Annotated in this window: 47 protein-coding genes (2 of these 47 cut by a window edge); 29 read left to right on the top strand and 18 right to left on the bottom strand. The window is 67.3% G+C overall.

Features of this window, described 5'->3' with window-relative positions:
- From ACERNI_RS06245 to ACERNI_RS06235, 3 genes are all read left to right on the top strand, one after another.
- Positions 1–4451 carry the 3' portion of an alpha-2-macroglobulin family protein gene (locus tag ACERNI_RS06245; RefSeq protein ID WP_448832418.1) on the top strand. 781 nt of this gene lie to the left of the window's left edge, so the window shows 4451 of its 5232 coding nt (coding positions 782–5232); its start codon lies beyond the left edge, outside the window; it ends in the stop codon at positions 4449–4451.
- A complete protein-coding gene (gene pbpC / locus ACERNI_RS06240) occupies positions 4448–6679 on the top strand; it encodes a penicillin-binding protein 1C (protein ID WP_448832417.1) in 2232 nt (743 codons plus the stop codon). The genes ACERNI_RS06245 and pbpC overlap by 4 nt, the downstream gene beginning before the upstream one ends.
- Positions 6680–7176: 497 nt before the next feature.
- Positions 7177–7728, top strand: a complete 552-nt coding sequence (locus tag ACERNI_RS06235) for a PRC-barrel domain-containing protein (RefSeq protein ID WP_448832416.1) — start codon at positions 7177–7179, stop codon at positions 7726–7728.
- Positions 7729–8228: 500 nt separating this feature from the next.
- On the opposite strand, the gene ACERNI_RS06230 is transcribed toward ACERNI_RS06235, so the two are convergent.
- The 8 genes from ACERNI_RS06230 to ACERNI_RS06195 all read right to left on the bottom strand — a co-directional run bounded on the left by ACERNI_RS06230 (position 8229) and on the right by ACERNI_RS06195 (position 20688).
- Positions 8229–9425 (bottom strand): ABC transporter permease, encoded by a 1197-nt coding sequence (locus ACERNI_RS06230; RefSeq protein ID WP_448832415.1) that lies wholly within the window; start codon positions 9423–9425, stop codon positions 8229–8231.
- Positions 9426–9430: 5 nt separating this feature from the next.
- Complete coding sequence (locus tag ACERNI_RS06225; protein ID WP_448832414.1) at positions 9431–10447, bottom strand: ABC transporter permease; 1017 nt, start codon at positions 10445–10447, stop codon at positions 9431–9433.
- The gene (locus tag ACERNI_RS06220) at positions 10444–12480 is read right to left on the bottom strand and encodes an ABC transporter substrate-binding protein (RefSeq protein WP_448832413.1); all 2037 of its coding nucleotides are present in this window, start codon (positions 12478–12480) and stop codon (positions 10444–10446) included. The genes ACERNI_RS06225 and ACERNI_RS06220 overlap by 4 nt, the downstream gene beginning before the upstream one ends.
- Positions 12477–14351 carry an ABC transporter ATP-binding protein gene (locus ACERNI_RS06215; RefSeq protein ID WP_448832412.1) on the bottom strand — a complete coding sequence of 625 codons (1875 nt, stop codon included), beginning with the start codon at positions 14349–14351 and terminating at the stop codon, positions 12477–12479. The genes ACERNI_RS06220 and ACERNI_RS06215 overlap by 4 nt, the downstream gene beginning before the upstream one ends.
- Before the next feature lie 189 nt (positions 14352–14540).
- On the bottom strand, positions 14541–16523 hold the full coding sequence (locus ACERNI_RS06210) for a glycosyltransferase (RefSeq protein WP_448832411.1): 1983 nt from the start codon (positions 16521–16523) through the stop codon (positions 14541–14543).
- The gene (locus ACERNI_RS06205) at positions 16520–17683 is read right to left on the bottom strand and encodes a glycosyltransferase family 4 protein (protein WP_448832410.1); all 1164 of its coding nucleotides are present in this window, start codon (positions 17681–17683) and stop codon (positions 16520–16522) included. Before ACERNI_RS06205 ends, ACERNI_RS06210 begins: the two co-directional genes overlap by 4 nt.
- 218 nt (positions 17684–17901) lie before the next feature.
- Positions 17902–19293, bottom strand: coding sequence for a glycosyltransferase family 4 protein (locus ACERNI_RS06200; protein ID WP_448832409.1), 1392 nt, complete (start codon positions 19291–19293; stop codon positions 17902–17904).
- A gap of 102 nt (positions 19294–19395) precedes the next feature.
- On the bottom strand, positions 19396–20688 hold the full coding sequence (locus ACERNI_RS06195; RefSeq protein WP_448832408.1) for a glycosyltransferase family protein: 1293 nt from the start codon (positions 20686–20688) through the stop codon (positions 19396–19398).
- A 376-nt stretch (positions 20689–21064) separates the two neighbouring features.
- Here ACERNI_RS06195 and ACERNI_RS06190 point away from each other — a divergent pair, with 376 nt between their 5' ends.
- Entirely contained in the window at positions 21065–23746 is a 2682-nt protein-coding gene (locus ACERNI_RS06190; RefSeq protein ID WP_448832407.1) for an ABC transporter transmembrane domain-containing protein, read from the top strand.
- A 144-nt stretch (positions 23747–23890) separates the two neighbouring features.
- Entirely contained in the window at positions 23891–24331 is a 441-nt protein-coding gene (locus ACERNI_RS06185) for a Crp/Fnr family transcriptional regulator (protein WP_448832406.1), read from the top strand.
- Between the two features lie 90 nt (positions 24332–24421).
- Here ACERNI_RS06185 and ACERNI_RS06180 read toward each other — a convergent pair whose 3' ends face one another.
- Both ACERNI_RS06180 and ACERNI_RS06175 read right to left on the bottom strand, forming a co-directional pair.
- Positions 24422–25231: a class I SAM-dependent methyltransferase gene (locus ACERNI_RS06180; protein ID WP_448832405.1), complete on the bottom strand. Its 810-nt coding sequence runs from the start codon at positions 25229–25231 to the stop codon at positions 24422–24424.
- Between the two features lie 175 nt (positions 25232–25406).
- Positions 25407–25613: a DUF2842 domain-containing protein gene (locus ACERNI_RS06175; RefSeq protein WP_448832404.1), complete on the bottom strand. Its 207-nt coding sequence runs from the start codon at positions 25611–25613 to the stop codon at positions 25407–25409.
- Positions 25614–26008: 395 nt separating this feature from the next.
- On the opposite strand from ACERNI_RS06175, the gene ACERNI_RS06170 reads away from it, so the two are divergent.
- Positions 26009–27124, top strand: a complete 1116-nt coding sequence (locus tag ACERNI_RS06170; RefSeq protein ID WP_448832403.1) for a COX15/CtaA family protein — start codon at positions 26009–26011, stop codon at positions 27122–27124.
- Positions 27125–27991: 867 nt separating this feature from the next.
- Here the strand turns inward: ACERNI_RS06170 and ACERNI_RS06165 are convergent.
- The 3 genes from ACERNI_RS06165 to ACERNI_RS06155 form a co-directional block, all read right to left on the bottom strand.
- Positions 27992–28348 (bottom strand): hypothetical protein, encoded by a 357-nt coding sequence (locus ACERNI_RS06165; protein WP_448832402.1) that lies wholly within the window; start codon positions 28346–28348, stop codon positions 27992–27994.
- Positions 28349–28940: 592 nt separating this feature from the next.
- Entirely contained in the window at positions 28941–30221 is a 1281-nt protein-coding gene (locus ACERNI_RS06160) for an O-acetylhomoserine aminocarboxypropyltransferase (protein ID WP_448832401.1), read from the bottom strand.
- A gap of 108 nt (positions 30222–30329) precedes the next feature.
- Entirely contained in the window at positions 30330–30917 is a 588-nt protein-coding gene (locus ACERNI_RS06155) for a CoA-binding protein (protein ID WP_448832826.1), read from the bottom strand.
- Between the two features lie 308 nt (positions 30918–31225).
- Here ACERNI_RS06155 and ACERNI_RS06150 point away from each other — a divergent pair, with 308 nt between their 5' ends.
- From ACERNI_RS06150 to ACERNI_RS06135, 4 genes are all read left to right on the top strand, one after another.
- On the top strand, positions 31226–33049 hold the full coding sequence (locus ACERNI_RS06150; RefSeq protein ID WP_448832400.1) for a chloride channel protein: 1824 nt from the start codon (positions 31226–31228) through the stop codon (positions 33047–33049).
- A gap of 38 nt (positions 33050–33087) precedes the next feature.
- Complete coding sequence (locus ACERNI_RS06145) at positions 33088–33423, top strand: TfoX/Sxy family protein (protein WP_448832399.1); 336 nt, start codon at positions 33088–33090, stop codon at positions 33421–33423.
- A 540-nt stretch (positions 33424–33963) separates the two neighbouring features.
- Positions 33964–35508, top strand: a complete 1545-nt coding sequence (locus ACERNI_RS06140) for a serine hydrolase domain-containing protein (RefSeq protein ID WP_448832398.1) — start codon at positions 33964–33966, stop codon at positions 35506–35508.
- A gap of 128 nt (positions 35509–35636) precedes the next feature.
- Positions 35637–36020 (top strand): hypothetical protein, encoded by a 384-nt coding sequence (locus tag ACERNI_RS06135; RefSeq protein ID WP_448832397.1) that lies wholly within the window; start codon positions 35637–35639, stop codon positions 36018–36020.
- A 168-nt stretch (positions 36021–36188) separates the two neighbouring features.
- Here the strand turns inward: ACERNI_RS06135 and ACERNI_RS06130 are convergent, their stop codons facing one another.
- Positions 36189–37052 (bottom strand): enoyl-CoA hydratase, encoded by an 864-nt coding sequence (locus ACERNI_RS06130; protein WP_448832396.1) that lies wholly within the window; start codon positions 37050–37052, stop codon positions 36189–36191.
- Positions 37053–37231: 179 nt separating this feature from the next.
- Here ACERNI_RS06130 and ACERNI_RS06125 point away from each other — a divergent pair, with 179 nt between their 5' ends.
- From ACERNI_RS06125 to ACERNI_RS06065, 13 genes are all read left to right on the top strand, one after another.
- On the top strand, positions 37232–37675 hold the full coding sequence (locus ACERNI_RS06125; RefSeq protein WP_448832395.1) for a PaaI family thioesterase: 444 nt from the start codon (positions 37232–37234) through the stop codon (positions 37673–37675).
- A gap of 433 nt (positions 37676–38108) precedes the next feature.
- Positions 38109–38573 carry a 50S ribosomal protein L13 gene (gene rplM / locus ACERNI_RS06120; RefSeq protein WP_448832394.1) on the top strand — a complete coding sequence of 155 codons (465 nt, stop codon included), beginning with the start codon at positions 38109–38111 and terminating at the stop codon, positions 38571–38573.
- A 2-nt stretch (positions 38574–38575) separates the two neighbouring features.
- On the top strand, positions 38576–39055 hold the full coding sequence (gene rpsI / locus ACERNI_RS06115) for a 30S ribosomal protein S9 (RefSeq protein ID WP_448832393.1): 480 nt from the start codon (positions 38576–38578) through the stop codon (positions 39053–39055).
- Between the two features lie 190 nt (positions 39056–39245).
- Positions 39246–40220: an N-acetyl-gamma-glutamyl-phosphate reductase gene (gene argC / locus ACERNI_RS06110; RefSeq protein ID WP_448832392.1), complete on the top strand. Its 975-nt coding sequence runs from the start codon at positions 39246–39248 to the stop codon at positions 40218–40220.
- A gap of 65 nt (positions 40221–40285) precedes the next feature.
- Positions 40286–40729: a hypothetical protein gene (locus tag ACERNI_RS06105; protein ID WP_448832391.1), complete on the top strand. Its 444-nt coding sequence runs from the start codon at positions 40286–40288 to the stop codon at positions 40727–40729.
- A gap of 280 nt (positions 40730–41009) precedes the next feature.
- Positions 41010–42230 carry an LL-diaminopimelate aminotransferase gene (locus ACERNI_RS06100; RefSeq protein WP_448832390.1) on the top strand — a complete coding sequence of 407 codons (1221 nt, stop codon included), beginning with the start codon at positions 41010–41012 and terminating at the stop codon, positions 42228–42230.
- A gap of 843 nt (positions 42231–43073) precedes the next feature.
- Positions 43074–43388, top strand: a complete 315-nt coding sequence (locus ACERNI_RS06095) for a hypothetical protein (protein ID WP_448832389.1) — start codon at positions 43074–43076, stop codon at positions 43386–43388.
- Between the two features lie 425 nt (positions 43389–43813).
- Positions 43814–45139 (top strand): homoserine dehydrogenase, encoded by a 1326-nt coding sequence (locus ACERNI_RS06090; RefSeq protein WP_448832388.1) that lies wholly within the window; start codon positions 43814–43816, stop codon positions 45137–45139.
- A gap of 64 nt (positions 45140–45203) precedes the next feature.
- Positions 45204–46205, top strand: coding sequence for a class II fructose-bisphosphatase (glpX, locus tag ACERNI_RS06085; protein ID WP_448832387.1), 1002 nt, complete (start codon positions 45204–45206; stop codon positions 46203–46205).
- A 108-nt stretch (positions 46206–46313) separates the two neighbouring features.
- Positions 46314–46763 carry an N-acetyltransferase family protein gene (locus tag ACERNI_RS06080; RefSeq protein ID WP_448832386.1) on the top strand — a complete coding sequence of 150 codons (450 nt, stop codon included), beginning with the start codon at positions 46314–46316 and terminating at the stop codon, positions 46761–46763.
- Between the two features lie 30 nt (positions 46764–46793).
- Positions 46794–48623 carry a single-stranded-DNA-specific exonuclease RecJ gene (recJ, locus tag ACERNI_RS06075; protein ID WP_448832385.1) on the top strand — a complete coding sequence of 610 codons (1830 nt, stop codon included), beginning with the start codon at positions 46794–46796 and terminating at the stop codon, positions 48621–48623.
- A 187-nt stretch (positions 48624–48810) separates the two neighbouring features.
- Positions 48811–49368 (top strand): N-acetyltransferase family protein, encoded by a 558-nt coding sequence (locus ACERNI_RS06070; protein WP_448832384.1) that lies wholly within the window; start codon positions 48811–48813, stop codon positions 49366–49368.
- A gap of 30 nt (positions 49369–49398) precedes the next feature.
- Entirely contained in the window at positions 49399–49785 is a 387-nt protein-coding gene (locus tag ACERNI_RS06065) for a glyoxalase superfamily protein (protein WP_448832383.1), read from the top strand.
- Positions 49786–49799: 14 nt separating this feature from the next.
- On the opposite strand, the gene ACERNI_RS06060 is transcribed toward ACERNI_RS06065, so the two are convergent.
- Positions 49800–50618, bottom strand: a complete 819-nt coding sequence (locus ACERNI_RS06060; protein WP_448832382.1) for an enoyl-CoA hydratase — start codon at positions 50616–50618, stop codon at positions 49800–49802.
- Positions 50619–50746: 128 nt separating this feature from the next.
- On the opposite strand from ACERNI_RS06060, the gene cysE reads away from it, so the two are divergent.
- Positions 50747–51595, top strand: a complete 849-nt coding sequence (gene cysE / locus ACERNI_RS06055; protein ID WP_448832381.1) for a serine O-acetyltransferase — start codon at positions 50747–50749, stop codon at positions 51593–51595.
- A 394-nt stretch (positions 51596–51989) separates the two neighbouring features.
- Positions 51990–52205, top strand: a complete 216-nt coding sequence (locus ACERNI_RS06050; RefSeq protein WP_448832380.1) for a DUF3126 family protein — start codon at positions 51990–51992, stop codon at positions 52203–52205.
- A 260-nt stretch (positions 52206–52465) separates the two neighbouring features.
- Here the strand turns inward: ACERNI_RS06050 and ACERNI_RS06045 are convergent, their stop codons facing one another.
- On the bottom strand, positions 52466–53362 hold the full coding sequence (locus ACERNI_RS06045) for a LytTR family DNA-binding domain-containing protein (protein WP_448832379.1): 897 nt from the start codon (positions 53360–53362) through the stop codon (positions 52466–52468).
- Between the two features lie 101 nt (positions 53363–53463).
- Here ACERNI_RS06045 and ACERNI_RS06040 point away from each other — a divergent pair, with 101 nt between their 5' ends.
- On the top strand, positions 53464–54009 hold the full coding sequence (locus ACERNI_RS06040; protein ID WP_448832378.1) for a DUF2306 domain-containing protein: 546 nt from the start codon (positions 53464–53466) through the stop codon (positions 54007–54009).
- A 495-nt stretch (positions 54010–54504) separates the two neighbouring features.
- Here ACERNI_RS06040 and ACERNI_RS06035 read toward each other — a convergent pair whose 3' ends face one another.
- A complete protein-coding gene (locus ACERNI_RS06035) occupies positions 54505–54663 on the bottom strand; it encodes a hypothetical protein (RefSeq protein WP_448832377.1) in 159 nt (52 codons plus the stop codon).
- A gap of 149 nt (positions 54664–54812) precedes the next feature.
- Here ACERNI_RS06035 and ACERNI_RS06030 point away from each other — a divergent pair, with 149 nt between their 5' ends.
- Positions 54813–55340 (top strand): gamma carbonic anhydrase family protein, encoded by a 528-nt coding sequence (locus ACERNI_RS06030; protein WP_448832376.1) that lies wholly within the window; start codon positions 54813–54815, stop codon positions 55338–55340.
- A gap of 77 nt (positions 55341–55417) precedes the next feature.
- On the opposite strand, the gene ACERNI_RS06025 is transcribed toward ACERNI_RS06030, so the two are convergent.
- On the bottom strand, positions 55418–56050 hold the full coding sequence (locus ACERNI_RS06025; protein WP_448832375.1) for a transglutaminase-like cysteine peptidase: 633 nt from the start codon (positions 56048–56050) through the stop codon (positions 55418–55420).
- Positions 56051–56458: 408 nt separating this feature from the next.
- Between ACERNI_RS06025 and ACERNI_RS06020 the strand changes: the two genes are divergently transcribed.
- Positions 56459–57307, top strand: coding sequence for a rhomboid family intramembrane serine protease (locus ACERNI_RS06020; protein WP_448832374.1), 849 nt, complete (start codon positions 56459–56461; stop codon positions 57305–57307).
- 126 nt (positions 57308–57433) lie between these two features.
- Positions 57434–57671: the 5' portion of a CBS domain-containing protein gene (locus ACERNI_RS06015; RefSeq protein WP_448832373.1), read on the top strand. It continues 194 nt past the right edge of the window; 238 of the gene's 432 nt are visible here — the first part of the coding sequence; its start codon is at positions 57434–57436; the stop codon falls past the right edge of the window.

Genomic DNA, 57671 nt, shown 5'->3' with positions numbered 1-57671 from the left:
TCGGCGAAGACCTGCTCGCCAACGCCGACTATCAGATTTATGTGCGCGACCGCTCGGCCATGGCGCGCTTCACCGGCCGCAATTACGTGCTGCCGCGCACCGGCCAGGAAGGCATTCCGGTCGTCACGGTCAACACCAGCGCCGTGCGGATCGAACTGGCGCGCATTGGCGACCGTTCGCTGCTGCCGACAGTGCGCTCGGGCAATTTCATGGCGCAGCTGTCGCGCGATGGGGTCGACGAGGTGCTGACCCGGAAGGGCTACAAGGTCTGGTCTGGCGATCTGGAGGTGAAGTCGCAGCTCAACGCCGACGTCATCACGGCTTTCCCGGTGCAGGAGGCGACGGGCGGCAGGCTGGAGCCGGGGGTCTATGTGATGACCGCCCAGCCGGCTGGCGCCGTGCCGCTTGATCGGGAATCGGATTACGGCGAGCGGGCGACGCAGTGGTTTATCGTTTCAGATCTGGGGCTTACGGCGGTTTCCTCGGAGAATGGCGTCCGGACGGTGGTGCGCTCGCTGGCCACCGCCAAGCCGCTTTCCGGCGTCGAGGTGCGGCTCGTCGCCCGCAACAATGACGTGCTGGCGACGCAAAAGAGCGACGCCAGCGGCGTTGTCGCCTTCGATCCGGGGCTGGCGCGCGGCAAGGGCGGCCTCGCTCCCGGCATGGTCGTGGCCAACGGCGCTGACGGCGATTACGGCTTTCTCGATCTGGAGCAGACGGCTTTCGACCTCAGCGACCGCGGCGTGAAGGGCCGCGAAGCGCCCGGGCCGATGGACGCCTTCCTGTTCACCGAGCGCGGCGTTTATCGCTCTGGCGAGACCGTGTTCCTCACCGCGCTGCTGCGCAACAACCGGGCCGAGGCGACCGCTGGCGCGCCGCTGACCCTGGTGGTGCGCCGGCCGGACGGCGTGGAATATCGCCGCGCCGTGGTCGAGGACCAGGGGCTGGGCGGCCGCTCGCTGTCTATCCCGCTGCTTTCCGGCGCGCAGGGCGGCACATGGCGCGTGAAGGCCTATGTGGACCCGAAGGGCGATTCCGTCGGCGAGGCCACCTTCCTGGTCGAGGACTATGTGCCCGAGCGGCTGGAGGTGACCCTGAAGCCGGCCGCGCCAGTGTTGCAGCCGGGCGAGCCGGCGCAGGTGGCGGTGGAGGCGCGCTATCTCTATGGCGCGCCGGGCTCCGGACTGACCGTGAGCGGCGAGGTCGGCGTCGCCGAGGCTCCGGCGACGGCGGTGAAGGGACTGGACGGCTACCAGGTCGGCATCGACGATGAAAAATTCGAGGCGGTTACCGCCGAGCTGGAAGAAACCGTGCGCACGGACGGGGCCGGCAAGGCCGTGGTTTCGGCGCCGGTGAACGACGCGGCCGCCGCCCGGCCGTTGCAGGCGACGGTGACGCTGCGCGTTGGCGAGGACGGCGGCCGCGCTGTCTCGCGCTCGGTGACGCTGCCGATCCTGCCCTCCGGCCCGGTGATCGGCGTCAAGCGGCTGTTCAGCGACCTCAGCGCCGGGGCCACGGCGAATTTCGATGTGGTGATGGCCCAGCCCGACGGCGCCCGCATGGCCCGGCAGCTGAAGTGGAGCCTGTACAAGGTTGAGCGGCGTTATCAATGGTTCAACAGCGATGGCCGCTGGAACTCCGAGCCGGTGAAGACCAGCCGTCGCGTCAGCGACGGCGTCATCGAGGCCACGGCCGGGGCGCCGGCCCGCATCGCCGCGCCCGTGGACTGGGGCTCCTGGCGGCTGGAGGTCACGTCGGATGGCGGGGGCTCCGCCGCCGTCACCAGCGTGTCCTTCCATGTGGGCTATGGGGTGGAGGCCAGCGCCGATACGCCCGACGCCCTGGAGGTGACGCTGGACAAGCCCGCCTACAAGGCCGGCGACGTGATGCAGGCGCGCATCAACGCCCGCTTCCCCGGCACCGCCACGCTGATGATCGTCACGGACCGGGTGCAGCACGAGCAGGCCGTGTCGTTGGCCGCCGACGGAACCACGGTTAGCGTGCCGGTGAAGGCGGACTGGGGGGCGGGCGCCTATGCGGTGGCCTTCGCCCACCGCCCGCTGGATGTGGCGGCGAAGCGCATGCCAGGCCGGGCGCTTGGTCTGTCGTGGTTCTCCATCGACCGGGAGCAGCGCGAGCTTGGCGTGGCGCTGGCGCCGCCGGCGCAGATGCGGCCGCGCGGCGAACTGGCCATTCCGGTGACGCTGACCGGGCTGAAGCCAGGCGAGGAGGCGTTTGTCACCGTCGCCGCCGTGGACGTGGGTATTCTCAATCTCACCCGCTACGAACCGCCGAAGCCGCAGAACTATTATCTGGGACAGCGGCAGCTGGGCGCGGAGCTGCGCGATCTGTACGGCTACCTCATCGACGGCATGCAGGGCGCGCGCGGCGCCTTGCGCTCCGGCGGCGACGCGGCGGCGCTGATGCAGGGCGAGGCCCCCACCCAGGAGCCGCTGGCGCGTTATTCCGGCGTGGTCAAGGTCGGGCCGGACGGCGCGGCGGTGGTGAAGTTCGATATCCCGTCGTTCAATGGCGCGGTGCGGGTTATGGCGACGGCATGGAGCGCCGGACGCGTCGGCTCGGCCAGTACGGACGTGATCGTGCGCGATCCGGTGGTGGTGACGGCGACGACGCCGCGCTTCATGGCCATTGGCGACCAGTCGCGCCTGCACGTCCAGGTGGACAATGTGGATGCGGCGGCGGGTGATTACGCCGTCAACGTCGATCTGGCCGGTCCCGGCCTTGCGCCGGCCGAGGCGCTGTCGCGCACGCTGAAACTGGCGAAGGGCGGCAAGACGTCGTTCGAGATCCCGCTGACCGCGACGGGCAAGGGCGTGATCAGGCTCGCCATCCAGGTGAACGGCAAGGATGTGGAGGCCAGCCAGACCGTGGCGCTGCGCGCCCAGCCCGGCGCGCCGGCGCTGGCCCGGCGCACGGTGCGGCCGCTGCCGCCGGGCGCCTCGGTGGAGCTGACCAGCGAGCTGCTGGCCGACATGGTTCCGGGAACCGGCGTGGCTTCGGTCGCGGCGACCCAGTCGACGGCGCTCAATGCCCCGGCGCTGCTGCGGGCGCTCGATCTCTACCCCTATGGCTGCACCGAGCAGACGGTGAGCAAGGCGTTGCCGCTGCTGTACAGCAACCAGCTGGCGGCGGCGCACGCCATGCCGGCGGACAATGACGCCGACCGGCGCATCAATGATTCCATCGCCCGCGTGTTGTCGCGGCAGGACAGCAATGGCTCGTTTGGCCTGTGGTCGGTGGGCGGCGATGACATATGGCTCGACGCCTATGTGAGCGACTTCCTCACCCGGGCGCGCGAACGCGGCTTCGCCGTGCCGCAGCAGCCGTTTGACCTGGCGCTGGAGCGGTTGCGCAATACGGTTGCCAACGCCGGCGATTTCAACGCCAGCAGCAGCGACGGCCTGGCCTACGCCATCTATGTGCTGGCCCGCAACGGCCGGCCGGTGATGGGCGATCTGCGTTATCTGGCTGACACCAAAATCCGGGAGATCGCGACGCCGCTGGGCCGCGCCCAGGTGGCGGCCGCCCTGGCGCTGCTCGGCGACCGGCCGCGCGCCAACAGCGCTTTCGGCGCCGCTGTCACCAGCCTGAAAAACGAAACCAGCGGCGCCTGGCGGCCGGACTATGGCTCGCGGCTGCGCGACGGCGCGGCCATCCTGACCCTGGCCGCCGAGGCCGGCGTTGGCGCCGATCTGGTGCAGCAGGCGGCGACGGTGGTGGAGCAGTCGCGGGCCCAGGTGACCTACACCAGCACCCAGGAGAATGTCTGGCTGCTGCTGGCGGCCCTGGCGCTGGAGAAGGACGCGAAGAAGCTGCGCATCAGCTTCAATGGCGAGACGTCTTCCGGCGGGCTGTCCCGCAATCTGGACGCCGCCGCCCTGGCCCAGCCGGTGCGCATTGGCAATGTGGGCGACGAGCCGGCGCAACTGACGGTGACGACCTCGGGCAATCCGCTGACGCCGGAGCCGGAGCTGTCGCGCGGTTACAAGGTGGAGCGCGCCTATTATCGTCTCGACGGTGTGAAGGTTGATCCGGCGACCCTGCGCCAGAATGACCGGCTGGCGGTGATGCTGCGCATCACCGAGGCGGCGGCGGAAAACGCCCGGCTGCTGGTGGTGGACCATCTGCCAGCCGGCGTCGAGATCGAGAACCCGAAGCTGGTGGAGGGATCTTCGCTCTCCGCCTTCGCCTGGGTCGACAAGGACCAAACGGCGCCGACGGCGACCGAATTCCGCGATGACCGTTTCGTCGCCGCCTATGAGCGGCGCAAGGGCCAGCCGGCGTTCATCAATGTCGGCTACATCATCCGCGTGGTGTCGCCGGGGCGCTTCGTGCATCCGCCGGCGACGGCGGAAGACATGTACCGGCCGGACCGGTTTGGCCGCTCGGCCTCGGGCGTCATGACGGTGGAGGCGGCGCGCAAGCCGTGAACGCGACCGAAACAGCAGCGGGGAAGGCCCCAGGCGGGCGGCGCGGCCGTGTGCTGCGGCGGCTGGGGCTGGCCGCCCTGCTGGTGGCGGCAGCCGGCGGGGGCGGCTATCTGGCGCTGTGGCGCTATGCGGCGTCGCTGGGGCCGGTCGATCTCAGCGTGTTGCAGCGGACCTCGCCGCTGGCGCTGGACCGGGACGGACGGCTGCTGCGCGCCTTCGCCACGCCGGAAGGGCGCTGGCGGCTGCCGGTGAAGCTGGCCGAGGTCGATCCGCACTTCATCAATCTGCTCAAGGCCTATGAGGACCGGCGTTTTGATGCCCATGGCGGCGTCGATGCGCTGGGCGTGGCGCGGGCAGCCTGGCAGCTGGCGCGCAATGGCCGGGTGGTGTCGGGCGCATCGACCCTCAGCATGCAGGCGGCGCGGCTGCTGGAGCCCCGCGAGGCGCGCAGCTTCTCCGCCAAGCTGCGGCAGATGGTGCGGGCCGTGCAACTGGAGCGGCAATTGGGCAAGGAGGGGGTGCTCACCGCTTACCTGACCCTGGCGCCCTATGGCGGCAATATCGAAGGGGTGCGCGCCGCCTCGCTGATCTATTTCGGCAAGGAGCCAGCCCGGCTCTCCACCGCCGAAGCCGCGCTGCTGGTGGCGCTGCCGCAATCGCCCGAGGCGCGCCGGCCCGATCGCAACGCCGCCGCCGCCGTGGCGGCGCGGGCCCGCGTCCTGCAGCGCGGCCTGGAAGCTGGCGCGCTGGTCGCGGCGGAAACCGGACGCGCTGGCGCCGCCGCCATGCCGACGGCGCGGCGGCCGTTGCCGATGCTGGCGCCGCATCTCGCCGAACAGGCCATCTCCGCCCAGGACGGCGGGGCCGGGGCGGCGCCCGCCGCCGACATGGCGACGCTGGCGCCGGAAGCGGCCATCGCCCTGGTTCCAGGCGCGCCTGACCCGTGGGCGCCGCCGGCGCCAAAGGCCGGGACGCATGTGGCCCTCGCCATCGACGCCCGCTTGCAGGCCGCCTTGCAGGCCCTGGCGGAGGAGCGGGCGGCGGCGCTGGGGCGGCGCATCTCCGCCGCCATCGTGGTGGTGAACAACGCCACCGGCGAGGTGCGGGCGCATGTGGGATCGTCCGACTATTTTGATGCGGAGCGGGCGGGTGCGGTCGACGCCAGCCGGGCGATCCGCTCGCCAGGCTCGGCGCTGAAGCCATTCATCTATGGCCTCGCCTTCGAGCAGGGGCTGGCCCACCCGGAAACCGTGCTGGACGATCGCCCGTCGCGCTATGGCGCCTGGGCGCCGGAGAACTTCGAGATGGGGTTCCTCGGCACGGTCAGCGCCCGCAAGGCGTTGCAGATGTCGCTGAACCTGCCGGCGGTGGAATTGCTGTCGGAGCTTGGCGCGCCGCAATTGCTGGCGCGGCTGCGCGGCGTCGGGGCCCGCCTCGTCATGCCGGACGACGCCTCGCCGGGGCTGGCCGTGGGGCTCGGCGGCCTCGGCATATCGCTGGTCGATCTCACCATGCTCTACGCAGGGCTGGCGCGGGGCGGCGACGTGGTTCCGCTGCGCTGGCGGCTGGATGATCCGGTGGGGCAGAGCCGGCGGCTCACCGATCCGGTGGCGGCCTGGTATGTGGCTGACGCCCTGCGCGAGGCGCCGCCGCCGGCCAATGCGGTGACGGGACGGATCGCTTTCAAGACCGGCACGTCATGGGGCTACCGCGACGCCTGGGCCGTCGGCTACGATCGCCGCCATACGGTTGGCGTCTGGCTGGGGCGGGCCGACGGCGCGTCGGTTCCGGGGCTGGTGGGCCGCGTTGCGGCGGCGCCGGTGCTGTTCGATGTGTTTGCCCGCATTGGCGGTGAGCCGCAGCCGCTGTTGCAGCCGCCTGGCGTGCTCAAGGCGACCGCCGCGACGCTGCCGCCGCCGCTGCGCCATCTGCGCAAGGGGGCGCCCAAGACCATCGCCGCGACGCTGGTTCCGCCGCTGCGCATCTCGTTCCCGCCAGATGGCTCCAGCATCGACCTGGGCGCCGGATCAGGCGGCGACCTGCCGGATCTGGCCCTGCGCGCCAATGGCGGCGCGCCGCCATTGCGCTGGTTCGTCAATGGCGCGCCGGTCGGCGAAGCGCAGATGCGGCGCCAGAGTTTCTGGAAGCCTGACGGCGCGGGTTTCGCGCGGGTTTCGGTGATGGATTCGCGCGGAACCAGCGACAGCGTCCAGGTGCGCATCGAGTAGCCAGACGCGCGTTGCATGGCGATGACGCGCCGCGCCATGGCGAAGCAGCTCAGCATTGTTGCGCTGCCCCCCATATCTGGTCGGCGCTGGCGCCGCTTCCAACGCAAGCGCGCCACGCGCCGGGAGGCGGCCAAATGGACGAAACGCCGCCAGGCGAATTTCTCCGGACCAGAGCCTTTGAGCGGGGAGATGTCCCCGATTTTGGGTTAAACGTCACGATCTGGGTGCGATACAGTCCTTAAAAAGCTCCAATGTTCCGGTATCGGATGCGCCAGCGCGCTTATGGCGGGTTTTTTCAGAGCGCTGACCTGGCCAGGGCCGACGCGGTGTGTGGCCACGAGGCTGGCGATCAGCGTGGGCCTGGCGATCTGGTTGCAGACGCCTGGTGGGAAACCCCATGTATGGGCAGGCAAGTGGTTTCGGCGCTGTTCGCGCTCCAGACTGACGTGTCGTCGGGTGGATTGTTGCGGGCGCGCTGTTTTCGGAGAGGGTAACTGATGAGGATCAGGTTTGGGGCCGTTTCCCGCATGGCTGTGCTGGCTGTGACGCTGGCTGGAGCCGCCGGACTGGCGGGGCCGGCGCTGGCGCAGGCAGATGGCGGGTCGGCGGCTGGCGCCGTGACGGTGACGGGCAAGGACGCGACCCGCGCGCCGACGGCGGTTGGGGCAGTGGCGACGCCGGCTGGCGCCCCCGCGACCGCATTTTACAGTGGCCAGAGCGGCTCCCAGTGGATGGCCAGCAAGCTGATCGGATCCACGGTTGTCGGGGCTGACGACAAGGCTGTCGGCGCCATCACGGACCTGGTGCTGGGGCAGACCGGCGCAACCGAAGGCGCGGTGATCGGCGTGGGCGGTTTCCTTGGCGTGGGCGAGAAAAAGGTCGCCGTGCCGTTCGGCAAGCTTGAAGTGGTGCGCGGCGAGGACGGCAAGGTCGACAAAATCCGCGTCGCCCTGTCCCGTGACGAGCTGGAAAAGGCCCCGACCTTCGTCACGCTGGCGGAGCAGAAAGCCAGGGCCAAAGCCTCGGAGCCGGCCAAACCGTCCAAATGAGCAAGCCGTCGCGGTGAAGCCATTGGGCCCGCCCGATGGCCACATTGACGCGACTTATTTTGCACGCGGCGCATCATTCTCACGACGCAACATGCCCGCGCCTGTCGCGGGCATTGTCGTATTTGCCAGCGGGCTTGCGGCGATTGCCGCCTGCAAGCCAGACGCGCGCCAACCGGACGCTCCCGGTCAGCGCCTCCGGTGTGGGCCTGCGCCTGACGCGGATGGGTTGCGTAAACAGGCAGGAGCTTGCCAGGCGTGAGCTTGCCAGGCGTGGGATATTTGCCGGGCCTGGGATTTACCGGGCCAAGACACTGCCCCGGGATGGACACTGCCCCGGGATGGACACTGCCCCGGGATGGGCACTGCCCGGGGATGGGCACTGCCCGGGATAGGTTCTGCCTGGCTTGTGCTCGGCCTGGCATGGGCCTGATCATGCGCAAGGCTTTGCCTGGTCCGCGAAGCCGCCTGGCGGCCCCGCAGCTCAGGCGGCCTGAGGCCCGTCAGTGATAGGGGTCAGCCGCGTCGCGCAGGCCGTCGCCCATGAAGTTGAAGGCCAGCACGACAACCACCACCGGAATGATGGGCGCCAGCAGCCATGGGTACAGGTTCACCGCCGCCAGGTTCTGCGCCTCATTCAGCAGCACGCCCCAGCTGGTGATTGGCGGGCGCAGGCCAAGGCCAAGGAACGACAGCGCGGTCTCGCCCAGGATCATCGACGGGATCGACAGGGTGGCCGAGGCGATGAGGTGGCTCATGAAATTGGGAATGAGGTGGCGCCCGATGATCCGCGAACGCGATGCGCCCATCAGCTCCGCCGCCTTGACATAGTCCTCCTCCCGCAATGCCAGCAGTTTGGAGCGCACGGCGCGGGCCAGGCCCGGCCAGTCGAGCAGGCCGAGGATGATGGTGATGCCAAAGAACACCAGCAGCGGGCTCCAGTTCGCCGGCAGGGCCGCCGAGAGGGCCAGCCACAACGGCAGCTCTGGCAGCGAGCGCAGGATCTCGATCAGCCGCTGGATGACGTTGTCCACCCAGCCGCCGAGATAGCCGGCGAGGCCACCGAAAAACAGGCCGAGGGCGAACGACACCGCGATGCCCACCAGGCCCACCGTGAGCGAGATGCGGGCGCCATAGATGATGCGCGAGAACATGTCGCGTCCCAGCCGGTCGGTGCCCAGCAGGAACATCGTGCCGTCCTTCGGCGGGCAGACCAGATGGAAGCTGGCGTCGAACAGCCCCCAGAACCGGTAGGGCTCGCCCGAACAGAAGAAGCGGATCGGCTGTGGCCGGCTCGTGTCCACCTTGTAGTCGCGGGTGAAGGTCTCTTCGTTGAAGGTGAAGCTGTAGGGGTAGACGAAGGGGCGATGCAGGCTGCCGTCATGGAAAATCCGCACCGTCTGCGGCGGCGCGTAGAGAAAGTCGCCGTTGCGTTTTGTCAGGCCATAAGGGGCGATCAGCTCCACGAACGGCAGGCTGGCGTAGAGCGCCACCAGCACCAGGGCCGAGATGACGGCAAGGCGGTGGCGGCGGAATTTCCACCAGATCAGCGTCAGGGCCGAGGCGCGCAGATAGCGCTCGTCGTCATTGGCCGTGGGCTCGCGGGCGCCGGGATCGAACGGCGCGTCATCCACGAAATGCGGGGTCTTCGGCGCGTCGCGTCCGCTGGGGGGGAAGGCCATGGTCGGGGTCGTGTTCATGCGGCTCACCTCGCGCCCATGCGGATGCGCGGATCCAGCCACGCCAGCAGCAGATCGGAGATCAGCATGCCGACGACGGTCAGCACCGCCACGAACATCAGGATGAAGGCGGCCAGGAACTGGTCCTGACTCCGCAGCGCCGCCAGCAGGATGGGGCCAACCGTCGGCAGGCTCATTACCAGCGACACCAGGATGGAGCCGGAAACGAGGCCTGGCAGGATATGGCCGATGTCGGCGACGAACGGGTTCAGCGCCATGCGGAACGGATATTTGAGCAGGGCGCGCGTCGGCGGCAGGCCCTTGGCCTTGGCGGTGACGTAATATTGCTTGCCCAGCTCATCGAGCAGGTTGGCGCGCATGCGCCGGATCATCGCCGCCGTGCCTGAAAGGCCGATGACCAGCGTCGGCACGATCATGTGTTGCAGCAGCGATTTGAACTTGTCCCAGTCCCACGGCGCGGTGGCGTATTTGGGATCATACAGGCCGCCAATGGAAATGCCGAACCAGCGGTTCATGTAATACAGCAGCACCAGCGCCAGCAGGAAGTTGGGGATGGCGAGGCCGAGATAGCCGAGCAGCGTCGCCAGATAGTCGCCCCACGAGTACTGGCGCGCCGCGGAATAAATGGCGATCGGGATCGAGACGAGGTGGACGAAAATCACCACGGCGATATTGATCGCAAGGGTCAGCCACAAAGCGTCGCCCACCACCTCATTGACCGGGCGATCATATTCGAACGACCAGCCCCAATTGCCCTGAAGCAGCCCGGAAAAGCCATTGGGCCCCGGCCAGACGCCAAGCCAGGCGAGGTATTGCTCCCACACCGGCCGGTCGAGGCCATATTGCTTGATGAGGAACGCGGCCTTGGCGGCGGCGGCCTCGCCGCCCTGGGCGCGCAATTCGGCGATCTGGTTGGTGAGGAAGTCGCCTGGCGGCAGCTTGATGATGACGAACACCAGGCAACTGATGAGCAGCAGGGTCACTGCCATGGTGCCGAGGCGGCGCAGAACGAAGCTGATCATGCCGGATTGCTCCCCCGACGCCCCGGGCGGTCCCAGAACAGTTCGTCCATGCGATAAATCCCGAGCAGCGCCGTGGGCGCCCAGCTGTAAAGCGCGGTCTTGGGGAAATTGATCAGGCCGTTGCGCAGGGCCACCGGCTGCAGGGCGCCGGCGACGGTGCCGATCGACCACACATTCTCGGCGTGCAGGCCCAGCATCTCATGCCAGGCGCGGGCTTTCACGGCTTCGTCCGTCGCGTTCATCCACGAGGCCATGGCGGCCAGCAGCTTCTTCGCCTCCGGGTCGTCGCAGGCCTCGCCGCTCTTGCCCTTGGTCTCGGCGTATTGCCCCCACTTCGGCCAGGACATGCTGTCCTGCTGCACCGGTGCGAGCTCGGTCGGCGCCATCTGCGCGGTGGGAATGGCGTTGTCGAGGCCGGCGGAGGCCACCATGACGGCGCGCCCCTCATAGGCGCGGTTGCGCAGGATGGTGCGATCCTGCGGCTTGATGAACAGCTTGATGCCGATTTCACGCCAGAACTCGGTGATCAGTTCCAGCGTGTCGACGGCCAGGCCGGTGTCGCTGTCCACTTCCACCACCACTTCCAGCGGTCGCCCGTCAGGCGCCGCGCGAATGCCCGACGACGACGTTTTGAGACCGATCGCGTCCAGTAGCCGCGCCGCCTGCTCGGGGTCGTACCCGGCCCAGCGGTTGCGATATTCCGGCCGGAACAGCGCCGAGCCTTCCATCACCGTATTGTTGCCCTCCTTGCCGAGGCCAAACAGCAGGGCGTTGTTGATGGTGTGCCGGTCAATGGAAAGGGACAGCGCCCGGCGCCAGCGCACGTCGCGGTTCAGCGCCCGCCACATGGGATCGGCGACGGTGAGGTTGGGGTAGAGCGCCAGCTCCGAACCACGGGCCATGCGCCACAGCAGGGTGGCGTAGTCGTGGGCCTTCTCGCCCTGCTTCAGCACCGGAATGTCGCTCATGATCAGGCCGCGGGCGAGCAGGTCGACCTCGCCGGCGTTGGTCTTGGCGGCGAACAGGCTGGCGGAGGCGATGTCGGCGATGACGCGATCGACATAGGGCAATTGCGCGCCGGCGCTGTCGAGGCGATGGAAATAGGGGTTGCGCTCGAAGATGATCCGCGTTGCCCCGGCTTCCACCGGCCGCCATGGAAACAGCGTTGGCAGGGTTGGGCTGGAATTCTCCAGCATGGCGTCCATGCGGTTGTGCAGGGGCGCCCAGGATTTCACCCGCGCCTTCTTCACCAGTTCGGCCAGTTGCTCCGCTGGCGTGTATTTGACGTGATACTGCCGCAGCACGTGGGCGGGCCGATAGATATACGGATCCTGCGGGCCGGCGAGCGTGGGCAGGAACAGCGGGTTGGGGCGCGGCCAGGAATAACGGACTGTGACCTCGTCCAGCACCTCGAACTTCGGCTCCTGGCCGTCGGTCAGCAGGAACAGCGGCGGGCCAGACGGCGTCAGCGCCGGGTTCTTGATGATGTCCTGCCAGTAGTAGCGGAAGTCCTCGCTGGTGAAGGGATGACCATCGGACCAGCGGTGGCCGCGTCGCAGCCGCAGGGTGAAAATACGGCCTTCCACCACATCGACAGCCGCCAGCACATCGGGCTGCAACTGCAACTGTTCGGTGTAGCCAACCAGACGGGTGTAGGCGTTGGCCGACAGGTAGCGGATGTCGCGGGCGCGGGCGATCAGCGTCGTCATCTCCCCGCCTGGCGTCCCGGTGCGCCGCCCATGAGCCGGCAGATCGACCACCAGCGGGTCCTGGGGCAGGCGATCCTTCAGCGGCGGCAACGCGCCGGCCGTCACCTGCGGCTGCAACAACGGGCTTTCGCCAGCGGGCGCGCTTTGGCCAGAGGCGCGCTGGCCGAGCAGGGGCGTCGCGGCAAGGGCCGCGCCGGCGGTGAGCAGGGCGCGGCGCGAGATTCCCGGCGCGCGCGCAGGGGCCTGGATCTCCAGGGTTTCCGGGGCTTCCAGGATTTCCTGTATCTCCAGGGGTTCCTGGATTTTGCGGTGATCGCGGGTCATGCCGCAGCCCTCCCGGCGGCGTCTCCCAGACGCACGTAGTGCTGTGGCGCGACTTCGCGCATGACGCCAGCCTCGCCGCTCCCCAGCCGGTAGGGCTCAGGCCATAGCGTCGGCTCGGAGAAGCGGCCGGAGCGGAGTTTCTCGAAATCGAGCGGATGGTCGAGGTCTGGCGCCGGCACCGCCGCCAGCAGCGCCTGGGTGTAGGGATGCAGCGGCGCGTTGAACAGGGTTTCGCGCGGCGCCTGCTCGACAATGTGGCCCCGGCACATCACGGCGATGACGTCGGCCATGTAGTCCACCACCGCCAGATTGTGCGAGACGAAGATGTAGGACAGATCGAGCGCCTGTTGCAGGTCTTTCAGCAGGTTCAGCACCTGGGCCTGCACCGAGACATCGAGGGCCGAGACCGGCTCGTCGCACAACAGCACCTGGGGCGACAGGGCGAGGGCCCTGGCGATGCCGAGCCGCTGGCGCTGGCCGCCGGAGAACGAGTGCGGATAACGGCGCAGGGCGTGACGGTCGAGGCCGACCATGGCCAGCAGCAGGCTGGCGCGCTCGAACTGCTCCTGCTCCGTGCCGACATTGTGGATGCGCATGGGCTCGGTCAGCAACTGGTAGACCGTCATGCGCGGGTTAAGCGAGCCGTAGGGGTCCTGGAAAATGAACTGCACGGCGCGGCGATAGCGCATCAGGTCATCGCCCTTCAGCGTGCTGATGTCGCGCAGGCCGTCGCCGTCGTCGTAACAGATGCTGCCGGAATCCGGCGTGATGGCGCGCATGATCATGCGCGACACGGTGGTCTTGCCACAACCGGATTCGCCAACAAGACCAAGCGTCTGGCCCGGCATCAGCGTCAGGCTGACATCAGACACGGCGCGCACCTGGCGGGTCTGGCCGGAAAACCAGCCGGAGCGCAGGGTGAAGGTTTTGGAGATGTCGCGCGCCTCCAGCACCGGGCCAGCGGGGCGCTTTGTCACCGGGCGGGCCTGGGTGGCGAGCAGGCGCGCGTCGGCGACCTCGCGCAGGGGCGTCAGGCGCTCTCCCGGCTTCATGTCGAAGTGCGGCGCGGCGTTCATCAGGGCGCGCAGATAGGGATGCTGCGGGTTGCGGAAGATGGTTTCGCGATCGCCGGATTCAACGATGCGGCCGCGATACATCACCACCACGTCGTCGGCCACATTGGCCACCACGCCCAGATCGTGCGTGATCAGCAGCACCGACATGCCCGTTTCCGCCTGCAGGTCGGAAATCAGCTCAAGGATCTGCGCCTGGGTGGTGACGTCGAGGGCGGTGGTGGGCTCATCGGCGATGAGCAGGGCCGGGCGGCAGATCAGGGCCATGGCGATCATGGCGCGCTGGCGCATGCCGCCGGACAGCTCAAACGGGTAGGTATTGAAGATGCGGGCCGGATCAGGCAGCCCAACGCGGGCGAACACCGCTTCCGCCACCTCGCGCGCCACGTGGGCCGGCGCGCGGTTGTGCAGCATGTAGGCTTCCGTCACCTGGTCGCCCACGGTGTGCAGGGGCGAGAGCGAACTCATCGGCTCCTGGAAGATCATGGTCATGCGGTCGCCGCGCAGGGAGCGCATGTCCTTGCCGGAAGGGTCAAGCCGGGTCAGGTCGAGCGGGGCGCCCGGGCGGCCCGGGTCGTTGAACAGGATGGAGCCGCCGGTGATGGTCGCGGCCTTGGGCAGAATGCCCATCATCGCCTGGGCGGTGACGGATTTTCCCGAGCCGGATTCGCCCACCAGCGCCACGGTGCGACCGCGCGGAATATCAAAGGAAACGCCCCGCAGCGCCTGCGTGACGACGCCGGCGCCCGTGAAGCTCACGGCCAGGTCCCTGATGCTGAACAGCGGCGTTTCACTCAACTGGCGCCCCCCGGACTTTGGCGTCTCAAGATTGCGGAGGAATTCCACATTCGTTCGTGTGGATCTGTCTTCTGCAAGCATTAAACAGGTTGGCCTCGCAAGGCTATAGAGCAGCGCGGCGAAACGGGACGCCATTGGGGATGGATTGGGCAAAACGGCGCCCGCCCGGGGGCGCCTGGCCCGCGCCAGCTACCGCGCCAGGTCGCCATGCGACAGGGCGTCGTTGATCGCGATCATGCGCGCGGCCGGATGGCCGGCGATCAGGCCGAGCAGGATGGCGATGAAGGCGTCGATGCGGGCATCGTGCGCCAGGTGATGGCTGAGCAGGCCGATGGGTTCGGGGTCGGCGCCAGGGGCGGTGACGCGGGCGATGGCCTGACGCAGCGTTGCGGCGAGGTCCGCCGGATCGACCAGGCTGCGATCGCCGCGCCAGGCAATGGGGTCGATGTGCGTATTGACCTGCGCCAGGCCCGGGGCCGCGAAACGCGCCGCCCGGTGGCGGAAGGTTGACAGGCCGGCAAAACCCGCGCCCGCCAGGCGCGGCGTCAGGGCCGGGCTGGTCCGGTTCCACGGCGGCGTGAACACCGGGCGCGCCTGGGCGCCGAACAGGGCGCGGATGCGGGCCAGCCCGTCCGCCGCCCGGCGCGCCAGCTCTGCCGGGTCGCCATGGCTGAACTCGCCCTTTTTGGCGTCAGGCGGGGCGAGGTTTTCGTGGCTGAAGCCATGAACCAGCACGGCGACATGCGCCTCGCCGGCAAGGCGGCCCGCCAGTTCAGGCGTGGCGTGGGCGGGGATGGCGGCGATGGCGAGCGGCGCCTCATGGGCGCGGGTCAGGGCCAGCAGCCGCTCCAGTTGCGGCGTCGGCGCGACGGCGTCGTCGTCGCGATGCCAGAACGCGACGCTCTGGCCGGCGTCGGCGGCATGGTCCAGGGCAGCCTTGGCGGGGGCCAGGGCGGCGGTAATGGCCGTGGTCAGCGGAGTGACGCCGGGGCTGGCGATGGCCTGCCTGGGCGCCGCCAGTTCTTCGATGATCTGCGCCGCGCGCGCGGCGCCATTCACCGCGATGCCGTGGCCGCTGCCCCGCCCGCAGGCCTGCGCCGCGCTGACGGCGGCAAGCAGTGTTGCGGCCGTGGCATCTTCCAGAGCGAGGTTCTGGACGAGGCCGCGGGCGGCGAACAGGGCGGCGCGCTGGGCCTGCTCGGTTTCGCCGCCTTCAGCGAACGGAACCACCACCGCCGGCGCGCCGGTGGCGAGAATGTCGAGGGCGGTGTTGTAGCCGCACTGGCTGATCGAGGCGGCGCAGCGGCGCAGCAGATCGCGAAAATCCGGCCTGGCGCGCGCGACAATGGCGTTGGCCGGCGCGGCATGGCGCAGGCTGGTCATCGCCGATTCCGCCACCTTGTGGCCAACCAGCATCCGCCAGACGCGCCGTTGCGGATCAGCTGCCGCCGCCGCCAGGGCGGCGCGCAGCAGCGGCAGCGCCGCCGCCGAACCGCCGCCGGAGACGACGATCTCGCCCTGGGCGGGCGCGGCCGCCGGCAGTGGCGCGCCTGGGGAGCTGCCGTCAACTGGGGGGCTGTCGTCCACATAGCCGGTGTAGTGCAGGCGGGGCTTCAGGTCACCGGCGATTGGCCAGGAGGCCTCCAGCGGGACCACCGCCGGGTCGGCGTGAACCAGCACGCCGTCATAGCGGGCGCGCAGCAGGGCGTGGGCGGCGTCGATCTTCGCCTGCTTCGCCGGCCGGGCCAGGATATCGCGCACCGAGGCCAGCACCAGGGGCGGCCGCGCCAGTTGCCGGGCCGTCTCCAGAATGGCCAGGAATTCCGCCCCCAAAGCGCGGCGGCCGAACGGAAACAGCTCGGTGACCAGCACATGCGGCTGCAGCCGCTCCAGGGCCTCGCGGGCGATGGCGATGCGGCAATGCGCCGTTTCCGGCGTGAGCGGCGCGCCGTCCGCTTCGCGCAGATCGGAAAACGCTGTCCCCACCACATGCAGCGGCGGCAACTGAACCAGTTCGACGCCTTCGGCGCGCAGCAGCGGAGCTGGCTGGCCGCCGCTGATGAGTTGCGCGACGTGTCCACGCGCCGCCAGCGCCCGGGCCAAAGCGGCGGCCCGCGTCAGGTGGCCGACGCCAAGCAGGTGGGTGACGACGATGGCGATGCGCAAGCTCATGGGGCGTTCCGTTCCGTCAGCAATGGCGCCAGCGTATCCCGTAAAATCGTGGCGGCGCTGGCAAGGCTGCGCTGCTGGCGAACAAATGCGGCGCCGGCCGCGCCAGCGGGCGGCAACCGGTCCGGCTGGCCCAGCAGATCACCCAGCCGGGCGGCGAAGCGGCAGGCGAGCGTCGTCTGCGGCTTGCCGGCGACCAGCCAGCCGGTTTCATCGTTGCGCACCACGCCGCTGACGCCGCCGGTATCGCCGGCCAGCACCGGGCAGCCATTGGCCTGCGCCTCCAGCAGGGCCATGCCGAACGCCTCATTGACCGCCGGCCAGACCAGCAGATCATGCGCCGCATAGATGGCGTCGAGCGCCTCTGGCGCCGCCAGACCCGCGAGAACCACCCGCGCGCCAAATGGCGCGAACAGCGCCGCGACTTCGTCCCGCGCCGGACCATCGCCCACGATCGTCAGGCGCCAGTTCTGGCTCGCCAGACGGCTCAGGCTGTCGGCGAGAATCCGGAACGAGGCCAGCTTGTCGCCCCGGCGCAGCATGGCCACGGCCAGCAGGCGCACGACGCCGGCGCCTGGTTGCCGATCCGGGGCGACGGGCGGCGGCGCCGGCAATCGCGTCAGGAAGGGCGGCAGGGCGCGGCACTTTTCCGCCATGCGCGCATCCGCCAGTTCGGGGGCTTCGAGCAGGCATGGCCGGTCGTTTTCATTGAGCACAAAAACGGCGCTGGCCCGGCGCAGCGCCGCCACGGTCGCGGCGTGGCCCATGCGCCAGGGGCCGTTGGCGCGGCGGGGGGCGAGCGAAGCCTCGGCGACCACGTATGGAATATCGAGCGCCGCCGCGACGGCCGGGCCGATCCAGTCCGGGGCCCGGTCATACAGATGGTAGGTGAACCACAGGCGCGGGCGGGCGGCGACGGGGGCGGCGCGCCAGCGGGCGATCAGCAGGTCGGCCTCGCGCAAGGCGGCGTCGCGGATGGCGCCTTGCGTGGCCTGGTCGCCGGTTTTGTCGTGGCTGCGCAGGCGTGAGGCGACTTCCGGGGCGTAGCCCGCTGCGGCCAGCGCCGCCAGCAGATTGCGCGCCATGGTGCGGTCGCCGGACGGCTGGGGATGGTCCGGCGGTTTCATGGGCGCACAGAAGGCGACGGGGGCATTGCGGACCATGGCGTCATCTTCCTGAAATCCGGAGCGCCAATCCGTAGCGCAAGTCCGTTCATGGGTGGCGGATTTTCGCCCTGCCGCTCTGGCCAGTCCCGTTATTTTCAGGCGAAGCGTCGCCGGCGTCGCTGGAACATGCTCTGGCCAGCGCGTTCCAGCCAGCGCGTTCCTGCCGGCGTGCTCTGGCCACGGGCGTTGTCGCTCACGCGCGGGCGGCTGGCGGGTCAGGCTGACGATGCAACGCCTCCCGCCGGACCGCGGCGGCCGGAGGACGCGCTGGCGGCGAGGGCGGCGCGCAGGCGGGTTTCGATCAGGTCAACGCCGCCGTCCATGGAAAAATCCGCCCGCAGCCGTCGCCAGGCGGCCTCGCCGAGACGGGCGCGCCGCTCCGGTTCGCGCGCCAGCAGATTGATGGCGTTGGCCAGCGTGGTGAAATCCGCTGGCGGAACCAGCACGCCCTCCACGTCGTCGCGGATGAATTCGGGGATGCCGGCGAAATCGCTGGCGATGATCGCCAGCTTCTGGCTGGCCGCCTCCATCAGCACATTGGGCAGGCCGTCCTGATCGCCGGAGCGGGTCTTGCGCGCCGGCAGCACGAACAGATCGGCGGCGCCGAGCAGGGCCATCACGTCCGGCTGGGGCAGGGCGCCCATGAAGACCACGCGCTGGCCGAGACCGAGTTGCTCCGCCTCCGTCTTGAGGCGCGGCAGCAGTTCGCCGCCGCCCACATGCACGAACTGCCAGTTGAGATCGCCAGGCAGGCCCGCCAGGGCCTTCAGCAGGTCGCCAAAGCCTTTTTTGGCCACGGCGCGGCCCACCGTGACAATCCGCACCGGCGCGGCCGGGTCGCCGCCATCGCTGGCCGGGCGGCTGTCGGGTGGGGGCGGCAGGCGCGACAGGTCGAGCCCGTGATAGGCGAGGGCGACGCGCTCCGGCTCCGGCGCCAGCGCTTGCAAAGCGGCCAGGTTCTGACGCGTGCAGGTGACGCCGAACAGGCATTCGGCGATTTTCTCGCGCTTCTCCCAGTCCGGGGTGGTCCAGATGTCCTTGGCGTGGGCGGAAAAGCTCCAGGGGGCCGGGTTGGCCGCCGAGCGGCGCAGCAGCGCGGCGTAGCGCACGACGGAGGCCGGCGTATGCAGGTAATGCACATGCACGTGGCCAACGCTGGCGGGCAGTTCGCGGGCAAAAACCATGGCCTGGCCAAGACGACGAACGCGGTTGCGCGTCAGGTCGCGACGGAAGTCGCGGACGAAGGCGCCAAGCATGCGGCCGAAGCCCGGCTGGCGCACCGCCCAGCCCAGGCCCTTCAGTACGCGCACCGGCGCCTCGTGCAGATATTCCGGCAGATAGGCCACGGGCGCCCTGATTTGCTGGTGCATCGGGTGGACGGCGCTGTCGGTGGGCTCGCGCAGCGAGACGATGCGCAGTTTCAGGCCGCGCCGCTCCAGGGCAAGGATTTCCTGGGCGATGAAGGTCTCGGAAAGGCGCGGGTAGCCCTTCACGACGATGGCGATTTCGCCCGCCGCCGGCGCGGCGGCTGGCGGGCTGGCGTCGGCATGACTGACGTGGGCGTGACTGGCGTGGGCGAGACTGGCGTTGGGCTTGGGAGACGTCATCGGGAAGGGGCCATGGGGCGTTTTATCGGGCGTTTTGGTGGTGTTGCCGGCGGCAGGGTTGCTGTCGAACCTGGGAACGGATGCGCTGGGCAGCGCCGGGGTTCAGGAACTGGCGGCGGTGCGCAGATGGCGCTCGTGATGCTGGTCGGCAGCGCGCCCGGAGCGGGCGTCCAGCCATCGGGCGAAGTCATGGCGGATGGCTTCCGCGCCGCCAAGCAATGGATCGGCGCACAGGGTCGTGGCGCTGGGGCGCGGCTGCTCCAGCAGGCGATGCAGCGCCGCGGCCATGCGCAACGGGTCGCGCTCGCCATCTTCTCCGACAATGGCGCTGGCCAGCCCCAGCCGCTCGGCCGCCATGGCGCGGATATATTGCTCGCGGCGCGGGCGGGTGCGCGGCACGATCAGGGCTGGCCGGTCGAAGGACAGCACCTCGCAAAAGGTATTGTAGCCGCCCATGGCGACCACCGCCGTGGCGCGGTTCATCAGGCTTTCCAGCTTGCTGTCGAATGACAGCGCCGCCAGGCGCGGATGGCGGTTGATGCGCTCCATGAAGTCGCGCCGGCGATCGCGGGCGATGAACGGCCCGAACACGACAAGGGCGGGAACCTGCAGGCCCGGATCCGCCTCATAGGCGCTGATGACCCAGTCGACCATGTCGTCGCCGTCGGCCCCGCCGCCGCTGGTGACAAGGACAAACGGCCCCCGGGTGATCCTGGGATAACGCGTCAGCGTTGGCTCGTTGGGCAGGCTGCGCCGCAGATAGCCCGTATATAACGTACGCTGGCGCAGGCGCTGCGACAGGTTGAATGCGGCCAGCGGCTCGTAAATTTCCTTCAGGCCGTAAACCCAGATGTCGTCATACAGGCCCTCCAGCGCCTGCAGCGCGCCCTTGCGCTCCCATTCCGGAACCAGCAGGTCGGGGTCGTCCATGACGTCGCGCACGCCGAGCACGACGCGCGCGCCCTGGCGGCGCGCCAGCTCCAGCGCCCCGGTAATTTCGCCGCGAAATCCGGTTGGCTCCTTGTCGACGATGACCAGGTCGGGCCGGAAGCTCTCGGTGGTCTGGCGGATGAGCTGGGCCCGCAACGCCGCCGTTTCATCAACGCCCATGTTGAGATTGAGGGTGCGATAGTCGCCATTGGCCATCTTCACGACGCCCGGCACCCGCACATAGTCGACGCCTGGGCGGAATTCGAAGCTGCCGATGACCGGCGAGCCGGACACGATAATGACCGAGACGCCTGGCGCTTCGCTGGCGAGGACGTTGGCGATGGTTCGCGAACGGCGCAAATGTCCCAGCCCGAACGTGTCGTGGCTGTACATCAGCACGCGCGCGCCTGTGTTTGCCAGGGCGTCCAGTGCGCCGGCACGCCCCCCGGCGTCCTCCATGATCATGAAGACCTCATTGCGGCCGCCGGCCGTGCTCCCTGTCCCCGCCGGCGCTGGCTGCGCGCCGTCCGGCTCCCCTTGAGCGGCAACCTAGACTATTTCCGCCCAACACGGAAACGGCATAAAGCGCAACTTCTCGCCAACAAACCGGTTTTCAGCGCAGCATGTGGACGGATGCCGGAATAGACCGGGGGCTCCAGAACGCATCTCTGTCAAAATCGCGAATCCGGCGCTACGCTTGGGAAGTACGGCTCCCGGGCCTGTCGCCAGCCTGTGGCTCGCCTCTTGCCAGCCTGTTGCAGGAGGTTCGGGCCGGCTGCACTTTGCAACCGATGGCTTTGGGATTGCGCACGGAAGTCGCCCGGCCCCTGGAGGTGAGACGTTGGAGCGAAATCTGTTCCGGTACGTCTGGCGTCATTCCCGGCGCGATCAGCTGATCATTTTCGTGGTCGTGCTGGCGTCGCTGCCTTTCTATTACTGGTCGCTGGATCTGCCCAAGCGCATCGTCAACGAGGCGATCCAGGGCGGCGCCTTCAGAAGCGGCGTTCCCACCACGGATTTCCTGAAGCTTGGCGTTGAGCTGCCGTCCTATCTCGGCGGCGGTTACGTTTCGATTCATGACGGCTACAAGGTCGGCCAGATCGGCCTGCTGTTTGGCCTTTCCAGCCTGTTCCTGTTCTTCGTGCTGGTGAACGGCGCTTTCAAATACTGGATCAACGTCGCCAAGGGCGCGCTGGGCGAGCGCATGTTGCGCCGCCTGCGCTTCGATCTCTTCGCCATCGTGCTGCGCTTCACGCCGGAAACCCAGAAGACCATCAAGTCTTCCGAGACGGCGACGATGATCAAGGACGAGGTGGAGCCGATCGGCGGCTTTATCGGCGACGCCTTCTCCCAGCCGTTGTTGCTGGGCTCCCAGGCGCTCACCGCCATGACGTTCATCATGCTGCAAAACGTCTGGCTCGGGCTGATCGCCGGCGGCATCGTCGCCATCCAGTTCACGATCATCCCGCGCATGCGCCGCGTGCAGCTGCGCCTTGGCAAGCAGCGGCAGATCCTTTCCCGCCGCCTCGCCGGCAAGGTCAGCGAGGTCGTGGACGACCTTGAAGCCATCCACGACAACGACGCCACCGCCTATGAGCGCGCCGACGTCAGCGAGCGCCTCTACACGCTCTTCGACCTGCGTTTCCGCATCTACAAGTGGAAATTCATGGTCAAGTTTCTCAACAATCTGCTGGCCCAGATCACGCCGTTCTTCTTTTACGCCGTCGGCGGCTATTTCGCCCTGAAGGGCACCCTCGACATCGGCCAGCTTGTCGCAGTCATCGCCGCCTACCGCGATCTGCCGCCGCCGCTGAAGGAGTTGATCGACTGGGACCAGCAGCGTCTCGACGTGCAGATCAAATACGAGCAGGTGGTGCAGCAATTCTCGCCGGACAGGCTGCTGTCGGAGGAGGCCCTGGCCCCGCTGCCGCCCGGCGTTGAGCCGCCGCGCCTGCAGGGCCCGGTGACGCTCACCGATCTGCACATCACCGACAGTCATGGCATGGTGCTGGTGGAGCATCTGTCGTTCACCCGCGATTTGCCGATGCGCATCGCGCTGGTGGCCCAGGACAGCGCCGCGCCCGGCGCCGTGGCGCGGGTGCTGGCGCGGCGCATCACCGAATATCGCGGCGCGGTCACCTTCGGCGATATCGAGCTGTCGCGCATGCCCGAGCATCTGACCGGGCGGCGCATCGCCTATGCCGGGCCGGAGCCGGTGCTGTTCGCCGGCTCCCTGCGCGAGAACCTGGTGTACGGCCTGCGCCACCGGCAGCAGGACGCGCCGGAACTGACGGGCGTGCGGCGCATGGAGGCGCTGCGCACCGAGGGCGCCATGGACGCCACCGGCGAGGGGTGGCTGGATCTGGAGCTGGCGCAGGTCAGCGACGCCACGGCGCTCGATGAGCGGCTGACGGATGTGCTTGAGCTGGTCGGCCTGCGCGAAACCTTGCTGAAGCTTGGCATGTGGGGGCTGGTTGATCCGGAGCGTTATCCGCGCCTGGCGGAGAAGGTGGTGGAGGCGCGCAAGGTCGTGCGCCAGCGGCTGGAGGAGCAGGGGCTTTCCAACCTGATCGAGCCCTTTGATTTCGAGCTCTACAACACCCAGGCCACCGTGGCCGAGAACCTGCTGTTTGGCGTGCCGGTGCATGCGGATTTCATGGGCGAGGCGCTGGCCGAAAACCGGCTGGCGACACGGGTTCTCGACGCCGAGGATGTCCTCGATTCCCTCATCAACATGGGTGCGAACATTGCCGCCACCATGAATGAGATTTTCCGCGATCTGCCGCCGGGGCATCCCCTGTTCGAGCAGTTTTCGTTCATCGACGCCGATGACATCGCCGACTTCGATGACATCGTCGCGCGCTGGAAATCCCGGGGGATCGCCGGCCTCGATCATGACGGGCGTGCGAGCCTGCTAGCCCTCACGCTGGATTACATCGAGCCGAAACATCGTCTTGGCCTGCTCAACGATGATCTGCGCCAGGCCCTGGTGCGGGCGCGCAAACGCCTGCATACTGCCCTTGATGAGAGCGCCTTTGTTGGCGCTGTCGAATTCTACGATCCGGAGCGGCTGACCGTCGCCGCGCCCCTGCGCAACAATCTGGCGTTTGGCCGCATGAGCCACAGCGTGGCGGACGCGCTGCCGCGCATCACGGCGCAAACGACCGAACTGATCGATGATCTCGGGCTGCGGCTGGACGTGGAGCGCGTGGGGCTGGACTATCAGATTGGCCCCGCCGGCCGGCTGCTGTCGGCGGAGCACCGGGTGGCGGTTTACATCGCGCGGGGTCTGATAAAGAATCCCGACATGCTGATCCTCGACGGGGTATTCTCCGCCTTTGGCGAGAACCACGCCCGCGCCATGCTGTCCGCCATCTCCGAGCGCATGGCCGGCCGGTCGATTGTCGCGGTGCTGCATGGCGAGGCGCTGGCCGATCCCGACGTGTTTGACATGTTGGTGCGCTTTGAGGGCGTGCACCCGGTTGTGGTGCGCGACCATCACGGGGCTTCAGCCGCTGGCTGAGGTTGCCCGGGGTCTGGAACGGGATGGGATCCGGCAACGCCGCCCTTCTGTCCGGTTTGTTGCTTTTTTCCTGCGCCGGGCGGCCCGCCTGGTTTGCGGGGCATGTTTTGGCGGGGCCGCCTTCTGGCCCGTGGAGGGGGCGGTATGACGCTTGAGAATGAAGTTCAGTCGCTGCGACAGGTGCCGATGTTCCGGGATATCGATCCGGCCCGGCTCAAGTTGCTGGCGTTCACCAGCGAGCGCGTGACCTTCGCCAGTGGGCAACGGTTCTTCACGCAGGGCGATGTCGGCGACGCCGCTTACGTCATTCTTGATGGCGCCGCCGACGTTCTGCTGGAAACCGCCCACGGGCAGCTCAAGGTGGCCGAGTTTGGCCGCAACGCCCTGATCGGTGAAATGGCGGTGCTGGCGGAGACGCCGCGCAGCGCCACCATCACCGCCGTTGGCGACGTTGTGGCCCTGCGCATTGACAAGCGGGTGTTCATTGAGCTGCTGGCGCAGTTTCCGCAGATGGCCATTGCCGTGATGCGTGAGATCGCCACCCGCCTTGAGCGCACCAACGCGCGCCTCGCCAGCCGCAACTGACGGCGGCTCCAGCGTTTTGGCTGGACGCGTTTTTCACGCGGCTCCCGCGCGTCGCCGCACGCGGAGCGGCCCCGCTTCATCGCATGTCGCCTACCGCTCGGCCTCGATGAGCAGGGCCAGCGGCGCATGCAGCCGCCAGCGGGCCAGCCAGGGATGTTGCTTCGCAAGCGCTTCATCCGGGCGTGGTTCGTCCATCCGGGTGATGCGCAGGCCGGCGGCGATGACGCCATTGAGGTATTCCGACAGGGTCGCCGGAAAGCGCGGCACGGAAAACGGCGCGGCTTCGGCCGGGAACGGGCTTTTATCCAGCGGGCTTTTGCCAAAGCGCCAGCGCTCGATGAATGGCTGCTGGTCGAAATAGCCCCCCACATGCAGACCTGTCGCCCGCCCATCGTCGCCGTACTGCCACCTTGTCGCTGGCGTGATGAAGCACGGGTGCAGGACGCTGAAGGCCAGGCGCCCGCCTGGCCTGAGCACGCGCCGGACCTCCCGCATCGCCGCCGGGAAGTCCGGGCTGTCCATCAGCGCCAGCGTCGACAGGGCGACGTCGAAACTCTCCGCCGCTATCGCAGGCATGTCGCAGAATGAGCCCGTAAGGTAACGGACGCCGGCTGGTCCGGCGTTCTCCCGCGCCTGCGCCGCCGCGATCATGCGCGGCGAAATATCGATGCCGGTGACGTCGGCGCCCAATCCGGCGAAGCGGCGGGTATTGGAGCCCTCGCCGCAGCCGAGGTCGAGCACGGTCTTGCCCTGGATGCCCGGGATAAAATCGAGGAACGCCGGCAGGGTGTAGAGGTCCCGATACAGATCGCGCCCGGCCTGGACGTCAGCCGTCCACTGGTCGGCGTTGCTGTCCCAGGCGGCGGCCACGGCGGCTTCGTCGATCAGGCTGCCAGACATGGCGCGCTCCCCATCATACCAGATCGCGATGATGCTGGCGCATTCGCGACTTGCAAAGCCCAAATCAGCGCGCCGCGCGCCCGTGCGCGACCTGCTGCGCGCCGCCCGGGCCGGAGCAGCGTCCGCTGGGGCTGGCGCAAGGGGGCGGATGGTTCTGGCGCAGATGGTTCTGGCGTCAGCTGTCGGCGCGCTCCATCCATTTGATCAGCGGCATGACCGGCAGCACCCAGCCGACGCCGGCCAGCAGGAAGAAAATGAACTGCGCTGTCTTGCCGGATTCCTGGATGCGGCCCTGCGCGATGACCATGACGACCAGCGCATACACCATCACAAAAACCAGCATGCCGATCGAGCCGAAGAATTTGCGTTTGCGGCGGGTCATGACGTCTCCAGGGCCTGTCGCGAGAGCGGGAGCCGTTCGTGCTGGTGCGCCGGGGCCATCCAGGGGGAGCGGTGAAGCCGTCTCTGTTCAATACGTCGTTCAATACGTTGGGGGGCGCCATGCCAGAGGCCTGCCCGACGCGGGATTTGCCAGACCCGGAATTTTCGAATCCCGGATTTGCCAGATCTGTGGCTGCGCGGGTCCGCATCGCGCTCCGGCGTCGCCAGCACAGCCTCTAGACCAATACCGCCGCGGTTGAAACCGCTTTTGCCGGCCCGGCCCTGGAGCGCGTCCGCCAGGGTGCGGCGGTTGCCCGCCTTGGCGGCGGCGGCGCGCCGGCATTATACGACGGGCGCGGCGGGCCTGAACCTGCGGCGCCCGCATGGAGTGAAGTGATGACGACCACCAGCATCGACGACGCCATTGCCGGCGCGCCCGCCCCGGCGCAGCCAGGCCAGCGGGCGGTGCGCAACTGGCTGATTTTCGTCAGCTGCCTGATTTTCGTCATGGTTGTTGTGGGCGGGGCCACCCGCCTGACCGGCTCCGGCCTGTCGATCACCGAATGGAAGCCGATTACCGGAGCCATTCCGCCCCTGTCGCACGGCGCCTGGATGGCCGAATTCGATCTCTACCGGGCGACGCCGCAATACCGGCTGCTGAACGCTGGCATGTCGCTTGGCGAGTTCCAGTTCATCTATCTGTGGGAGTGGGGGCACCGTCAGCTCGGCCGCTTTATTGGCCTGGCCTACATGCTGCCGCTGGTCTGGTTCGCCGTGCGCGGCGCCGTGCGCGGCCGCCTGCTGGTCATGCTGGCGGTGATTGGCCTGCTGGGCGGTTTGCAGGGCGCCATTGGCTGGATCATGGTGCATTCGGGCCTGCAGCCCGGCATGACGGCGGTGGCGCCGGTGAAGCTGATGCTGCATCTGCTGGCCGCCTGCATCCTGCTCGCCTGCGTCGTGGCGGTCATCGTCCGCCTGTCGCCGCGCCCGGAGGCGCGTTCGGCGCGGCGCGTGCGCTGGGTGGCCGTGCTGCTGGTCGCCGGCAGCTTCGCGCAGATCGGTCTTGGCGCGCTGGTGGCGGGCCTGCGCGCGGGCCTCACCTACAACACCTGGCCGCTAATGGACGGGCGCTTCATTCCCGACGCGGCGACGCTGGCGCCGCTTGATCCCTGGTGGATGAATGCGCTGGCGACGGTTCCCACGGTGCAGTTCAACCACCGCATGGGCGCCTACATCCTGCTGGCGCTTGCCATCTATCACGCGGTCGACGCGCGGCGGCTGGCCGCTATCGGCCGCGCCTCCGCCGGGGCGGCGCATCGCGCCATGGCGCTGGCCGGGGTCATCGCCATTCAGGGCGTGATTGGCGTGGCGACCCTGCTGCTGGCCGTGCCGATCTGGGCCGGACTGCTGCACCAGGCTTGCGCCCTGGCCGTGCTGGTGACGGCGATGATCCATGCCCGCCGGCTGGCCAGGGCGGGTTCTGGCCAGCAGGGGGCTCCCCGCCTTTCGTGAGGAATATCAGCCGGGTCAGGCCGCGCGGGACCAGATCGCGCGGCGCCATCCGGGATGCATCAAACCCCGCGCTGTCGGGGTTTTTTCGTGGGCGGCTCCGCGTTGGGCTGGTGACGGCGCATTAATTTGCCGGGATGCAGGGAACTGACAGGCAGGTTCATGCGTCTCATGACAAAGGCAGATTTATGGGCAGGTTCATGCGCCGTCACAGGCGCGAATCATGCATGTCTGGTAGTCGAACGATTGTTTTGCGGCCAATGCTCTGGAATATTGACGGCGTCGCGTTTAATTGCAATTTATACATAGATCAGGTTTGAAAAATATCGCGATTAACGAGTCGTAAACCAGTGACAATCCTACACTTGTCCAGAACAGGCGGGGAGATGCGTTATGGTGACGATTGTAGTGCCTGCCCGATGGCGAATGGCGGTGGCTGCGACCAGCGTTGTGATTGTGACGGTTTCTGGCGGTTTTGAAGGCCAGCGGCTGTGTGTTGGCGCGGCGGCCCGGCGCCAGCCCCGGCGCCAGCCCCGGCGCTGGCGGAAGGTGCGGCTGCGGGCCTGACGTAGCTGTCGCGGCTCCGCCGCCCGCGCGACAAGGTCCCGGGGGCGCGAGGGGCAGGTTTGCGCAAGCAAAGGGCAGGGCAAAAGTGCTGGAACCGGAGCGATCCTCATTGATGCGGCTGATGCCGGAACCCGATGAGGCTTCCCTGTCTGGGGCTGGCCCATCTGGAGATGGCTCATCGGGCTTTGGCGAGGCGAGGGCGGCGTCTGGGCTTTTCAGGTCGCGGATGCGTCAGCTTCTTGGATGCTGGTGATCAGGGGCGCTGATATGACGCGTTCCAACAGGAATGGATCCGGCTCCAGATCAGCGCGCCGCGCTGCGCGGGAACGCGATCCCGCACCTCTTCATGTGGGAAGCCTGCTCAATCGCGTCCATTTCCCCCTTGAGGCGCGCCACTTCGGTGCTTGTGGCTCCGTCGCCCTTGATCAGGAACGCCGCGGGCCAGAACAGCACCACGGCGACGCCCGTCGCCACAGCATCATTGGTTGATTTTCTGTCCTGCTCGCCAGCAGCCAGCGCCGCGCGCTGCGACAGGCGCTGGGCTTCATGGGAAATTTCGCTGCACGAGAAATCCATGTAGATCATGGGTGAAATATAGGCTGGTCCAATGCTCTCGGGTATTTGACGCACAACCTGCCAATGCCGGACTTGCCAGCCCAAACGTAATAATCTTCATAAAAATTCCCTGGATACAATCCGGGGAACCTATCCACGCCCGATGAAGCGCGCAATGTGATGCTGGGTTAACTCGCGGGCTTGATAGGGATATTTTGCGTGTATTGGAATACAGTTCATCTGATCTATTAAGTCGTATCGCAATTCAATGGACCGGGCAGGTCGCCCGCGACATTGCGGGGCGGGACAGCTTCATCCGGGGGCCGTCAGGCGCCAGCCGCGCCTGGGGCCGCGGCGAGATCCCTGATTTTCGGTCGTCGCCTGCGGTGAGAGGCTGGCTCCATATGCTGCCGGAGCAACGCAAGGTCCTGCCCGTCAGTTCTCAGGCGCGTCGGTCGCCGCGCCGGAGCAGGTTTTTCCCTGGGGCATGATGCGGACAGGCGGATGCCGCCTGTTCGCGAACATCACGCGATATCAGAGCAGTTTTCGATCAATCTGGATCGCAACCTGCTCTGGTTCTCCCTGGTTTGAGCGAATTCTGACCGATCAGCCGGTTCCGGCTGACCGGAAAGCGCGCCAGGCAGACAGGCCAGAGGCGCGGTGCAGTGCGACCGCATCGCGCTCCAGCAGTTTTGCTTCAGCCCTTCAGGGCGGCGTCGAGGTCGGCGATCAGGTCGCCGGCGTCTTCCAGGCCAATCGACAGGCGCACCACGTCCGGGCCGGCGCCGGCGGCGGTCTTCTGCGCGTCGCTGAGCTGGCGGTGGGTGGTGGAGGCCGGGTGGATCACCAGCGAGCGGGTGTCGCCGATGTTGGCGAGATGGGAGAACAGCTCCAGCGCCGCCACCAGGCTGACGCCCGCGTCATAGCCGCCCCTGAGGCCAAAGGTGAACACCGCGCCGGCGCCGCGCGGCAGGTATTTCTGGGCCAGCGCGTGATAGGGATCGTTCTCCAGGCCCGGATAGCTCACCCAGGACACCGCCGGATGGCTGGCCAGATGCCGCGCCACCTTGAGCGCCGTTTCCGACTGGCGGGCCATGCGCAGCGGCAGGGTCTCGATGCCGGTGATGATCTGGAAGGCGTTGAACGGCGAGATCGCCGGGCCGAGATCGCGCAGCGACAGCACGCGGGCGGCGATGGCGAAGGCGAAATTGCCGAAGGTCTCGGCGATGACCAGGCCGTTATATTCCGGACGCGGCTGCGACAGCATCGGATAACGCGCGTCGCCGGCCCAGTTGAACGTGCCGGCGTCGACGATGACGCCGCCCATGGAGTTGCCGTGGCCGCCGAGGAACTTGGTGGCCGAGTGCAGCACGATGTCGGCGCCGTCCCTGATCGGCTGCCACAGGTAGGGCGAGGCCAGGGTGTTGTCGACGATCAGCGGGATGTTGTGCTTCTTCGCGATGGCCGAGATCGCCTGCACGTCAACCACGACGCCGCCCGGATTGGCGATGGATTCAATGAAGATCGCCTTGGTGCGCGGGGTGATGGCGCGATCGAACGACGCCGGATCGTCGCTGTCGGCCCAGATGACATTCCAGCCGAAATTCTTGAACGAATTGTTGAACTGGTTGATCGAGCCGCCATAGAGCTTGCGGCTGGCGACGAACTCCTCGCCCGCCTGCATCAGGCAGTGGAAGGCGATCATCTGGGCGGCGTGGCCGGAAGCGACGGCGAGGGCGGCGGCGCCGCCTTCCAGCGCGGCGACGCGCTCTTCCAGCACCGCCGTCGTGGGGTTGGTGATGCGGGTGTAAATGTTGCCGAACGCCTGCAGCCCGAACAGCGAGGCGGCGTGGTCCACGTCGTCGAACACGAACGACGCCGTCTGGTAGATCGGCGTCACCCGGGCGCCGGTGGTTGGGTCAGGGCTGGCGCCTGCGTGAACAGCCAGCGTGTGGAAGTTTGGCTCGCGTCCGGACATATTTACCCCCTGTCAGATGTGTATTGAAATATAACCCATCTGGTATTGTTTAAATGACCGCCCGCGCTCGCGTCAAACGCTGTTCCGGGCGAAACGCGGATGCAACGCTCAGCCCCGCCCGCGGAACGACGGCCCGGCGGCGCCCAGCGTCATGCGCTGCACGTTGCCGCCGGCATTGACGCGGCGTTTCGACGACAGCACCCGGGAATTGACGCCGTTCCAGGAAATCTCGCCGGAAAAGCGGCCGTATTCGATCTTTGGGCAGCGGTCCATGATAACCGTGCAGCCGCGCGCTTCGGCCTTCGCCGCCGCTGCGTCATTGCGCACGGTCAGCTGCATCCAGATGACCTTTGGCGGAACCGGCAGGGCGAGCGCCTCGTCGACGATGTCGCCGGCCGCCGCCGAATTGCGGAAGATGTCGACCATGTCGACCGGCTCCGGCAGGTCGCGCAGGCTGGCGACCACCGGGCAGCCGGCGATTTCGGTTCCGGCAAGGCCCGGATTCACCGCCCACACCCTGTAGCCGCGCTTCGCCATATAATTGGTGACGATCCAGCTCGGGCGCACCGTGTTGCTGGAGGCGCCGACGATGGCGATGGATTTCACGCCCGTCAGAATGGAGCGGATCAGATCATCAGGATAGGCGGCATGCGGATCGGCGTCCGCGCCATATGGCGTTGGCGGCGTCCCTGGCATGGACTGGATGTCGGATGCATCGCCGGGGCGCCGCGTCATGGCCTCTTCCTTCCGCACCGGACAATGCGCGCACGCGCCCGGCGGCAACCAAAAATGAACCTGCCTGCCTCATACCACTTATATGGCCGCCGGAAGCAAGTGTTCTGGCGCAAACAGGCGGGATCGACAAATCCAGGTTACGCTGCGTATGGCCTGGACAGGATGACGCGAAGTGAAGCACGCGCGCCTGTGTAAAAGGCATCAACATACACGGCCCGCGGGGTATGCAGGGGCCGGGCGCAGGGGGCGGTCGCCGCCGGGGATTGGATATGAGTGCGAGCGAAACAGCAAGGCCAGCTCCGGTGCGCGCCCGATGGACGCCGCGCCGCCGCGTCAGGGCCGTGCGGGTGCTCGTTGGCCGGCGCTGGCGCTCGTTCATCCGGGCGGACGAACTGTCGCCGCTGATCCTTGGCGGACTGATCGGCCTGGTGGCCGGCGTTGGCGTGTTCGGCATCAATGCGCTGGCCCAGTGGATGCACGAACTGATCTATGCGCTGCCCCCTGGGCAGCGGCTCAGCGCCCAGGAGACGCTCAATCCGTGGCGGGCGGTGCTGGGGCCGGCGATCGGCGGCCTTGTCGTCGGCCTGACCACCATCGGCATCCGCGCCTGGCGCAAGCGCGAGGCGGTCGACCCCATTGAGGCCAACGCCCTGTATGGCGGCCGCATGTCGCTGACCGATTCCCTGCTGCTGACCGGCGGAACCGTTCTCTCCTGCGGCTCCGGCGCTTCGGTCGGGCTTGAGGCCGGCTATACGCAGTCCGCCTCTGGCGCGGCCTCATGGCTGGCCAGCGCCCTGCGCCTGCGCCGCGTCGATGTGCGCACCCTGGTGGGTTGCGGCGCCGCCGCCGCCATCGCGGCGGCGTTCAACGCGCCGTTGGCCGGCGCCTTCTATGCCTTCGAACTGGTGCTGGCCGGCTATAGCGTGGCGACGTTGGCTCCGGTGATGGCCGCCGCCCTGGTGGCCAATCTGGTTCACGAACTGCTGACCACGTCGCCGCATGCGCCGCTGGTTGGCTCGCTGTCGTTCTCGGGCGGCGACTATGTCATCTTCGTCGCCATGGGGTGCGTCGCGGCCGGGCTGGGCGTCGGGCTGATGAAAACCGCCACCACGGTGGAATCCGGCTTCGTGCGCCTCAATGCGCCGCGCTGGCTGCGGCCAGCCATTGGCGGTGTGTTCGTCGGCCTGCTGGCGCTGGGATCTCCGGCGGTGCTCGGCGCCGGTCATGGCGGAATGGAAGTCTATTTCAGTTCGGCGCATGGCGTCGGGCTGCTGCTCTTCCTGCTGGTGGGCAAGATGCTGGCGGCGTCGATCTCGGTTGGCTCCGGCTTTCGCGGCGGCCTGTTCTTCACGTCGCTGTTCACCGGCGTTCTGTTCGGCGGCCTGGTGGGCGAAAGTTACTTTGCCCTGGCGCCGCATCTGGCCAGCGATCGCGTGGTCTACGTGCTGGTTGGCATGGCCTCGCTGGCGGCGGCGGTGATTGGCGCGCCGCTGACCATGACCTTTCTGGTGCTGGGCATGACCGGCGACCTGTCGATGACCAGCGCCGTGCTGATGTCGGTGATCGTGGCGACGGTGCTGGTGCGCCGCACCTTCGGCTACTCGTTCTCCACCTGGCGTCTGCACCTGCGCGGCGAAACCATCCGCAGCGCCATGGATGTGGGCTGGGCGCGCGATCTGACGGTGGTGAAGCTGATGCGCCGCGAGGCGCGCACCGCCGCCGAGACCATGACCATCGCGGCGTTCCGCAAACGGTTCCCGATCGATTCCACCGCCCAGGTGTTCCTCACCGACGAGGCGGGGGCCTATGCCGGCGTCGTCTATGTGCCGGAGGCCCACGCCACGGACTATGACAGCATCGCCGCCATCAGCCTGGTTCGCGACCTGCGCCACGCGCCCAACGCCTTCCTGACGCCGCGCCAGGGCGTCGAGAAGGTTCTGGAGGCGTTCGAGCGGGCGGAAACCGAAACCCTGCCGGTGGTGGACGATCCCCTGTCGCGCCGGGTGCTGGGCTATGTCACCGAAGCTTACGCCCTGCGCCGCTACAGTCAGGAGCTGGAGCGCCGGCGGCGCGAGTACAGCGGCGAGCGTTGATCGCCGCCCATGCGGATGGGCGGACAGGGGGAGGCGTGATGGCGTTCGATCCGGAGCTTGAACAGCACATCCGCGCCGCGCTCGATGGCCTGCCATGGCTTGGCGAGAAGCGCATGTTCGGCGGTCTGGCGTGGATGGTGGACGGCAACATGATCTGCGCCGCCATCACGCCAGGATTGATGGCGCGGGTCGGCAAGGCGCAGGAGGCCGAGGCCCTGGCCCTGCCGGGCGTGCGGCCGATGGGCGCCGGCGCGCGGCGGATGGGGGGCTGGGTGCTGGCTGACGAGGACGCGTGGCGCGATGAGGACGTGCGCCGGCGCCTGCTGTCGCTGACCATGGCCCATGTGATGAGCCTGCCGCCAAAACAGGCGTAAGCGGGAGATACGGGACGCAGGCCCTGTCGGTGAAGTCCGGCTTGCGGAAAGGGTCTGGTTTTTTTGCGCGCCGGATTTTCCTCGCAAAAAGCCGGCTTCACTTGTCTCAAAATGCGCCACAACCGGAGGTCGCTCTGGAAGGGAGGCATCCGGCCTGGAGCAGGTTCGCGCAAGGTCAAGTGTTGGCATGCGGAAAAAATGAATTTGGCCAGACTGTTGTGGCCAGTCTCTGGTCAGCGGTCATGGGCCGTGCGCCGGCGCACAATTGGGGCGGCGCCCGCACAAGCTTCTGATGATTTTTGCGAAGTTAATATGAAACATCTCGTTTCTGGCGGGGCGATATCTGCAGCTGGCCGTAATTGCGCAATATTGCTCTTGCCGTTCATGCCAAAAGCCGCCATCGTCGCCAGACGACCAGTGGGCAATACAGTATTGTCTGCTTTTTCCTGGGTGGGTCGTCAGCTTGTCCGCCGCCGCTTCCGCGCCTGATCTGGCGCCGGCCAGGGGCGTCCGGCGCATCATGCAGGAAAGTTGCGCGCCATGAAGCATTGCGCTGGATTTGTCGCGGCGGCGATCGTCTCTCTCGTCACCCTGCACGCCGCGCGCGCGGATGTCGCGGATGTCACGGCCGGCAAGATCCAGGCGTTGCTGCCGGAATTTGAGCAGCAGGTGGCGGCCGGAATGAAGGCGTTCGCTGCCCCGGGCGTCGCCATTGCCGTCGTGCACGACGACCGGCTGGTCTACAGCAAGGGGTTCGGCGTCAAGGCCTTTGGCAAGCCAGATCCGGTGACGCCGGATACGGTGTTCCAGGCCGGGTCCCTGACCAAGGCGTTCCTGACCGTGACGCTGGCGCAGGCCGTCGACGCCGGCCGCCTGGGGTGGAGCGACCGCGTCGTTGATCACACGGCGGCGTTGCAACTGGCCGATCCCTGGGTGACGCGTGATTTTCGCATTCTCGACCTCGCCGCGCAGCGCTCCGGCCTGACGCCCTATGTCAATGATGGGCTGATCCCGCTTGGCTTTGACCGGCAAACGCTGTTCCGCTCCATGCGGGTCGTGACGCAAACGCAGGTTTTCCGTTCGGATTTCGGCTATCTCAACATTCCGCACATGGTGGGCGGGGATGTGGTGGCGCAGGTGACCGGCGCCGCCAGCTGGCAGGATGCGGTGAAGCGGACGCTGCTCGATCCGCTTGGCATGACATCGACGACCGCCACCCCGGAGGCAATCGCCCAGGCCGCCGATCATGCGATCGGCTACCGGCCTGGAGAGCCGCCGACGCCGCTCCCGTTCCATGGGGCGCTGCCTTACGCGTTCGGGCCGGCCGGCGCCTTCAATTCCACCGTCCGGGATCTCGCGCAATGGCTGCGGCTGCAACTGGGGCGCGGCCAGATCGACGGCAAGGTGCTGGTTTCGGAAGACAATCTCGCCGTTACCTGGACGCCGCGCGTCGCCGTGAGCGAGCGGGTTGGCTACGCCCTCGGCTGGGTGGTCAACGCTACGCCAAAGGGGCGCATTATCTGGCACAATGGCGGCACGCCCGGTTTCGGCGCCCACGCCGGCTTTCTGCCTGACGGAAAAACGGGCCTGGTCATCCTGACCAATACAGGCTCGCCTGCCCTGGCCGATGCGCTGGCCCAGTGGTTTTATGACAGGGTGCTCGACAATCCCGGCGTCGACAGCATCGCGCAGGGGGCGAAAGCGGCGCGCGCCAGCCAGGATTTGCAGCGCAGGCAGGAAGCGGCCTTTGTCGCCGGGCCGCTGCGCCCAGGGGCGACCGCGCTGGCGGGCAGCTATGTCTCGCCGGTGCTTGGGGCGGCGATCGTCACGGTGGCTGACGGCAAATTGCAGATGAAGCTCGAGAAAACCGACGCCGTGGCCCAACTGGTTCCTGATGCGAGCGATCCGAACCGTTTTCAGGCGCGCCTGACCCCCACGGCAGGCTACGCGCCCATCGTCGCCATGGCTGGCGATGTTTCCTTCACGCAGGTTCAGTTCGATCGCGATGAGGCCGGAAACATCACGCAGCTGCGCTGGTTAAACCCGGAGCTGCCGCATGCGTTCACGCGCCGGCCCAATGAATGAGGCCAGGGTTCTCCGCTTTGGCGCATCCTTGCGCTGGGACGGGTCTTTGTTTTTCACCGCGAGTTGACGCGGGCTTCAGGCTTCGGGCGGCGTCCGCGTCGCCGGTCAGTCCGCCAGGGAGGCGCGCCATGAAGATGTTTTCACGCAATCTGCTCCAGGGCGCATTGCCGCTCCAGGGGGCGTTGCTGCTCCGGGGCGCGTTGTTTGTCGCGATCGGCATGGCCGCGGTGGAAGCGCGGGCGGCTCCGTTCATGGCTCCCGGCGCCCCTGGGGACGGGGCATGGCGCATTGTGCCCGCCAAAGACTTTATGCGCGGCGTCATCGATCTGTTCGGCGATCAGGACAACTATGTCCACGACGATCACTATGACGCCCAGCACTACCGGGATACGACCTCGCGCAAGGACCGGATCCGGGACTATTACATGATGCAGAACCAGGCCCAGATGGATTATCTGCGTCACCAGAAAGACATGCAGAAGCGCATGATCAAGCAGCAGCGGGGCTGGTGAGGGGCCGCGCGCCCGGCGGCCGCTGCTGGCGGCTTCCGGAAACAGGGCGGGGGCCTGACCTGCTCCGGCCGTGATTTGCCAAACCCGGTCTTGCCAAACCCCGTCTTGCCTGGCCCCGTCTTGCCCGGTTTTGAGCCGGGGCGGGATGGTCTCGGGGGCGGTCGGCTGTTACGCCTCCCGCCACACCGGCTGGCGCTTTTCGACGAAGGCGCCGATGCCTTCCTCGGCGTCGCGGGCCATCATGTTTTCCACCATGACGCGGGCGGCGTAGTCATAAGCGTCGGCGAGGTTCATTTCGAGTTGCTCGTAGAACGCCTGTTTGCCGGTGCGCAGGGTCAGGCGCGACTTGGCGGCGATGCGGGCGGCGAAGGCGCAGGCGCCGTCAAGCGCCCCGCCGGCGGCGGCGACCTGATTGACCAGGCCCATGCGGGCGGCGTCTTCCGCGCCGATCATTTCGCCGGTCAGCAGCATTTCCATGGCGTGCTTGCGTGAGACATTGCGCGACAGGGCCACCATCGGCGTCGAGCAGAACAGGCCAATATTGACGCCCGGCGTTGCGAAGCGGGCGTCGGCGCCGGCCACGGCCAGGTCGCAGCTGGCCACCAGCTGGCAGCCGGCGGCGGTCGCCACGCCCTCGACGGCGGCGATGACCGGAACGGGCAGGGTGACGATGGTCTGCATCATGGCCGAGCAACGCGCCATGAGATCGGCAAAGAACCGCCGGCCGCGATCGGCGTCGTCGCGATGGCCCGTGATTTCCTTGAGATCGTGGCCGGCGCAGAACGCCGGGCCGTGAGCGGCGATGACCACGGCGCGCAGGCTGGCGTCGGTGGCGATGAGGTCGAGTTGCGCCTGGAGGGCGGCGATCATCCCATCGGACAGCGCGTTGCGGCTCGCCGCCCGGTTCAGGGTGAGCACGGCGAAACCGTCATGATCCGCGCGCAGAACCATTGGCCCGTCCGCCGCTGCGACAGACGCTGGCGCAAGAGTTTGAGTTGCTGTTTGGGTTGCGGCTGGCGAGGGGGCGGTCATGTCTGCGGCTCCACGAATGTATGACGGCGCGCCGGGCCGGCGCGCGGACGCGCGCATCCACAAAGCGGAAACGCCAGCGCCAGAAATGGGGGCGCTCCCGGTGATTTTGGCGCGATTTGCGGTGCGGGAGCGAATAAGCGAGAAGGTATGGCGCCTGACAGCATAAGGAACAAGGGTAAATGGGAGCACGGATTACGCCTGCGGCGGTCATGACCCGCGAGGAACTGGAAGCGACCCTGCGCCGGGAGTTTCCGGAAATGTGGGGGGAGATGAACGCCCGCAAAATCGAGGATGTCGGTTACCTTACGGCCACGGTGCGCAGCATCTACAACCCAGCCCAGTTGCGCCCGGGCGGCACCATATCGGGGCCGACGATGATGGGTCTGGCGGATCTGGCGCTGTATGCGGCGATCATGGGCTCGGTTGGTCCGGTGACGCTGGCTGTGACCACGAATCTGTCGTTCAACTTCCTGCGCAAGCCGGCGCAGAAGGATCTCATCGCCGATTGCCGGCTGCTGAAGCTGGGCAAGCGGCTGGCGGTTGGCGACGTGTTCATCCGCTCCGACGGCGAGGACGACGTGGTCTGCCACGCCACCGGCACCTATTCGATTCCGCCGCGCTGAGGCGCGGGGCAGAAGATGGCGCGGGCGCCGGCGGGGCGCGATCGCGCGCTGAGCTGAAAACACGCGATATATCAAAGCAATGGCGCGGGGTTCCCGTTCAGGATGAACGAATTCCGCCCCATCGGCCGGATTCTGGGGCTGGCCGGCGGTCTTGCCCCGCTCCGGCATTGGCGGGACGCCAGGGGGTAACGCGGCGGGCCGGTTCGGGAAATAAATTGCGGTATTATAATACCTTATTCTGTAACGTATTGAATTATCACGCTATTTACTGGTTTCCGGAATTTGACGTCGCTTGACGCCTTGCGGCGCACAGGCTAAACGCCAGCCAACCCGCGCGGATGGCCAGGGTCGACGGTGTTCCGTCAGCCCCACGCCAGTTCCGCGCGTCAATCGTCAGGGGCCGCGAGGTCCCGCGAAAGTTGAGACAAGATCCATGAAAACCTACTCGGCAAAGCCGGCCGACGTTGAAAAGAAGTGGGTGCTCATCGACGCCGAAGGTCTGGTCGTCGGTCGCCTCGCTTCGGTCATCGCCATGCGCCTGCGCGGCAAGCACAAGCCCACCTACACCCCTCACGTTGACTGCGGCGACAATGTCATCGTCATCAACGCCGACAAGGTGGTGCTGACCGGCCGCAAGTACGAAAACAAGGTGTACTACCACCACACCGGCCATCCGGGCGGCATCAAGGAACGCACCGCGAAGTTCATTCTCGAAGGTCGCTTCCCTGAGCGCGTCGTCGAGAAGGCCGTTGAGCGCATGCTGCCGCGCGGTCCGCTGTTCCGCCAGATCCTCGGCAATCTCCGCGTTTACGGCGGCGCCGAGCACCCGCACGCCGCCCAGCAGCCTGAAGCTCTGGACGTCGCTGCCCTCAATTCCAAGAACTCGAGGAGCGCCTGAGCATGGCTGACACCCTCCAGAGCCTCGCAGATCTTGGCCAGGCCAACGCCGCTGTCGCCAACGACGCTCCCGTGCATGTCCGCAAGGTCGACGCCCTGAACCGCGCTTACGCCACCGGCAAGCGCAAGGACGCCGTCGCCCGCGTGTACATCAAGCCGGGTTCCGGCAAGATCGTCATCAACGAGCGCCCGGTTGAAGTTTACTTCGCCCGTCCGGTGCTGCGCATGATCCTGAACCAGCCGCTCGAGCTGACCAACCGCGTTGACCAGTTCGACGTCACGGTCACCGTCGCTGGCGGTGGTCTCTCCGGTCAGGCTGGCGCCGTGCGTCACGGCCTGTCGAAGGCCCTGACCTATTTCGAACCGGAGCTGCGCGCCATCCTGAAGAAGGAAGGCTTCCTGACCCGCGACAGCCGCGTCGTCGAGCGCAAGAAGTACGGCCGCGCCAAGGCGCGTCGCAGCTTCCAGTTCTCGAAGCGCTGATCGGGCGGCCGCAGCCCGACAGGGCCCGGTTACACGATTTCAGGAAGGGCGGCTCACGGGCCGCCCTTTTTGCATGTGCTGGCCAGGATCGGCGTGCATCATCCGGTTGCATTCTGGCCGTATTGGTTTTTACACGTGGTTGGAGTACCGCGTGGCGGCGGCAGCGTTGCCGCATGACAGGAGTCACCCCATGAGCGCCAAGGCCAGCAGCACCCCCGCCACCGCAGGCGCCGGCGCGCGCCGCGCCGTGGTGTTCATCGACGGCGAGGCGGGCACCACCGGGCTCGGCATTCGCGAGCGGCTGGCCGGCCTGCCGCAAATTGAATTGCGCAGCATTCCGCACGAGCAGCGCAAGGACGTGGAGGCCAAGCGGCTGCTGCTGTCCGAAGTCGATGTGGTGATCCTCTGCCTGCCAGACGACGCGGCGAAGGAGACCGTGGCGCTGGTTGAAAGCCTGGGCGACAAAGGGCCGAAGGTGCTGGACGCTTCGACGGCGCATCGCGTCGCGCCTGGCTGGGTCTACGGTTTCGCCGAACTGGCTCCGGGACAGGCCGACGCCATCGCCAACGCCCGCTATGTCGCCAACCCTGGCTGCTATCCGACCGGCGGCGTCGCCCTGCTGCGGCCGCTGGTGGAAGCCGGCCATATCGGCCCCGACACGGTGGTTTCGGTCAATGCGGTCAGCGGCTATTCCGGCGGCGGCAAAGCGATGATCGAAGCCTATGAGAACGGGACGGCGCCGAATTTCGAGCTGTACGGCCTGTCGCTGGCGCACAAGCACCTGCCGGAGTTGCAGCAATATGGCAGGCTGGGCCGGCGGCCGGTGTTCGCGCCATCGGTCGGCAACTTCCGTCAGGGCATGCTGGTGTCGATTCCGCTGCACCTGGACGATCTGCCTGGCAAGCCAACGGCCGCCGACCTGCACAGGGCGCTGGCCGCCTGGTATCCGGCTGGCGGCGAAGTCGAGGTGATGGCGCTGGATGATCCGGCGATCAAGGCTGGCCGCATCGAGCCTGAGGCGCTCAACGACACCAACAGGCTGCAACTGTTCGTGTTCGCCAATGAGGCGGCGCGGCAGGCGGTGCTGGTGGCGCGCCTCGACAATCTGGGCAAGGGGGCCTCGGGCGCCGCTGTGCAGAACCTTCTGTTGATGACTGGCTGTTAAGGACAGTTTGGGCGCCCGGGCGCCCGGATGTTCCCGCCGCAGCAATCAGGGCGTATCGTGCAACCATGCGCATCGTGAATCACCGTCAGATCCGTGGCGAGATCCTTGACCAGATCGTTGACCAGATCCTGGGTCAGATCCGCCGCCAGGGGCGTCCTGCGGGCCGCGCCGCCTTTGCCTGCGCAGCGCTTGTCGCGGGGGCCGTGGCGCTGGGCGGTTGTTCGGCCGGGAAGTCGGCGGCCAAGATGGTGGGTTTCGCCACCGATACGCCGCCGCCGGCCGACTTCGTTGGCGCGGCGCGGCGACCTGACGCCGGCTATATGAAGATCCCGCGCGATCTGCCGGCGCGACCGAGCCAGCCGCGCAAGCCCGACGATGTGAAGGCGCTGGAGAAGAGCCTGGAGGCGACCCGCTCCAGCAACGCCGCGGCGGGCGCTGAAGCGCAGGCCGCCGGCAAGACGCCCGCGCCGACCCCGGCGAAGGCGCCGCCGCCTGAAACGGCTGAGTGAGTCGCTGCGTTTGACATTTTCTGGCTGGCCTGAATGACCATGCTTTCCATCCCTGGCGGCCAGCGCGTCCGCGCGTCGCGCCCGGAGTTTTCGCCAGGACAGCCGGTTTCGTATACAATCCGGAAAATGCCCTTGTGGCAGAAATAATTGCCCGTGTCGCAAAACCGCTGGCAACCGGCTGGCGATTTGCTACACACGACAGCTTCCGCGCCTGTAACCATCACACCTGAACCTGTCGTCCGGGCGCGTGAAAAGGACCGATATCAGGGACCTGGGACCAATGACCGATTTTCATCGCATCAAGCGTTTGCCGCCTTACGTTTTCGAACAGGTCAACCGGTCCAAGGCAGCAGCACGCGCGCGGGGCGCGGACATCATCGACCTCGGCATGGGCAATCCTGACCTGCCGACGCCGAAGCATGTGATCGACAAGCTGGTCGAGACCATCGGCAAGCCCCGCACCGACCGCTATTCCGCCTCCAAGGGCATTCCCGGCCTGCGCCGGGCCCAGGCGGCCTATTACAAGCGCCGCTTCGGCGTCACCCTCAATCCGGAAACCCAGGTGGTCGCCACTCTGGGCTCGAAGGAGGGCTTCGCCAACATGGCCCAGGCCATCACCGCCCCTGGCGACGTGGTGCTGGTGCCAAACCCGAGCTACCCAATCCACGCCTTTGGTTTTCTGATGGCTGGCGGCGTCATCCGCTCGGTTCCGGCCGAGCCGACGCCGGCGTTCTTCCCGGCGCTGGAGCGCGCGGTGCAGCACTCCATCCCGAAGCCGATCGCCATCGTGGTGTGCTATCCATCGAACCCGACCGCTTATGTGGCGTCGCTGGATTTCTACAAGGATCTGATCGCCTTCGCCAAGAAGCACGAACTGATCGTGCTGTCGGACCTGGCCTATTCGGAAGTCTATTTCGACGACAACAACCCGCCCCCCTCGGTGCTTGAGGTGGATGGGGCCATGGACGTGACGGTGGAGTTCACCTCCATGTCCAAGACCTTCTCCATGGCCGGCTGGCGCATGGGCTTCGCCGTGGGCAATGAGCGGCTGATCACCGCGCTGACCCGCGTGAAGTCCTATCTGGACTATGGCGCCTATACGCCGATCCAGGTGGCGGCGACCACGGCGCTGAATGGCCCCGACGACTGCATCCGCGAGATGCGCGACATCTATCGCAAGCGCCGCGACGCGCTGGTGGAATCGTTTGGCCGCGCCGGCTGGCAGATTCCGGTTCCCACCGCCTCGATGTTCGCGTGGGTGCCGATCCCGGAGAAGTTCCAGCACCTGGGCTCGCTGGAATTTTCCAAACTGCTGGTCGAGCACGCCTCCGTCGCCGTGGCGCCGGGCATTGGCTTCGGTGAATATGGCGACGACCATGTGCGCATCGCCATTGTCGAGAACGAGCAGCGCATCCGCCAGGCGGCGCGCAATGTCCGCAAGTTCTTCGACGCCGCCGAAACCAGCCTGCACAATGTGGTGCCGCTGAACAAGGTCGGCTGACGCTGCATTCCTGAGCTTGCTTCAGACCTGGGAGACCGGGTGAGGGAAGACGGGACGCCGCCGGCAAGCCGGGCGGCGTCCGGCCAGGATGACATCTGTCCATATCGTCGCGGCCCGACCGGATGTTCCGGCCGGGCCGCGATGGCTTTTGGGTCAGGGGGCATCCTGCTTTGGGATGATGGCGCCGCCGGATGGCGGTCGCACTCTGGCCGGGCCCGCGCCAGGCCTGCCGATGGCGCCAAACGGTTGCCGCAGGGCGGGTTGTTTGGGGCGGTTTTGTTGTATCTATATGATTATAAATAAATTTATTTGCCGCCCGGCGAGCCGGTTTGACGGCGCAGTCTTCCCGGGCCCGGCGGTGGCGCGGCTGGCGGGCGCCCCCGGCGATGAAAGCGTTACGCTGATGCAGCCAGGATGTTCACGAATTATTACAGAATATTTATTTTGTGACGACAAAATTAACACGTCATTAGTCAAAGGTTATATTGCATTCGCATATCTTCTTGTTGCCTGATCGCTGTCACGGAAACGCCCTGATCCAGATTAGAACTGGAAGGGCTCCGGAGCGCCATCCGTTGCAGGCCCTGAATTTGAGGGGCGGCGGCGGGCGCTACGGTCTTCGCCCGGGTGGCGAGGGTCCGGGGCAGATGGAGGACGGGGGCAGCGCGGTTGGCGGTGATAACCGCCGCGAAGCCAGCAACGGATTCCATTTTGATTAACTCCCGCGCGGCAACACTGCTGGCGGAGTTGGCGGGGGGTGTGAAGCCGCACTTCTTTCGCTATGGCATTCGTGGTTTTTGTGCCCCGGCGGATGACGCCAGGGACGTTTAGAGGACAGGTACAATGCAGGCTCAGGTTCGTACGATCGTCGCCCTTACCGGCGAGCGGCTCGTGGTGATGCCGGAGGCGCAGTACGCGGCGCTGGTCAATGCGTCGGGTCAGCAGCAGGCTGGCTCAACCCCGGCGGCCTCATCCGCCCAGATGATGGCGGCCATGCCGACGGCAAGCGCGCCCCGTGCGGCGGCGAAGCGCGCTGCGCCGAAGGCGGCTCGCCCTGTCGCGCCAGCCGCGACGCCGGCGATGATCCCGGCCGCTCCTGAGGCTGCCGCGACGCCCGCGAAGAAATGCTCGCTGGAAGACGTGCTGCTGTTCGGCTGATCGGGCGGCGGGACGGCGCCGCCATTCCCGGCTCCGTCCTCCGGATGTTTGCTCTGGATGCCGCCCCCTGGGCGTCGCTCCCGGATATCTGATCGCGGCGCGTTTTCATGAGGTGTGCGTCCGCAGCCCATGATGCCGGCGCGATCGCGGGCCTGGCCGGACAATAGCCGGCCTGACTTGTCTGGACGTTGCTCTGGCAGCGTCCAGCCGTCGCCTGGCGAAGGGTTTCGGTCTTGTGACCTGTTGCGCCAGCGCGCGCCAGCTCAGGGACGCGGCGACCGCCGCGCCGCACGGCGTCTTGTCTTTGTCGCTCCGGACCGGGTCTTCCCGGGTCCGGTTTCTTTTTGCCCATCTTCCGCGCAACGGCCATGGCGGGACGTTCTGTCGATTGACAGGATGCGCGGGGCCATGCGATCCGCAGCACCATGAAGACTCCTCTCAGGATTGGCGTCGCGGGCCTTGGCACCGTCGGCGCGTCGTTGCTGCAACTGCTGGCGCAGCGTCGCGCGGCGCTGACGCTCGTCGCGGGGCGCCCCATCGACGTGGTGGCGGTCTCGGCGCGTGATCGCGCGCGCGATCGCGGCTTCGACCTGTCGGTTTATGAGTGGTTCGACGATCCGGTTCGCCTGGCGCGGGAGGCGGAGGTCGATTGCGTCGTTGAACTCATCGGCGGCTCCGATGGGCCGGCGAAAGCGACCGTGGAGGCCGCGCTGGCGCGCGGCGTGCACGTGGTCACCGCCAACAAGGCGCTGCTGGCCGCCCATGGCATGGATCTGGCCGTGGAAGCGGAGCGCGCCGGCGCGGCGCTGGCTTTCGAAGCGGCGGTCGCGGGCGGCATCCCGGTAATCAAGACCGTGCGGGAGTCGCTGGTCGGCAATGAGATCACCCAGATCGCCGGCATCCTCAACGGCACCTGCAACTACATCCTGAGCCGGATGGAGCAGGACAACCTGTCGTTCGAGAAGTGCCTCGCCGAGGCGCAAAAGCTCGGTTACGCCGAAGCCGATCCCACCTTCGACGTCGACGGGCATGACACCGCCCACAAGCTGGCGATTCTCGCCAGCCTTGCTTTCGGCGGCCGCATCGACGCCGAGGCGGTGCGGGTGGAGGGCATCCGTTCGATCAAGCAGATCGACATTCGCATGGCCAACCGCCTTGGCTATCGCATCAAGCTGCTGGGCGTGGCCGTGCGCACCGCCGATGGCGTCGAGCAGCGCGTCTGCCCGACCATGGTCGAGAAGACCCAGCCGCTGGCGCGGGTGATGGGCGTCACCAACGCCGTCAACATTGATGCCAGCGCTGTGGGCGAGCTCACCCTCGTTGGCCCGGGCGCCGGCGGCAACGCCACCGCGTCCTCGGTGATCGCCGATATCGTTGACATTGCCCAGGCTGGCAGCCGTGGCCCGGTGTTCGCGGCGCCGGCGGGAGACCTGCAGCACATGGAGCGGGCGCCGGTGAAGGATCATCCGGGCGGCTACTATGTGCGCGTCAACCTGCTGGACAAGCCGGGCGCCGCTGCTTCGGTGGTGACGCGCATGGCCGAAGCCGGCATCTCGCTGGAATCCATCGTGCAGCGCCGCTCGCCGAAGGCGGCGGAGCGCGATCCCACCGGACGTTCGGGCGCCAAGGTTCCCGTCATCCTCATCACTTATGATACGACGGAGGACGCCGTGCGCGGCGCGCTCCAGAAGGCGGTCGCCGACGGCTTCGTTGGCTCCTCGCCCCAGGTCATCCGCATCGAGCGCAACTGACGGCGGTTCAGCGCGCCTTCCCGCAAGGCGCCGGCCGACGAGACGAGACAGGGAAGATCACGACATGAGCAGCGACATCACCGTTCCGTCCGGCAAACTGATCGAACGCATCCTCACCATGGAGCTGGTGCGCGTGACCGAGCGCGCCGCTGTCGCCGCCGCCCGCCTGCGCGGCCATGGTAATGAAAAGGCCGCCGACCAGGCCGCTGTCGACGCCATGCGCCGCGAGCTGAACCGCCTGCCGATCGACGGCACGGTGGTGATCGGCGAGGGCGAGCGCGACGAGGCGCCGATGCTGTTCATCGGCGAGCATGTGGGCAACACCAACGGCCCGAAGGTCGACATCGCCGTCGACCCGCTGGAAGGCACCACCTTGTGCGCCAAGGACATGCCCGGCTCGATCGCCGTGATGGCCATGGCCGAAGGCGGCACGCTGCTGGCGGCCCCCGACGTTTACATGCAGAAGATTGCCATCGGCCCGGGCTACCCGCAGGGCGTCGTGCATATCGACGCGAAGCCCGAGGACAACATCCGTAACCTCGCCAAGGCCAAGGGCGTCGCGCCGTCGGAAATCACCGCGCTCGTGCTGGACCGCCCGCGCCACGCCGACCTGATCGCGGCGATCCGCAGCACTGGCGCCGCCGTGCGTCTGATCTCGGACGGCGACGTGGCCGGCATCATCTACACGGCCAACCCGGAAGAGACCGGCATCGACATCTACATGGGCATCGGCGCCGCGCCTGAGGGCGTGCTCGCCGCCGGCGCCCTGCGCTGCATCGGCGGCCAGATGCAGGGCCGGCTGATCCTCGATACCGAGGAGAAGCGCGAGCGCGCCCGCGGCATGGGCGTGACCGATCCGGACCGCATCTATGACATGAAGGACCTGGCCAGCGGCGACGTGATCGTGGCCGCCACCGGCGTCACCGACGGCGCGCTGCTGAAGGGCGTGCGCTTCGGCAAGGATGTGATCGAGACCGAGACCATCGTCTATCGCTCGATCACCGGCACCGTGCGCCGCATCACCGCCGAGCATCGCGATCTCAGCAAGTTCCACATGGAAGCCTGAGATCAGGCGTCGCAGGAACGGGAAAGGGGCGCCGCGGCGCCCCTTTTGATTCAGGCAATTGATTTGAGCCAGGCTGGCGGCATGCTGTCGGCCAGAGGGGAGGCGCGCATGCAGATTCGCACAAGACCCGTGGCCGCTCACGACGAAGCCCGCTGGCGCGCCCTGTGGGCCGGCTATCTGGCGTTCTACCAGACCACGCTGCCGCCGGAGGTGACGGACCTGACGTGGCGGCGGTTGCTGGACCCGGCCGAGCCGGTGCACTGCCTGGTGGCCGAAGCCGATGGCGCGGTGCTGGGCATCGTCAACTACGTGTTTCACCGGGCGACGTGGACCGCCTCCAGCTATTGCTATCTGGAGGACCTGTTCACCGCGCCGGAGGCCCGGGGGCGCGGCGTCGGCCGGATGCTGATCGAAGCCGTCTATGCGGCGGCGCAGGCGGCGGGCGCGACGCGGGTTTACTGGCTGACGCACGAGAGCAACGCCACGGCGCGCCTGCTCTATGACGCGGTGGCCGAGAACGCCGGTTTCATCCAGTACCGGAAAACGATTGCGCCCTGATCGCAACCAGGGCGTGCATGGGAAGTGTGCATGATGGGCAGCGGCGATTCCGCCAGCGCCAGGCGTGAAGATGTGAATGCGGTTGTGCTGGGCGTGCGGCGTTCGGCGCTGGGGCGCATATGGCGCAGTCGCTGCGTTGGGCAGGGCGAGGCCCTGGCCCTGGCGCTGGCCCAGACCCATGGGCTGCCGGACGCCCTGTCGCGGGTGCTCGCCGGGCGCGATGTCCAACTGGCCGACGCCGCCGGCTTTCTGGAGCCGAAGCTGCGCGACCTGATGCCAGACCCATCTGTATTGCGGGACATGGACGCGGCGGCGGCCCGCATCGCCACGGCCATCCAGCGGCGCGAACGCGTCGCCATTTTCGGCGATTACGACGTGGACGGGGCCTGCTCGTCGGCCCTGCTGGGCGATTTCCTGGCGTTCTGCGGCGTTCCTTGCGCCGTGCATATTCCCGACCGCATCACCGAGGGCTACGGCCCCAACAGCCAGGCCATCGAATTTCTGCGCAGCGAAGGCGCCAGCCTGCTGGTGACGGTGGATTGCGGCACGGCCAGCCATGAGGCGTTTGAAACAGCGCGCCGCGTGGGCTTCGACGTGGTGGTGCTCGACCATCACCAGGCGCCGGAAACACTGCCGCATACGCTGGCGCTGGTGAACCCCAACCGCCAGGACGACCTTTCCGGCCTTGGCTATCTGTGCGCCGCCGGGGTGGTGCTGCTGACCCTGGTGGCGGTGAACCGCATCTTGCGCGAAGCCGGCTACTGGCAGGGACGCCAGCCGCCGGACCTGCTCGCCGGGCTCGATCTGGTGGCGCTGGCCACGGTGGCGGACGTGGCGCCGCTGCTGGGGCTCAATCGCGCTTTCGTGCGCCAGGGCTTGCAGGTGATGCGCCAGCGTCGCCGGCCCGGGCTGACGGCGCTGCTCGACGTGGCCAATCTGAAGGGGCCGCCCGCCGCCTGGCACATGGGCTTTCTGGTGGGGCCGCGCATCAACGCCGGCGGCCGCATCGGCGACGCCGCCCTTGGCGCGCGGCTGATGATGACCGGCGACGCCGCCGAGGCCGCCCGCATCGCCATGGAGCTGGATGAGTTGAACCGCCAGCGCCAGGCCATCGAGCAACTGGCGGTGGAGGAGGCGGGGGCCGAAGCCGACCGGCAGTTGATGGCCAATCCCGCTCAGGGCGCGCTGGCGCTGGCCTCGGCGGAGTGGCATCCGGGCGTTGTCGGCCTCATTGCCTCACGGCTGAAGGAACGGTTCGCGAGGCCCGCGTTCGCCTTCGCCGTGCGGGAGGATGGGGTGGCGACCGGGTCCGGCCGCTCGGTGCCGGGGATTGACCTTGGACGGCTGGTGCGGCGGGCGGTGGACGATGGCGTGGCGGTGAAGGGCGGCGGCCATGCCATGGCCGCCGGGGTCACCCTGGCGCCGGGCAAGCTTCCGGAGTTCTCCGCATTTGTGGAAATGGCCCTGGCCGACCAGGACGTGGGCGCCCATGCCGCCGAACTGCTGCTGGACGGCTCGCTGGCCGCCGGGGGGGCGCAACCGGAGCTGGTCGCCATGCTGGAGCGGGCGGGCCCCTATGGTTCGGGCAATCCCGAGCCCACCTTTGCCCTGCCGCGCCACCGGCTGGTGGAGGTGAAGCCGGTGGGCGCGGCGCATCTGCGCTATCGGCTGAAGGCTGGCGACGGCGCGCAGATCGGCGGCGTGGCCTTCCGCGCCGTGGGCCAGCCGCTGGGCGACGCCCTGCTTGCCCATGAGGGCCAGCAGGTGCACGCCGCTGGCTCTCTCACCATCAACAGCTGGGGCGGGCGCGACCGGGCGGAACTGCGGCTGGTTGATCTGGCGGCGGTGCGCGAAGGTTGAAGCGGCCGGGGCAGGGTATCCCCGTCTGGGCGGAAACCATATCCGCCATACGTGGTCGCGGCGCGGGCGCCGATGATTGCGGGATTGTTTTATCGGCAAATGATCATTCCGGGTTTCCGCGCCTCGCATGGCCGCTCCCGGCAATATCCGGATCAGGAAACTGGCGCTGTCGCGGAGGTTGTCACGCATGCGGGATGAGAAGAACTGGCGTGTCCGCGCCGCTGTGCCGGACGATGTTGAGACCGTGGCGAGGGTTCATGTCGCCGCATACCGCGAGACATATCGGGGCATGATGCCGGCTGAAGAGCTGGAGCGGATCACCGTTGCGCTGTCCGCTTCCGGCTGGGGGCAAGTGATCGCAGAATCACGGGAGACGAAGGGGGTGTCCCTGCAGGTGGCGGTTCATGAGGGCCGTATTGTCGGTCTTGGGACCTGCTGCCCGCAACGTAGCCTCAAGCTTCGGCGCATGGGTTATGACGGGGAGATCAGCTCGCTGTATGTTCTGCCTGCTTTCCAGGGGCTGGGCGCAGGGCATGCGCTTGCCCAGACGCTCGCGACGCAACTGCGGGGCGCGGGCTTCAGGGCCATGGCGCTTTGGACGCTGGCCGGGAATCTGCGGGCGCGCGCGTTCTACGAACGATTTGGCGGCGTCGCGCGCCTGGAGCGCGAGGAGCCATGCGCTGGCGGCGCGCTGGTCGAGGTGGCGTATGGCTGGGATGATGTCAGCGCTTTGCGTTCGGCATGACGGGGGCGGGCTGACGCAGGGGATCGGATCATGGCGCAGACGCTGAAATCGATAACGCCGATACTTCACGTCAGGGACGTACCGGCGAGCGCGCGCTATTTTGAAGAGCGCCTCGGTTTCAGGACGGATTTTCTCCACGGCGCGCCGCCGTTTTACGGCTCCGTGTCGCGCGATGGCGTCTGCCTTCACCTGCGTTTTGTCCATGCGCCCAATTTCGCTGAACTTGCCGCCCGTGAGCCGTCGCTGATCCTTGCGATCATGGAAGTGGCGGATGTCGAGGCGCTGTATGCGGAGCTGCTGGAACGTGGCGCGTATATCGCCCAGCCGCCGACACGCCATCCGTGGGGCGGGACGGATGTGCATGTCGTCGATCTGGATGGCAATGCGCTGTCGTTCGTCGCCTATGAGGCGGCGTAGGGGGGGCCGGCGCCTCAGCGCCCCCTGAAAACCGGCTGGCGCTTTTCCAGGAAGGCGTCGCGGCCTTCGGCATAGTCCTCGCTGTCGAAGCAGGCCCCGGCGAGCGCCAGCAGTTCAGCCTCGGAAACCGAGCCAGGCAGGCTGCTGGCGGCGGCGATTGACGCCTTGGCCGAACGCATGGCCAGCGGCGCGTTGCCGGCGATGCTCCGCGCCATTGCCATGGTTTCCGCCTCCAGATCAGCGTCGGACCACAGGCGGTGCAGGGCGCCGATGGCTTTGGCTTCAGCGGCGTCGAGGCGACGGGCGGTGAAGAACAGGTCGCGGGCGACGGCGTCGCCGAACGCCGCCACCACAACGCGCATGGCCTGGGGCGGGTAGCCGACGCCGAGGCGCGCCGCCGGCACGCCGAACACCGTGCCTTCCGCCGCCACGCGCAGGTCGCAGGCGGCGGCGATGCCGACGCCGCCGCCCATGCAGAAACCGCGCATCATGGCGATCACCGGGACCGGGCAGGCGGCGATGGCGGCGAAAGCCTCCTCGTTTGAGTCCTCATAGGCCTTGCCGCCCGCGGCGCTGGCGCGCAGCGTGCGAAATTCGCTGATGTCAGCGCCGGAAGCGAACGGACTGTCGCCAACGCCGCGCAGCACGATGACCCGCACCGCATCATCGGCGGCCATGGCGGCGATCAGCTGGGGCAGGGCGCGCCACATGGCCAGATCAAGCGCATTGCGCTTTTCCGGATTGTTGATGCTGATGACGCCGACGCCGTCAGCAGCTTCTGCGATCAGGCGGGGCGTGGGGGAGGAGAATGATTTGGAGGAGAATGATTTCATTGTCTGTTCCGGGACCGGTGCGGATTTTTGCCGTTCTGCTATCATTCCGTGCTAAAGCTGCCCACCCTTGAGCGCCGTCCGTTACGGAATTTGGCTTCAGGGATGTTCGCCAGACGGGAGTCAGTCAGATGGCGCTTGCGACGATGCGCGATGATAGCAGGGTCCAGGACAAGATCACGCCGCTTGATCCGGTATGGACCCATATCCGCAACGAGGCCGAGGCGGCCGTTGCGCGCGAGCCGGACATGGAGCCGCTGATCTGCGCCACTGTTCTGGATCACGCCTCCCTGGAAATGGCGATCGTGCACCGGGTCGCCTCGCGTCTTGGCCATCGCCTGCTTGGCGAGGAGGCCATCGTGCGCGCTTACGCCATGGCGCTGGACGCCGATCCGACCATTTCCCAGTCCATTCGCGCCGATCTGGCGGCGGTGATCGACCGCGATCCGGCCGCCGTGCGCTTCATTGAGCCGGTGCTGTATTTCAAGGGTTTTCACGCCATCCAGACCCACCGTCTGGCCCACTGGCTGTGGGACAAGGGGCGCAAGGATTTCGCCCTGATGCTGCAAAGCCGCTCGTCCGAAGTGTTCCAGACCGACATCAACCCCGGCGCCGTGATCGGCAAGGGCGTGTTTCTCGATCACGCCACCGGCCTGGTGGTGGGGCAGACGGCGGTTATCGAGGATAACGTCTCGATCCTGCAGGATGTGACGCTGGGCGGCACCGGCAAGGAGCGGGGCGACCGCCACCCGAAAATCCGCGCTGGCGTGCTGCTGGGCGCTGGCGCCAAGGTGCTTGGCAATATCGAGGTGGGCCAGTGCGCCCGCATCGCCGCCGGTTCGGTAGTGCTGCATGCGGTGCCGCGCAACATGACCGTGGCCGGCGTGCCGGCCAAGGTGGTGGGGCCGGCCGGTTGCGCCGAGCCAGCGCGCAGCATGGACCAGATTCTGGCCGACTGGGCGACGGACTACACCATCTGACAGGGCAGGCCTGACAGAGGCAGGTCTGACAGGGGCAGCTCTGGCGGAGGCCGTTCTGGCAGGGGCAGGGTGCGTGGCAAGGGATGGTTATGGCGCATGGCGGGTAGCAACATCCTGGCCAGGCCATGGCCCCTGCTGGCGCAAGCGGAGTCATCCCCATTTGTCGACAGGAGGCCGTCTGGGGGCGCTGGCGCCATTCTTCAGTTACATCAGGGCGTTCCGGTTGATCGCCGGCCCCGCGTCCCTGAAAATGCGCCCATGACGACAGATGGGGTGTCGCGGTGGGGCGGGGCGGTGTATGTCAGACGCCCTGGAGCGCCTCCCTGGATGCGCCTCCCGTCGGTCCGGACATTCGCGGTTCCGGACTACCGCGAACACGCCATGGAGAATCCCGTTGGACAAAACCGAAATCGCCAAAGTTGAGGGCTATCTGCGCAGAACGTTCGGCAACGCCGCCATTCGCGTAACCGCCCGTCCGCGCAAGAAGGATTCAGCTGAGGTTTTCGTTGGCGAGGAATTCGTCGGCGTGCTGTTCCTCGATGATGAGGATGGCGACCGGAGCTACAGCTTCCAGATGGCGATCCTCGATACCGATCTCGAGGACGAGTAAGCGGCGGCTGGCCAAGAGAAACGATTGGCCAAGAGAAACGATTGGCCAAGAGAAACGACTGGCCAAGAGCGGCGGCTGGCCAAGGTCCGCCGCTGGTTGAGAGCAGCCGCTGGCGCGGCTGCCTCCCTGGGAGGCGTCAGGCCCCTGGGCCTCGGGGCTGGAGCCTGAAGTGACGACTGAGGCGCCCCGGGGCGCACAGGAATATGCCCGGAAATTGATCCCCGATGCGGGGAAGCATGGTGCTGGCGGGCCGCGCCGGTTCAGATCAGCCCGGCTGTGCGCGCCACCTCGATATAGCTGCGGCTGACCGGCAGGATGGAGCCGTCCTGCATGCGAACGGCCGGCTTGCCGTTGAGGCGCGCGGGTCCCTCAGTCATCGCCCGGGCGATCCAGTGCGACCGGTGTATCTGCAGGCCATCGACGCCGGCGGTTTCAGCGATGGCGTCGGAAAACCGCATCAGCACCAGCGCGCCGCCCCGGTCGGTGCGCACATCCACATAGTGATCTTGCATCGACATGTGACTGAGCCGGCCGCGCCGCCCGGGCGGCAGCCGGTCGAGAATCCTTGGGCGGTCGTGTGCCTGGGGGCTCCGGCCGTCTTCGCCGGACGGCGCAGCGGCGCCGTGGTCTTGCCTGGATGTGCCTTCCCTGGATGCGTCTTCCCTGGATGCGGCCTGTGCCGGTGAAAGTTCCCCAGACGCCATTACATCGGCTTGCGCCATTGCTCCGGCCTGATTTCCGGACAGGGCGACGGCAACCGAGACGATGGCGGACACGGCCATGGTCAGGCCGGTGAGTTCTGGCAGGGCGGGCGCCGCCGCGCGGCCAAACAGGGCGGCATTGAGCGCCCAGACGATCAGGGCGACCGGCAGGCCGGCAATCGCGCCATAGGCCGCCCAGAATAGCGGATGCCGCGCCCGCTCGCGCCCATGCAGATTGGCCAGCACGCTGACCGTTCCATAACCAGTGAGGTAGGTCGCGACGCCGACGAGCGCCCAGTACGCGAGCCGCAGCGGCAACGAAAGGGCGTGGTAGGTGCCGAACGGCCCGGTCAGGCCCAGCAGGAGCGCCGCCGCCACCGTGGGCAGCCAGAATGATCGCGAAACCAGCAGGCGCCGCATTTCACGCTTCGTGGATTGCAGGGCGCTGTCGTTCACGAAGTTATCCGCCAGTTCACGCAAGGGACGTTGGCGGCCATTCTAATCTTCATCACACCGGTTTCCAGAGCGGCGCCCACAGGCCGCTCCAGGAGACCATCATGCACCTGTCGCCGCTGCTCAATGCCTCCCTCGCCATCCAGATTCATGTGGCCGCCGCGACCGCCGCCCTGCTGCTCGGCGCCGTCGTCCTGTTCCGCCGCAAGGGCGACGCACGGCACCGCAGCGCGGGTCGCGTCTGGGCCGGGCTCATGATTGTCGCCGCCGGCTCCTCGTTCTTTATCCACGAGTTGCGGATGTGGGGCCAATGGAGCCCGATTCACCTGTTGTCGCTACTCGCGCTGGCGTCGCTTGCCTGGGGCGTGCACATGGCGCGCAAACGCCGCCCCAACAGCCACCGCCGGATCATGGTGGGGCTGTATGTCGGGGCGCTGGTCATCACGGGGTTCTTCACCCTGCTTCCAGGCCGGATCATGCATGCGGTGTTGTTCAGTGGCGCGCTGAAGCCTGTCGAGACAGCTCTGGCAGGCATTGTCGTAGCAGGCCTCGTCGTCACTGGCCTCACCGTTGCTGTTCTGGCGGCGGGCCTTGTCATGGCGCGTCCGGCGGGGCGCGGAGCCCCGCGAAACGCAATGCGGGAAGATTGACGTTGACAGAGGCAGGCATGCCCGCCCGGGGCTGGCTGCGGCCTGGCCAGGCGCCGCCCTGAAATTGGCGGGGCTCTTCAGCGTCCGTGGGGCTGCCGCCTGGCCAGGTTCGCAAGCAGGCGCTCCTGACCTGCGGCCCGAATGCCAGGCTGCCGCCCCCGGGTCGCATCGGGTCCAATGGGTTATCCGCCCGTTCCCGGAGACATATTCCGCCCGTGTTGAGAAGAGCATCCGCCGGATGCCCGACTCCTGGACGAGGCATGCGGCAATCTGCGCTGGTCGCGCATCACGACGCTACGGATGGCGGCGTCGGGCAAGCATTCCATGGCGCATGGCAGATGCAAGACGGCCTTCCACTCCGATGCTCCTTTGCCGCGCCGTTCTTCGCCAGGGCAATTCCGCAAAACGGGCTTCGCTTTTTGGGAGCATCGCAATCGCCCAGGGCCCCCGCACATACTGTGTCAAACGGCGGCAGGCGCGATTCGAGAATGGGATTCAGCGGATGAGCGTGCTGACGATGACAGAAATGATTGAGGCCACGAAGAACAGGATCAAAAACGCGCCGCTGGTAATCTCCCCCTGTTGCTGGGGGTTGATGAGGTAGTCCGGCGCTTTCCCAGATGAGCGGTTACTGCGTATTTGCTTCTCATGCATAAGGTGCACTCCGATAGCCAAATTAAACAGTCGCACCCGAAATGTATTCTTAAAGTATTGATTCGGAAAGACGCATTTTCACTGTGATCCCGAATGTTCTTGACGGCGCCAGGGGCTTGGCTCAACGTCCCGTGACTTTGGAGGAAGCCATGTCTGTATATGCGCTCGGGGATGTTCGTCCCCAATTGCCCCAGCCGGGCGCGTTCTGGGTTGCGCCATCGGCGCATGTGATTGGCAATGTCCGTCTTGGCGAGGACGTGGGCATCTGGTTTGGAACGGTGATCCGCGGCGACAATGAGCTGATCGACATCGGTCCGCGCAGCAATATCCAGGAACTGTGCATGATGCATACGGATCCGGGCGCGCCGATTACCATCGCCGAGGAATGCACCATTGGGCACAGCGCCATTCTGCATGGTTGCACGATTGGCGCCGGCTCGCTGATCGGCATGGGCGCGACGGTGCTCAACCGCGCCAGGATCGGCTCGGGCTGCCTGGTCGGCGCCAATTCCCTGGTTCCGGAAGGCAAGGAGTTTCCCGACAACTGCCTTATTCTCGGCTCGCCGGCTAAAGTGGTGCGGCAGCTGAGGGATGAGGAGGTGGCCCGCCTGCGCTTCAGCGCCCGCCACTACGTCGAGAACTGGAAACGCTTCGCGCAGACCCTGCAGGAGCTGTGAGCGCCGGGGCCAGAAAAAGTGAAAAGCCAGCCGAACGGGCTGGCTTTTCTTCTTGCGGAGTGAGCTTTTGAAACCGGTTATCGCGATGCGGTGGCCACCGGCGCCTGCGGGGCGCCCAGCGACACCCAGATGTTCTGGCTGACGGCGGACTGGCGCTTGATGTAGGCGTAGCCGGTGCGCGTCCACGACAGGATGTCCTGGCGGCGGTTGTCGAGCACCAGGTCGCCGCGGTCGGTGGTGACCATCAGCACGGCGTGCCCTTCGCCCAGATTGTCGCGCACCACCGTCACCAGCAGCGCCTGCCGGGGGTAGCCCATGTCGATCAGCATGCGGCGCTTGGCCAGCACGTAGTCCTCGCAATCGCCCTTGCCGTCGCTTGGGTAGTCCCAGCGTTCCTCTGTGGCCCAGTGTTCCATGTCAGTGACCGGGGCCACCGAGCGGTTGAAATGGGCGTTGACGGTCGCGAGGTCGCGCCAGCTCTTGCGGGACAGTTTCACATGGGCTGGCGAGCGGATGTCATTGTCACATTCGCCAGCGTAGCGCTGGCAGAAGTCGACCCATCCCATGGGAGAAAGCGTGGTTTGCAACACCGGGGCCTGGGCCAGGCTCATGTCGGCGGGCAGGCCGGCCGTCTTCAGATCCTGGCCAAAGGCCTGGCTGCTGAAGGCGGCGAGTGCTGCGGCGATGATGAGACCAGACCGGAAAGACACGACATAACCCCGGGGGCTGTTAACGTTTCAGTAACGATTTCACGCGGCCTCCTCTGGCGCAAGGCGCCCGGCCGGCAAACCTAAACAAATGGTAAACGCAACCGTCGTCCTGCGGTTCCGGCGGCTGTCGCGGCAAATGGCCAGGCAAGGAGTGAGGAAGGAGTGAGCAAGGGGTGAGCAAGGGTGGAAGCCAGGCGGGCAAGTGCGGAAACCAGGAGGTCTGGCAGGCGGCCAGACGCTGCCATGGGGCGCCGGGCGGCGCATGGAGCGCTCCGGCGGGCGCGGCCTGGCCTGGCGGCTTCAGGGGCTCGAGCGCGCGCCGGAGAATGCCGTCAGGCGGCTTCAATGCGCGCGGGAAAGCGTTTTGGCTGCTTGCGTGAATCATGGGCGGCGCCTCATGGTCGCGCCATGAGCAATCCTTTCGAACGGCGTCAGCCCAATCTCCAGCGATCCGGTCGCGAACCGATTTTCAACGTGCCGGCGGTCGTGGCCGCGCTGATTGGCGTGTTCCTGCTCGTGCATGGTTTTCGCGAGCTGGTGACAGATGATTTCATCTGGCTGTACCAGCTCGCCTTCGTCCCGGCGCGCGTGACCTGGTGGCTGCAGCCGGCGGATTTCTTGCAGCGCCTGGTGGCGAGCGTGCAGGGCGCGCCGGCTGACACCGTCAACGGCCAACTGGCCCTGGGGCGGCTGATCGTCGCCAGCGGTTCGCTCGCGCCGTGGAGTCTGGTGACCCATGCGTTCCTGCATGGCTCATGGACGCACGTCATTCTCAACTCGGTGTGGCTGCTGGCTTTTGGCGCGCCGCTGGCCAGCCGGTTCGGGGCGGTGCGGTTCATCATTTTCTTCTGCGTCTGCGCTATCGGCGGCGCTATCGCGCATTATCTCTCCGGCCCGATGGAAGTGATCCCGATGATTGGCGCTTCCGGCGCGATCTCGGGCTGCATGGGGGCGGCGGTGCGGTTCGCCTTTAACGTGCGCGGCGGCCTGTTCGGCGGTCCCGCCAGCGTTCACCTGGCGCGCGCCGACAGGCTGGCGGACACCTTCCGTAACCGGCGGGCGATGATGTTCGCCGGGGCGTGGTTTGCCACCAACATCCTGTTTGGCGTGCTGGCGCGGCCGCTGGGCGTGAGCGAATCCATCGTGGCCTGGCAGGCCCATATTGGCGGCTTCCTCACGGGCCTGCTGCTGTTCGGCTTCTTCGATCCTCACCCGGCCGGATCAAGCGCTTCTGAATGGATGCGCGATACAGACTGATTGCAATGCGGGCGGGTTGCGGACACTATTTGCTGCCGGGGCTCCGGCAGCGGGATTCTGCCTGAAACGGGTGGAGCGTGGCCGCATGGAGCGCGGAAACGGGGAGCGGGCGGAGGGAGAGCGACCATGACAGTTGCGCGCATTCTGGCCGACAAGGGCCGGAACGTCACATCGATCGAACCGGAAGCATCCTTGCGCGACGCCGCGGATCTGTTGGCGGCGCAGGGCATTGGCGCCGTGCTGGTGCTGGATGCGGCGCGCACCCTTGTCGGCATCCTGTCCGAGCGTGATGTGGTGCGGGCAATCTCCCGGCGCGGACCGGAAGTGCTGCGCGACGACGTGCGGTTTCACATGACCCGCGACG

The organism is Camelimonas sp. ID_303_24 (assembly GCF_053543495.1).
The sequence above is the reverse complement of the archived record's forward strand: the minus strand, read 5'-3'. Positions and strand labels throughout refer to the sequence as shown.

What these genes read in the sequence shown, in the direction of transcription:
- glpX (WP_448832387.1), top strand. Translation starts at nt 45,204, where the DNA reads ATGAGCAGCGACATCACCGTTCCGTCCGGCAAACTGATCGAACGCATC.
- ACERNI_RS06090 (WP_448832388.1), top strand. Translation starts at nt 43,814, where the DNA reads ATGAAGACTCCTCTCAGGATTGGCGTCGCGGGCCTTGGCACCGTCGGC.
- ACERNI_RS06170 (WP_448832403.1), top strand. Translation starts at nt 26,009, where the DNA reads ATGACGACCACCAGCATCGACGACGCCATTGCCGGCGCGCCCGCCCCG.
- ACERNI_RS06125 (WP_448832395.1), top strand. Translation starts at nt 37,232, where the DNA reads ATGGGAGCACGGATTACGCCTGCGGCGGTCATGACCCGCGAGGAACTG.
- ACERNI_RS06035 (WP_448832377.1), bottom strand. Translation starts at nt 54,663, where the DNA reads ATGCATGAGAAGCAAATACGCAGTAACCGCTCATCTGGGAAAGCGCCG.
- ACERNI_RS06175 (WP_448832404.1), bottom strand. Translation starts at nt 25,613, where the DNA reads ATGACCCGCCGCAAACGCAAATTCTTCGGCTCGATCGGCATGCTGGTT.
- ACERNI_RS06135 (WP_448832397.1), top strand. Translation starts at nt 35,637, where the DNA reads ATGAAGATGTTTTCACGCAATCTGCTCCAGGGCGCATTGCCGCTCCAG.
- ACERNI_RS06100 (WP_448832390.1), top strand. Translation starts at nt 41,010, where the DNA reads ATGACCGATTTTCATCGCATCAAGCGTTTGCCGCCTTACGTTTTCGAA.
- rpsI (WP_448832393.1), top strand. Translation starts at nt 38,576, where the DNA reads ATGGCTGACACCCTCCAGAGCCTCGCAGATCTTGGCCAGGCCAACGCC.
- ACERNI_RS06030 (WP_448832376.1), top strand. Translation starts at nt 54,813, where the DNA reads ATGTCTGTATATGCGCTCGGGGATGTTCGTCCCCAATTGCCCCAGCCG.
- rplM (WP_448832394.1), top strand. Translation starts at nt 38,109, where the DNA reads ATGAAAACCTACTCGGCAAAGCCGGCCGACGTTGAAAAGAAGTGGGTG.
- ACERNI_RS06020 (WP_448832374.1), top strand. Translation starts at nt 56,459, where the DNA reads ATGAGCAATCCTTTCGAACGGCGTCAGCCCAATCTCCAGCGATCCGGT.
- ACERNI_RS06180 (WP_448832405.1), bottom strand. Translation starts at nt 25,231, where the DNA reads ATGTCTGGCAGCCTGATCGACGAAGCCGCCGTGGCCGCCGCCTGGGAC.
- ACERNI_RS06130 (WP_448832396.1), bottom strand. Translation starts at nt 37,052, where the DNA reads ATGACCGCCCCCTCGCCAGCCGCAACCCAAACAGCAACTCAAACTCTT.
- ACERNI_RS06185 (WP_448832406.1), top strand. Translation starts at nt 23,891, where the DNA reads ATGACGCTTGAGAATGAAGTTCAGTCGCTGCGACAGGTGCCGATGTTC.
- recJ (WP_448832385.1), top strand. Translation starts at nt 46,794, where the DNA reads ATGATGGGCAGCGGCGATTCCGCCAGCGCCAGGCGTGAAGATGTGAAT.
- ACERNI_RS06235 (WP_448832416.1), top strand. Translation starts at nt 7,177, where the DNA reads ATGAGGATCAGGTTTGGGGCCGTTTCCCGCATGGCTGTGCTGGCTGTG.
- argC (WP_448832392.1), top strand. Translation starts at nt 39,246, where the DNA reads ATGAGCGCCAAGGCCAGCAGCACCCCCGCCACCGCAGGCGCCGGCGCG.
- ACERNI_RS06195 (WP_448832408.1), bottom strand. Translation starts at nt 20,688, where the DNA reads ATGATCATGGAGGACGCCGGGGGGCGTGCCGGCGCACTGGACGCCCTG.
- ACERNI_RS06040 (WP_448832378.1), top strand. Translation starts at nt 53,464, where the DNA reads ATGCACCTGTCGCCGCTGCTCAATGCCTCCCTCGCCATCCAGATTCAT.
- ACERNI_RS06080 (WP_448832386.1), top strand. Translation starts at nt 46,314, where the DNA reads ATGCAGATTCGCACAAGACCCGTGGCCGCTCACGACGAAGCCCGCTGG.
- ACERNI_RS06065 (WP_448832383.1), top strand. Translation starts at nt 49,399, where the DNA reads ATGGCGCAGACGCTGAAATCGATAACGCCGATACTTCACGTCAGGGAC.
- cysE (WP_448832381.1), top strand. Translation starts at nt 50,747, where the DNA reads ATGGCGCTTGCGACGATGCGCGATGATAGCAGGGTCCAGGACAAGATC.
- ACERNI_RS06160 (WP_448832401.1), bottom strand. Translation starts at nt 30,221, where the DNA reads ATGTCCGGACGCGAGCCAAACTTCCACACGCTGGCTGTTCACGCAGGC.
- ACERNI_RS06070 (WP_448832384.1), top strand. Translation starts at nt 48,811, where the DNA reads ATGCGGGATGAGAAGAACTGGCGTGTCCGCGCCGCTGTGCCGGACGAT.
- ACERNI_RS06230 (WP_448832415.1), bottom strand. Translation starts at nt 9,425, where the DNA reads ATGAACACGACCCCGACCATGGCCTTCCCCCCCAGCGGACGCGACGCG.
- ACERNI_RS06205 (WP_448832410.1), bottom strand. Translation starts at nt 17,683, where the DNA reads ATGGTCCGCAATGCCCCCGTCGCCTTCTGTGCGCCCATGAAACCGCCG.
- ACERNI_RS06105 (WP_448832391.1), top strand. Translation starts at nt 40,286, where the DNA reads ATGCGCATCGTGAATCACCGTCAGATCCGTGGCGAGATCCTTGACCAG.
- ACERNI_RS06155 (WP_448832826.1), bottom strand. Translation starts at nt 30,917, where the DNA reads ATGCCAGGGACGCCGCCAACGCCATATGGCGCGGACGCCGATCCGCAT.
- ACERNI_RS06225 (WP_448832414.1), bottom strand. Translation starts at nt 10,447, where the DNA reads ATGATCAGCTTCGTTCTGCGCCGCCTCGGCACCATGGCAGTGACCCTG.
- ACERNI_RS06150 (WP_448832400.1), top strand. Translation starts at nt 31,226, where the DNA reads ATGAGTGCGAGCGAAACAGCAAGGCCAGCTCCGGTGCGCGCCCGATGG.
- ACERNI_RS06140 (WP_448832398.1), top strand. Translation starts at nt 33,964, where the DNA reads ATGAAGCATTGCGCTGGATTTGTCGCGGCGGCGATCGTCTCTCTCGTC.
- ACERNI_RS06210 (WP_448832411.1), bottom strand. Translation starts at nt 16,523, where the DNA reads ATGAGCTTGCGCATCGCCATCGTCGTCACCCACCTGCTTGGCGTCGGC.
- ACERNI_RS06060 (WP_448832382.1), bottom strand. Translation starts at nt 50,618, where the DNA reads ATGAAATCATTCTCCTCCAAATCATTCTCCTCCCCCACGCCCCGCCTG.
- ACERNI_RS06095 (WP_448832389.1), top strand. Translation starts at nt 43,074, where the DNA reads ATGCAGGCTCAGGTTCGTACGATCGTCGCCCTTACCGGCGAGCGGCTC.
- ACERNI_RS06220 (WP_448832413.1), bottom strand. Translation starts at nt 12,480, where the DNA reads ATGACCCGCGATCACCGCAAAATCCAGGAACCCCTGGAGATACAGGAA.
- ACERNI_RS06200 (WP_448832409.1), bottom strand. Translation starts at nt 19,293, where the DNA reads ATGACGTCTCCCAAGCCCAACGCCAGTCTCGCCCACGCCAGTCACGCC.
- ACERNI_RS06145 (WP_448832399.1), top strand. Translation starts at nt 33,088, where the DNA reads ATGGCGTTCGATCCGGAGCTTGAACAGCACATCCGCGCCGCGCTCGAT.